The organism is Nocardia sp. NPDC005745 (assembly GCF_040630775.1).
Lineage (GTDB): Bacteria > Actinomycetota > Actinomycetes > Mycobacteriales > Mycobacteriaceae > Nocardia.
The window spans coordinates 1-55,067 of record NZ_JBEXYF010000001.1 but is presented as its reverse complement, the minus strand read 5'-3'; the positions used below and the strand labels follow the sequence as shown (position 1 = coordinate 55,067).

Genomic DNA, 55,067 nt, shown 5'->3' with positions numbered 1-55,067 from the left:
TTTGTCTCCGGGAACAGCACCGGTATCGCCTCGGCTCGGATCACCACCTCGTCCTCGGCCGGTCGCGGCGCGGGGACCTCTTCGGCCACCAGCACGTCGGGGTCTCCTACTGCCGTCATTACGATTGCCTGCATCACGAACTCCATAAGTTGACTGACGGTCCAATTGATTACTGAATCATATGGACCGACGGTCAACTTGTCTAGAAGGCGGGTGCGATGGGCGACGGACGACCCAGGGAACGGGCGGACGCGGCGCGTAATCGACGGGCGATCCTGGAGGCCACCAGCGCGCTGCTCGCGGAGCACGGCGCCGAGGCGATCACCATGGAGCGTGTCGCGGCGGCCGCCGGAGTGGGCAAGGGCACCATCTTCCATCGCTTCGGCAACCGCGCCGGGCTCTTGCACGAGATGGTCGCCGAGAGCGCGCTCGCGCTCATGGACGCGATCACCAACGGCCCACCGCCGCTGGGTCCCGGTGCGGCCGCCGATGCCCGCTTGATCGCCTACTTCGACGCGATGGCGCGGCTGGTGATCGACAATTCAGAGCTGATGGTCGCCTATCGCACCGAGCCGCCGCATCCGCGGACCGCCGAGTTCCACGCGTTCTGGGACAACCACATCACCACGTTGCTGCGCGAAGCGCGTCCGGACCTGGACGCGGAAGTGGTCGGGCGGCTGCTGCTCGGCGCGTTGAGCGCCGAGTTGGTGCCCGCCATGGTCCGGGCCGGTGAGACCGATCGGTTGCTGGCGGCGGTGCGGGAGTTGGTCGAGTCTGTGCTGCGCACGCCCTGACCGCTCAACCCTCCGCGCGTTGATCGCCCCGTGCGCGGGGCGGCGGCCGTGGACCGCGTCGGCGCGACGACAAGAGTTCGTGCGTGCCGGATCGGTACGGATTCAGGTCGCAAAGGCGGTTCTCGGGATGCCCGGTGTTCGATTCCGTTGTGCCGCATTGTCTTCCGGTCCGGGGCCCGCGCGCGATCAGTCCCGCGACAGGATGGCCTCGAAGCGTTCGTCCGCGCGGTCGAGTTGGTCGAGGATGTGCTGCCGGACGTGGTCGGCCAGCGGTGTGTCCGGGCGGGTGACCAGGTCGCGATAGACGTCGGTGAGCGGGCGGTATTTGGCGGCGAGCTTCGTCATCGCGGGACCGGTGGCGTAGAGGATGCCGACGCCGTTGTCGGTGAAATCGGAGAGTTTGATGACGCGGGCCCACGGGTCCCGGTCCAGGTTGGCCGCGACGTGTTCGCGGTACTGCGCCTGCCGGTCGCGCGCCGGATCCGGTGCGGGATTGGTCACCGCGGCGACGAGATCGGCCACTCGCGCACCGAACCGATCGGTGAGTGCGTCCAGCGCGGCGTCGACGGCCGGGCCGGGGCGATCGGCGGCCAGTTCGGCGGCGTGGTCCTCGACCGAGTCGTGCAACAGCCCCGCCGCGACCACATCGGGATCCCGGACCTCGTAGTGGCTGATGATCCGAATCGTCACGCGCAGTAGGTGACTGAGGTACGGCTCGCGTCCGTACCGGTCGTCACGGTGCAGGTCGGCCGCGAGATCGAGCGCCGCGGCCAGGCGCTGCGTGTCCGGAAGTTCGGCGATTTCCAGTAGTAGTCGTTCCCGCAGCCCGGCTTCGCCGTAGACCTCGCTGATCGTGTGCAGCGGCATCACGGCCAAGACCCCCGCCCCTGGATTGCTCATGTTGCCAGGCTAACCGGACATGGCGACACGTGAAGGGGGACGGAGCGCCCGGGGCCCGCTCATCGGACGCCGCGTGGGCGGTACTGAATGCTGATCCGCGGACCGGTGGGTTTGCGTGTCTTCGGCACCGCGTGCTCCCAGGTGCGCTGGCACGAGCCGCCCATCACGAGTAGATCGCCGTGTCCGACAGCGTATTTGATGCTCGCGCCGCCGCCGCGCGGCCGCAGCAGCAGCGCCCGCGGGGCCCCGATCGACACGATCGCGACCATGGTGTCGTGTGTGGCCCCGCGGCCGATGTCGTCGCCGTGCCAGGCGACGCTGTCACGCCCGTCCCGGTAGTAGCACAGGCCCGCGGTGCGGAAAGGCTCGCCGAGTTCGTACCGGTAGTGCTCGTTCAATGCCGCGCGGGCGTCGGCCAATGTCGGGTCCGGCAGCGGTTCGTGCTCGGAATAGAACCGCAGCAGCCGGGGCACGTCGACCACGCGGTCGTACATCGGCCTGCGCTCTGCCCTCCACGGCACCCGGTCGACGAGCCGGTCGAACAGCGCGTCGGCGCCGGAGAGCCATCCTGGCAGCAGATCCACCCAGGCCCCGTGGTCGAGCACGGTACGGCGCGTATCGCGCAGCGGCGCGAATGCGGTGTCGCCGAATCCGTCGAGCAGCGATCCCTGCAGCGGTGTGGACATATGGCCGAGCGTACCGCTGGTCGAACATATGTGCTAGCGGTTTTCGGCCACGGTTGCCGAGTATTTCGGTGTGGATCTGGCCCAGAGCTCGCTGGGTGCGGATGGTGGACCACCCTCCGGGCCTGGGACGATCGGGTGGCGCCGCTCGATCGCTCGCGGCTCCGGGCAGCTGGGATCTCGGACTGATTCTCGCGGACCGCCGGTAGTGCGCGACCGCGTCCCCTGCGGCGGTCAGTGGCCCCGCTCACAGCGTGATATGCCTGGTGAAAGCGGGGCTGACGGCGCTGATACGCTGCTTGCCGTAAGACATCCTTTAACGGACCGTCCGGTGAGGCGGGGAAGGAGGTCGGCATGGCCGTGCCCGAAGAGCGGGCCGCCAAGTCCGGCGCTGCCGAGACATCGCAGCGACATACCCCGGAGTGGGTGGCGGCGGGGCGAGAGCTGTTGTCGGCTTCGGATGTCGGGCGGACCGTCGCGCGCATCGCGCATCAGATCATCGAGAAGACCGCGCTGGACGCGGGTGAGCCGGACGCGCCGCGGCTGGTGCTGATCGGCATCCCCACCCGGGGAACCACCCTGGCGGCGCGGCTCACCGAGAAGATCGAGGAATTCTCCGGCGTCCGTCCGGCTCTGGGCTCGCTGGACATCACCCTCTACCGCGACGATCTGCGCAGCCGTCCGCACCGGCCGCTGGAACGCACCTCCGTTCCGGAAGGCGGCATCGAGGACGCGCTGGTGGTTCTGGTCGACGACGTCCTGTTCTCCGGTCGCACCGTCCGCTCCGCGCTCGACGGCCTGCGCGACCTGGGCCGGCCGCGCGCGGTGCAGCTGGCGGTGCTGATCGACCGCGGTCACCGGGAACTGCCGATCCGCGCCGATTACGTGGGCAAGAACGTACCGACCAGCCGGTCCGAGGACATCTCGGTCCTGCTGTCCGAACACGACGGCAGCGACGGCGTCTACCTGCACCAGGAGGAGGCGTGATGGAACTGCCACACGTCGGCTCGCGGCAGGAGGCATGCGCATGAGGCATCTGCTGTCGGTCGCCGCGCTGGATCGCACCGCCGCGACCGAACTGCTCGACGAGGCCGAGCGGTTCGAACAGGCCCTGCTCGGCCGCGAGGTGCACAAACTGCCCACGCTGCGTGGGCGCACCGTGATGACGGTCTTCTTCGAGAACTCCACCCGGACCCGGGTCTCGTTCGAGGTGGCGGGCAAATGGATGAGCGCGGACGTGATCAACGTCAGCGCGAGCAGTTCCTCGGTCGCCAAGGGTGAGTCTTTGCGCGACACCGCGCTGACCTTGCACGCCGCGGGCGCCGACGCGTTGATCGTGCGGCACCCGGCGTCCGGCGCCGCCCACCAGATCGCCCGCTGGATGGACGAGTGGGCCGTCTCGGCAGGACGCCCCTCCGGCCCGGCGGTCGTCAACGCGGGTGACGGAACACACGAGCACCCGACCCAGGCCCTGCTGGACGCGTTGACGCTGCGGCAGCGGCTCGGCGACATCGAGGGCAAACGGGTCATCATCGTCGGCGACATCCTGCACAGCCGGGTCGCGCGGTCCAACGTCTTCCTGCTGGCCACGCTCGGCGCGGAGGTCGTGCTGGTCGCGCCGCGCACGCTGCTTCCGGTCGGCGTGGAGAGCTGGCCCGCCCGCGTCTCGCACCATTTGGACGCCGAACTGATCGGCGCCGACGCGGTGCTGATGCTGCGCGTGCAGGCCGAGCGGATGAACGGCGGGTTCTTCCCGTCGGCGCGCGAGTACTCGATCACCTACGGGTTGTCCGAACGCAGGCTGGCCCTGCTGGAGGAGCACGCCGTCGTGCTGCACCCCGGACCGATGCTGCGCGGCATGGAGATCGCGTCCTCGGTCGCGGACTCGCCGAAAGCCGCGGTGCTGCAACAGGTCACCAACGGCGTGCACCTGAGGATGGCGGTCTTGTTCCGCCTGCTCGTCGGGACACAGGAGGTAGTGGCATGAGCGGTCAGGCCCGGAGGAGGCAGCGCAGCGTGACCACGCAGGGCCCCGCTCATGCCGGAATCGGGTACCGCATGAGCGGTCAGGCCCGGAGGAGGCAGCGCAGCGTGACCACGCAGGGCCCCGCTCGTGCCGGAGAGGACGCAGCATGAGCGGAAACAACGACACCGCCGTCTTGATCAAGGGTGCGTTGCTGTACGGCGAAGGCGAACCGGTCGACGTGCTCGTCGCCGATGGGGAGATCCGCCGGATCGGCACCGAGCTGGACGCGGTCGACGCCGAGATCATCGACGCGCGGGGGCAGGTTCTGCTGCCCGGCTTCGTCGACCTGCACACCCATCTGCGTGAGCCGGGCCGCGAGGACACGGAGACCATCGAATCCGGATCCGCCGCCGCCGCGCTCGGCGGCTACACCGCGGTGTTCGCGATGGCCAATACCGCTCCGGTCGCCGACTCGGTGGTCGTGACCGACCACGTATGGCGGCGCGGCCGGGAGGTGGGCCTGGTCGACGTGTATCCAGTCGGCGCGGTCACCGTCGGCTTGGAGGGCAAGCAGCTCGCCGAGATGGGGACGATGGCCGCGGGTGTCGGCGCGGTGCGCATGTTCTCCGACGACGGCCATTGTGTCTACGACCCGCTGATCATGCGCCGCGCCCTGGAGTACGCGAATTCGCTCGGGGTGCTGATCGCCCAGCACGCGGAGGAGCCGAGGCTGACCCAGGGCGCCATCGCGCACGAGGGACCGACCGCGGCCCGGCTCGGGTTGGCGGGCTGGCCACGCGCGGCGGAGGAGTCCATCGTCGCGCGCGACGCCCTGCTGGCACGGGACGCAGGCGCCCGGGTGCACATCTGCCACGCCTCCACCGCGGGCACCGTGGAACTGGTGCGGTGGGCGAAGTCCCAGGGCATCTCCATCACGGCCGAGGTCACCCCGCACCACCTGCTGCTGGACGACTCCCGGCTGGAGACCTACGACGCGGTCAACAAGGTCAACCCACCGCTGCGCGAGGCGTCCGACGCCGCCGCGCTGCGGCAGGCGCTGGCCGAGGGCATCATCGACTGCGTCGCCACCGATCACGCTCCGCACGCCGAGCAGGACAAGTGCTGCGAGTTCGCCGCTGCCCGGCCCGGCATGCTGGGACTGGAGACGGCCCTCTCGATCATCGTGCAGACCATGGTCGAGCCGGGGCTGCTGGACTGGCGCGGCGTCGCCCGCGTGATGAGCGAGCGCCCGGCCGCGATCGTGGGTCTGGACGAGCACGGGAGGCCGCTCGAGGTCGGTGAGCCGGCGAACTTGACGCTGGTCGACCCGAAGGCGAGCTGGACGGTGCGCGGCAAGGAACTGGCCAGTATCTCGAACAACACGCCGTTCGAGGCGATGACCTTCCCGGCGCGGGTGACCGCGACGCTGCTGCGCGGCCGGGTCACCGCCCGCGACGGCAAGGCGCTGGGCGCAGCTCTTCGAGGAGGTTCGTAGTGGAGAGAACGCTCTGGGTCGCCGGGCTGCTTATCCTGTTCGCGGTCTGCCTCTGGCTGATGTACCGGGGGTGGCGCAACCGCGCGGCACGTCAGGCGGAGCGCATCGGCGCGCTGCCCGCCGTGCCTGCGGAGCTCGGCGCGCAGGTGCTGGAGCCGACCACCGGCCTGTACCTGGGCAGCACGATCGCGCCCAGCTGGCAGGACCGGATCACGGTGGGCGACCTGGGTTTCCGGGCTACCGCGGAACTCACGCGGTTCGAACGGGGGATTCTGCTCGAGCGCGACGGCGCGGCGGTGATCTGGATTCCGCAGGAATCCATCACGGCGGTGCGCACCGAACGCGGCCATGCGGGCAAAGTGATGACGGAAGATGGTGTGCTGGTCATTCGCTGGAAGCTGCCGACCGGAACCGAGATCGATACGGGTTTCCGCGGCGACGACAAGTCGGTCTACCCGGCTTGGCGCCGGCTTCCTGTGGCGGATCAGAGCGGGACGATGACGGGAGATGACGAGGGATGACAGGAGAAGCGGCATTCGTGCTGGAGGACGGCCGGGTGTTTCGCGGCCGGGCCTACGGCGCCGTGGGCCAGACGCTCGGTGAGGCGGTGTTCTGCACCGCGATGACCGGGTACCAGGAGACCCTCACCGACCCGTCCTACCACCGGCAGATCGTGGTGGCCACCGCGCCGCAGATCGGCAACACCGGCTGGAACGACGAGGACGACGAGTCCACCAAGATCTGGGTCGCCGGGTACGCGGTGCGCGACCCCGCGCGGCGCGCGTCCAACTGGCGTGCCACCACGACGCTGCCGGACGAACTGGAGCGGCAGCGGATCGTCGGCATCGCGGGCATCGACACCCGCGCGCTGGTGCGGCACCTGCGCACCCGCGGTTCGATGAAGGCGGGCATCTTCTCCGGTGACGCGCTCGCCGCCCCCGACGAGCTGGTGGCCCGGGTGACCGGGCAGCCGTCCATGCTGGGCGCCGACCTCGCGGGCGAGGTGACCACCGACGCGCTCTACACGATCGAGCCCGACGGGGAGCACCGGCGCACGGTCGTGGCGGTCGACCTGGGGATCAAGACCAATACCCCGCGCATGTTCGCGCAGCGCGGCATGCGGGTGCACGTGGTGTCGTCGTCCACCACGCTGGATCAGATCCTCGAACTGAAGCCGGACGGGGTCTTCCTGTCCAACGGTCCGGGCGATCCGGCCACCGCCGACACCGCGGTCGAGCTGACCCGCGGGGTACTGGGCGCGGGCCTGCCGCTGTTCGGCATCTGCTTCGGCAACCAGATCCTCGGCCGCGCGCTCGGCCGGGGCACCTACAAGATGAAGTTCGGTCACCGGGGCATCAACATCCCGGTGGTCGAGCACGAGACCGGCCGGATCTCGATCACGGCGCAGAACCACGGGTTCGCGCTGGAGGGTGAGCGGGGCGAGCGGTTCGACACCCCCTTCGGCACGGCCGAGGTGAGTCACGTCTGCGCGAACGACGGCACGGTCGAAGGCGTCCGGCTGGTCGACGGCCGCGCCTTCTCCGTGCAGTACCACCCGGAGGCCGCCGCCGGACCCCACGACGCCGCATATCTGTTCGACCGTTTCGCCGGTCTCATGGAAGGAGCCTGATGCCTCGCCGCGAGGATCTCGAGCACATCCTGGTGATCGGTTCTGGCCCGATCGTCATCGGCCAGGCGTGCGAATTCGACTACTCCGGCACGCAAGCGTGCCGGGTGCTGCGGGCCGAGGGCCTGCGGGTGTCGCTGGTCAACTCGAACCCGGCGACGATCATGACCGACCCGGAGTTCGCCGACGCCACCTACGTGGAGCCGATCACGCCGGAGTTCGTGGAAAAGGTCATCGAGAAGGAGCGCCCCGACGCCATCCTGGCCACCCTGGGCGGCCAGACCGCGCTGAACACCGCGGTCGCACTGCACGAGCGCGGGGTGCTGGAGAAGTACGGCGTGGAGCTGATCGGCGCCGACTTCGACGCCATCCAGCGCGGTGAGGACCGGCAGAAGTTCAAGGACATCGTGGCGAAGGTGGGCGGCGAGAGCGCCCGCTCGCGGGTCTGCTTCACCATGGACGAGGCCCGCGAGACGGTCGCCGAGCTCGGCTACCCGGTGGTGGTGCGCCCGTCGTTCACCATGGGCGGCCTCGGGTCGGGCATGGCCTACAACGAGGCGGATCTCGATCGCATCGCCGGCGGCGGCCTGGCCGCCTCGCCCACCGCGAACGTCCTCATCGAGGAGTCCATTCTCGGCTGGAAGGAATACGAGCTCGAGCTGATGCGCGACGGCCGCGACAACGTCGTGGTGGTCTGCTCGATCGAGAACGTCGACCCGATGGGCGTGCACACCGGCGACTCGATGACCGTCGCCCCCGCGATGACGCTCACCGACCGCGAGTACCAGAAGCTGCGTGATCTCGGCATCGCGATCCTGCGCGAGGTCGGCGTGGACACCGGCGGCTGCAACATCCAGTTCGCGGTCAACCCGAGCGACGGCCGCCTGATCGTCATCGAGATGAACCCGCGCGTCTCGCGCTCGTCCGCGCTGGCGTCGAAGGCGACGGGCTTCCCGATCGCGAAGATCGCCGCCAAACTGGCCATCGGGTACACGCTCGACGAGATCGTCAACGACATCACCAAAGAGACGCCGGCCTGTTTCGAGCCGACCCTCGACTACGTGGTCGTCAAGGCGCCGCGGTTCGCGTTCGAGAAGTTCCCCGGCGCCGACGGCACGCTGACCACCACGATGAAGTCCGTCGGCGAGGCGATGTCGCTCGGCCGCAACTTCGCCGAGTCGCTGGGTAAGGTGCTGCGTTCGCTGGAGACCAAGGCCGCTGGCTTCTGGACCCAGGACGACGGCGCGTGGACCGACGTCGAAGCGATCCTGGAGGATCTGCGCACGCCCACCGAGGGGCGCATCTACCAGGTCGAGCGGGCGCTGCGCCTGGGCGCGAGCATCGAGGACGTCGCCGCCGCCTCGGGCATCGACCCGTGGTTCGTCGCGGAAGTGGCGGGCTTGGTCGAGCTGCGCCGGGAGATCCTCGACGCGCCCGTGCTGGACGAGCCGCTGCTGCGCCGGGCCAAGCACTACGGCCTGTCCGATCGTCAGCTGGCCGCGCTGCGGCCCGAGCTGGCGGGGGAGACCGGCGTGCGCGCCCTGCGGCACCGGCTCGGTATCCGCCCGGTCTTCAAGACCGTCGACACCTGCGCCGCCGAGTTCGAGGCCAAGACGCCGTACCACTACTCGGCCTACGAACTCGATCCCGCCGCCGAATCCGAGGTGGCGCCGCAGCCCGAGCGCCAGAAGGTGATCATCCTCGGTTCCGGACCGAACCGGATCGGCCAGGGCATCGAGTTCGACTACTCGTGCGTGCACGCGGCGCAGACGCTGTCGCAGGCCGGGTACGAGACGGTGATGGTCAACTGCAACCCCGAGACCGTCTCCACCGACTACGACACCGCCGATCGTCTCTACTTCGAGCCGCTGACCTTCGAGGACGTGCTCGAGATCTACCACGCCGAGTGCGAGTCGGGCACCGTCGCGGGCGTCATCGTGCAGCTGGGCGGACAGACGCCGCTCGGACTGGCGCAGCGCCTCACCGAGGCGGGTGTACCGGTGGTCGGCACCAGCGCGGCCGCCATCGACCTGGCCGAGGACCGCGGCGAGTTCGGCGACGTGCTGGTCGCGGCCGGGCTGCCCGCGCCGAAGTACGGCACCGCCACCACGTTCACGCAGGCCAGCAAGATCGCCGCGGAGATCGGATACCCGGTGTTGGTGCGCCCGTCGTATGTGCTCGGCGGCCGCGGCATGGAGATCGTGTACGACGAGAAGTCCCTGGAGGGCTACATCTCCCGCGCGACCGCGCTCAGCCCGGAGCACCCGGTGCTGGTCGACCGGTTCCTGGAGGACGCGATCGAGATCGACGTCGACGCGCTGTGCGACGGCGAGGAGGTCTACCTCGGCGGTGTGATGGAGCACATCGAGGAGGCGGGCATCCACTCCGGCGACTCGGCCTGCGCGCTTCCCCCGATCACGCTGGGCCGCAGCGACATCGAGGCGGTGCGCCGCTCCACGATCGCGCTGGCCAAGGGCATCGGCGTCCGCGGCCTGCTCAACGTGCAGTACGCGCTCAAGGACGACGTGCTCTACGTCCTGGAGGCCAACCCGCGGGCGAGCCGGACCGTTCCGTTCGTGTCCAAGGCGACCGCCGTGCCGCTGGCCAAGGCCGCCGCACGGATCATGCTCGGCGCCACCATCGCCGAACTCCGCAAGGAGGGCATGCTGCCGAGCGAAGGCGACGGCGGGCACGTCGCGCTGGACGCTCCGGTCGCGGTCAAGGAGGCCGTGCTGCCGTTCCACCGCTTCCGGCGCGCCGACGGCAGCGGCGTGGATTCGCTGCTGTCGCCGGAGATGAAGTCCACCGGCGAGGTGATGGGCATCGACGCCGATTTCGGCACCGCCTTCGCCAAGAGCCAGACCGCCGCCTACGGATCGCTGCCCACCGAGGGCACCGTGTTCGTCTCGATCGCCAACCGGGACAAGCGCGCGATGGTCTTCCCGGTGAAGCGCCTGCACGATCTCGGTTTCCGCATCCTCGCCACCGAGGGCACGGCGGAGATGCTGCGCCGCAACGGGATTCCGTGCGAGCAGGTGCGCAAGCACTCCGAGGTGGGTCCGGACGACCAGCCTACGATCGTGGAGCAGATCCGCGACGGTGAGGTCGACATGGTGTTCAACACCCCCTACGGCAACTCCGGGCCCCGCGTGGACGGCTACGAGATCCGCAGCGCGGCGGTCGGGGTGAACATCCCGTGCATCACCACCGTGCAGGGTGCGGCAGCCGCGGTGCAGGGCATCGAGGCCAGCATCAACGGCGGCATCGGTGTGCGGTCCCTGCAGGAACTGCACTCGGTGCTGCGTGGGTGAGCCGCGACCGGACGGAGCGGGCGAGATGAAGACCTTCGGCGAGCGCTTGCGGCACGCGATGCGGGACTTCGGGCCCGTCTGCGTCGGGATCGACCCGCACCCGCAACTGCTGCGGTCCTGGGACCTCCCCGAGGACGTCGAGGGCCTCGAGCGCTTCGCCGAGATCTGCGTCGAGGCCTTCGACGGTCTGGTCGCGCTGGTCAAGCCGCAGGTCGCGTTCTTCGAGGCCTACGGCTCCGGCGGTATCGCCGTGCTGGAGCGCGCGATCGAGGTGTTGCGCGCCTCGGGCACGTTGGTGCTCGCCGACGCCAAACGCGGCGACATCGGGTCCACCATGGACGCCTATGCGCGGACCTGGCTGGCCGACGGTCCGCTCGCGTCCGACGCGGTGACGGCCTCGCCGTTCCTCGGATTCGGTTCGCTGGCGCCCGCGCTGACCCTCGCCGAGGCCAACCGCCGCGGCGTCTTCGTGCTCGCGGCGACATCGAATCCCGAGGGAGCGCAGGTGCAGCGGGCGGTCGGGGCGGACGGCCGCACGGTCGCGCAGACGATGGTCGACGAAGCCGCGGCCCGCAACGCGGGCAGCGAGTTCGGTTCGGTGGGCGTGGTGGTCGGCGCCACGCTGCGCGAGGCGCCGGACCTGTCCGCGCTCAACGGTCCGATCCTGATGCCAGGGGTGGGCGCTCAGGGCGGCGGCCCGGACACGATCCGCGAGCTGGTCCCCGAGCCGATGCTCGGGGCCGTCCTCCCGAACGTCTCGCGCGAGCTGCTGCGAGCGGGCCCCGACGTCCCGGCACTGCGTGCCAGGGTGCACGAACTCCAGGACGCGTTCGCGTTTCTGCAGAAATGACCACGAAGGCCGGCGCACCCGCGCCGGCCTTCGGTCTTTCCGAGGCCCGTGCGCGTGCAGCTGTACGCACACACGCGGCCTTACCGGTGCCTGTGCGCTCTCCTGCGCCGATTTCGGCGCTCATCGGTGCCCGGCTGCGCACCTGCCTGCTGGACCGGCGTACAGGGCCGCGAACCGGCACCGGATGCCGCGCCGAGCGGGCCGAATGTCTCTGATGTGACGCCCGACACGCGGGAAGAACTCGCGACACGCGGAAAATTTCCAGAAAGTTCCTGGTAGGGCGTGTGAGGGGTTGCTGGAACGATGCGCTGCGCTACCGCAACCCTCCCGCAAACCACTCGGTTTGTCGAAAACGCCCTGCTGGCGGCGTGTTTCGCGAATCCCGCAGCGCGCTCCGCGTGGTGGCGCGGGCGGGTCGGGCGATGCACCCCCCTGGTGTCGTCGGTATCCGGAATCATGCGCTGACCTGGGGGGTGGGTTCGCAATCGGCGGACGTCGTGGGTACGGTCGCTGAGACTGCTGGGTTACCGGCAGGAGTTGATGCAATGAACGATGAGACGGAGGAACCGTGGCCCTTCCCCAGCTGACTGACGAGCAGCGCGCCGCTGCTTTGGAGAAGGCGGCTGCCGCTCGCCGCGCTCGGGCGGAGCTCAAGGAGCGCTTGAAGCGTGGCGGCACCAACCTGAAGCAGGTCCTCACCGATGCCGAGACCGATGAGATTCTCGGCAAGATGAAGGTGTCGGCGCTGCTGGAGGCCCTGCCGAAGGTGGGCAAGGTCAAGGCGGCGGAAATCATGAGCGAGCTGGAGATCGCCCCCACCCGGCGGCTGCGCGGACTCGGCGACCGGCAGCGCAAGGCGCTGCTCGCCCGGTTCGACTTCGACGCCTGACGACGAGGGTGATCGAACACACGCGGAAGGGTCGACTGGTAGTACTGGTCGGCCCCTCGGCCGTGGGCAAGTCCACCGTGGTCCGCTGCGTCCGCGAACGACTGCCCGACCTGGTCTTCAGCGTGTCGGCAACGACCCGGGCCCCGCGGCCCGGGGAGGTCGACGGCCTCGACTACCGCTTCGTCTCCCGTGCGGAGTTCGACGCGATGATCGAGGCGGACGAACTGCTCGAGTGGGCCGACATACACGGCGGGTTGCAGCGGTCGGGCACCCCCGCCGGGCCGGTCCGCGCCGCTCTGGCTGAGGGCCTTCCGGTCCTGGTCGAAGTGGATCTCGAGGGCGCGCGGTCGGTGCGCCGGGCCATCCCGGAAGCGATCCTGGTCTTCTTGGCCCCGCCGAGCTGGGACGAACTGGTGGCGCGGCTGACCTCGCGCGGCACAGAGTCGCCCGAGGTGATCGAGCGCCGCCTGGAAACGGCCAGGATCGAGCTGGCCGCCTGTGACGAGTTCGACATCGTTATCGTGAACGACGAGGTGACCAGCGCCTGTGAGCAGTTGGTATCGTTGTTCGTTAGCACAAATTCGAGTTCGTGACCTCCCAAACACCAGGAGTCCCCCTAGTGAGCAGTACGGACACCAAGACCGCGCCCGCCTACGACACCCCGATCGGCCTGACCAACCCGCCGATCGACGAGTTGCTGGAGCGCACGTCGTCCAAGTACGCCCTGGTCATCTACGCGGCCAAGCGGGCCCGGCAGATCAACGACTACTACAACCAGCTCGGCGACGGCATCCTCGAGTACGTCGGCCCGCTGGTCGAGCCGGGTCTGCAGGAGAAGCCGCTGTCGGTCGCGCTGCGTGAGATCCACTCCGACCTGCTCGAGCACTCCGAAGGCGAGTGAGGCGAACCGCGTTCGCCCGTGACCACGACTAGGCCGGAGGCGTAGTGACCACAAGGATCGTCGTCGGCGTAGCCGGAGGGATCGCCGCCTACAAGGCGTGCTCTCTGGTCCGGCGGTTCACCGAGACCGGACACGACGTCCGGGTGATCCCCACCCACTCGGCGCTGGAGTTCGTCGGCAAGGCGACCTTCGAAGCACTGTCCGGGAACCCGGTGCACACCGGTGTGTTCTCCGACGTACCCGAGGTCCCGCATGTTCGGCTGGGCCAGGAGGCGGACCTGGTGGTCATCGCCCCGGCGACCGCCGACCTCATGGCCCGCGCCGCCTCCGGCCGCGCCGACGACCTGCTCACCGCCACGCTGCTGACGGCCCGATGTCCGATCTTGTTCGCGCCCGCGATGCACACCGAGATGTGGGAGCATCCGGCGACCGTCGCCAATGTCGCGACGCTGCGCGCCCACGGTGCGATCGTCATGGAGCCCGCGGCGGGGCGGCTCACCGGCGCAGACACCGGTCCCGGACGGCTGCCCGAGCCCGAGGAGATCTTCGGCCTCGCGTCGCTGCTCATGGAGCGCGCCGACGCTATCCCGCGGGATCTGGAGGGCCGCCGGGTCGTCATCACGGCGGGCGGCACCAGGGAACCGCTGGATCCGGTGCGTTTCCTCGGCAATCGCAGCTCCGGCAAACAGGGCTACGCGCTCGCGAGGGTCGCGGCCCAGCGCGGCGCCCACGTCACCCTGATCGCGGGCAACACGATCGAGATGGCGGCACCGGCCGCCGTCGACCTGGTGCACATCACCACCGCCGAACAGCTGAAGACCGCCGTCGACAAGCACGCCGCCGGCGCCGACGCGGTGATCATGGCCGCGGCGGTCGCCGATTTCCGGCCGACCAACGTCGCCGCCGCCAAGATCAAGAAGGGCGCGGGCGAGCCCGACGTCATTCCGCTGACCAAGACCGACGACATCCTCGCCGGACTGGTGCAGGCGCGCCGCGACGGGCAGTTGCCCGGTACCGCGATCGTCGGCTTCGCCGCCGAGACCGGTGACGAGCACGGCGACGTCCTCACCCACGCGCGGGCCAAGCTCGCCCGCAAGGGCTGCGACCTGCTCGTGGTCAACGCGGTCGGTGAGGGCAAAGCGTTCGAGGTGGACACCAACGACGGCTGGCTGCTCGGCGCGGACGGCACCGAGCAGGCGCTCGACCACGGTTCGAAGGCATTGCTGGCCAGCCGTGTGCTCGACGCGCTGAGTGGGTTGCTGCGCTGAGCCGGGTGGCGGGCCTGCCGGGATTGCCATCCGATCCGTCGTTCGTTCGCGGCGTCGTCATTCTTTCGGCATCGCCGGGACACCGGGAATTCAGCAGTCCGGGGCGGCTTTGTAGTTGAGGTCCGCCCTGTCGGTGATTTGGAATAGTCTGGAATGTAAGGGTTGCGCAGGCGCGACATGGCGTTACTGTCGCAAGCCGATACGAGTAACCCGTTGAGGGAGAGGGAACAACTGTGCGCACGTCCGGGAGCCGGCTTTTCACCAGTGAGTCCGTGACCGAAGGTCATCCGGACAAAATCTGTGATGCCATCAGCGATTCCATTCTCGACGCGTTGCTCGCGGAGGATCCGCGCAGCCGGGTCGCGGTGGAAACCCTCGTGACGACCGGCCAGGTCCATGTCGCGGGTGAGGTCACCACGTCGGCGTACGCCGATATTCCCCGTATTGTCCGGGAAAAGGTCCTGGAAATCGGATATGACTCGTCCGCGAAGGGATTCGACGGAAATTCCTGCGGTGTGAATATCGCGATCGGCGCGCAGTCGCCGGATATCGCCCAAGGTGTGGACACCTCGCACGAGGCCCGGGTCGGCGGCTCCGACGACGAGATCGAGCGGCAGGGCGCGGGCGATCAGGGCTTGATGTTCGGTTACGCCACCAAGGACACTCCCGAGCTGATGCCGCTGCCGATCGCGCTCGCGCACCGGTTGTCGCGCCGCTTGACCGAGGTGCGCAAGTCCGGCGTGCTGCCCTACCTGCGTCCGGACGGCAAGACCCAGGTCACCATCGAGTACGACGGCGATCGCCCGGTCCGCCTGGACACGGTGGTCGTATCCACCCAGCACGCCGCCGACATCGACCTGGACAACCTGCTCGCGCCCGACATCCGCGAGAAGGTCCTCGAAGCGGTGCTCGCCGACCTGGAGGTGCCCTCGCTGGACACCTCGAACGTCCGCCTGCTGGTCAACCCCACCGGCAAGTTCGTGCTCGGTGGTCCGATGGGCGACGCGGGCCTGACCGGCCGCAAGATCATCGTCGACACCTACGGCGGCATGGCCCGCCACGGTGGTGGCGCCTTCTCCGGCAAGGACCCGTCCAAGGTCGACCGCTCGGCCGCCTACGCCATGCGCTGGGTCGCGAAGAACGTGGTCGCGGCCGATCTGGCCGATCGGGTCGAGGTCCAGGTGGCCTACGCGATCGGCAAGGCGGCTCCGGTCGGCTTGTTCGTCGAGACCTTCGGTACCGAGAAGGTCGACCCGGCGCGCATCTCCACCGCGATCACCGAGGTCTTCGACCTGCGCCCCGGCGCGATCATCCGCGACCTCGACCTGCTGCGCCCGATCTACGCGCCGACCGCCGCGTACGGCCACTTCGGCCGCACCGACGTCGACCTGCCGTGGGAGCACACCGACCGCGCGGACAAGCTGCGCGCGGCCATCGGACTCTGACCTCCGATCAGGTCCGAGTGAACGCACCCGCGGCGGGCACCCCCGCCACCGAGGCGGACCGTCCGGCCGCGGGTCCCGCGGGCGTGGAGCTGCCGATCGCCCGGGTGCTCCCACTGCTGTCGCCCGCGCATCTCGACCGCGACTTCGACTACCTGGTGCCCCCCGAGCTGGACGAGATCGCCCAGCCGGGGGTCCGGGTGCGCGTTCGTTTCGCCGGACGGTTGGTCGACGGTTACCTTCTCGCGCGCTCCGCGCACAGCGATCACGTCGGCAAGCTGGTCGAACTCGAGCGTGTCGTCTCCGGCGAACGCGTGCTGACGCCGGAAATCCTGGAGCTGGTCGGCGCAGTGGCGGCCCGTTACGCGGGCACGCGCGCCGACGTCCTGCGGCTGGCCATTCCACCGCGCCACGCCCGCACCGAGACCGGTGGTGCGAAGAAGTCCGTTGGGGCACAGATTGATTCCGTCGGGCCCACGGCTCCTGCTGCCGCGGCGAAACCCCGTGCGTCCGCGAGTTCCGTCGAAGACGGAGAACCCTGCACGGCAACGGATTCCGTGCGGTCAGCCATGAACTCCGCTCCCGCAGAGGCGCTCCCCGGTTCGCACTCCTCGGATCCAGCAGTACCGCAAGCCGATTCGGCGGTCGCGGGCCACGCAGCCCCGGGGGTGGACACCGAACCCGTCACGGCTACAGGATCGGATGATGATCCCGGCGCCGTGAGCATGGGCACCGCGCAACAGGAGCACCGGCCAGAGGCGGGCACCGGCGGGTCTTCGAAGCCGCTTGAACCGCCTTCAGGCGAGGGACGAATCGGTGTCGGGCGGAGCGCAGTGGCCGTGCGACAGGCGCCGTCCTCGGAGGCGGCCACCGGCGGGTCCTCGAAGCCGCTTGAACCATATTCGGGCGAGGAGCGAATCGGTGTCGGGCAGAGCGCGGAGCCTCACGGCGGCGCCACGAACCAGGAGGCGGTATCGCCGGAACTTTCGGCCGTCGACCTCGCCGCCTGGGAGCGTTATGTGCACGGCCCGGCATTCGTCGGTGCGCTCGCACAAGGAAAAGGGGCCCGGGCGGCTTGGCAGGCGCTGCCCGGTGAGGACTGGCCGCGCCGGCTGGCGGAGCTCGCCGCCTTGGTGGCCCAGCAGGGGCGCAGCGCGATCCTCATGGTCCCGGACCAACGTGACCTCGACCGAGTGCTGGCGGAATGCGCTGGTCTGGTGGGGGATTCGGCCGTCGGGCTGGCCGCCGGTCTCGGGCCCGCGGCCCGCTACCGGCGTTGGCTGGCGGTGCTGCGCGGTTCGGCGCGGGTTGTGGTCGGCACACGCAGCGCGGTGTTCGCACCGGCGGCGAACCTCGGGCTGATCGCGCTGTGGGACGACGGCGACGACACCTACGCCGAACCACGCGCACCGTATCCGCACACGCGTGAGGTGGCGATGTTGCGGGCGCACGAGACCGGTGCGGCATTCGTCGCGGCGGGTTTCGCGCGGACCGCGGAGATCCAAGCGGTGGTCGATTCCGGCTGGGCGCACGATCTGGTCGCCGATCGCGCGGTACTGCGCAAGGCCGCGCCGCGGATCAGCGCCCCCGGTGACAGCGACCTCGCCCTGGAGCGCGATCCGGTCGCTCGTGCCGTCCGGATTCCCGGCGTCGCCTTCGCGGCCGCCCGTTCCGCGCTGAAGGAGGGGGCGCCGGTGCTGGTGCAGGTGCCACGCCGCGGGTACATTCCCGCGCTGGCCTGCGGGAAGTGCCGCACTCCGGCCCGATGCAGGCACTGCAACGGCCCGCTCGCGCTGCCGGAGACCCGCGGATCGGCAGCGGATAGCGCCGCCGCCGCGCACAGCCCCGCTTGCCGTTGGTGCGGGATCACCGAGGCGGCGTTCCGGTGCACCACCTGCGGCTCGCGCGCGCTGCGGGCCGTGGTGATCGGGGCGGCACGTACGGCGGAGGAACTCGGCCGCGCCTTTCCCGGCGTGCCGATCCGTGGCTCCGGGGGCGGTGCCGTGGTCGATACCGTGGAGCCGGGCCCGCAAGTGGTCGTCGCCACGGTCGGCGCCGAACCCTTGGTCCCCGGCGGGTACGGCGTCGCACTGTTGCTCGACGGCTGGGCCTTGCTCGGCCGCGCCGACCTGCGGTCCGCCGAGGACGCACTGCGCCGCTGGATGGCCGCCGCGACGCTGGTCCGCGCGCACGGCCAGGTCATCGTCGTGGCCGAACCTTCGATCCCCACCGTGCAGGCGCTGGTCCGGTGGGACCCGGTGGGCGCGGCGCGTGCGGAGGTCGCGGCCCGGGCCGAGGTCGGCTTCCCGCCCGCGGTCCGGCTCGCCGCGATCGACGGCACCGCCGAGAGCATCGCCGAACTGCTCTCGGCGGCGGATCTGCCCGCGACGGTCGACCGCCTCGGCCCGGTGCCGCTGCCGGACGGCGCTCGCAAGCCCTTCTCCGCCGAGGATTCGCCCGCCGAAGTCGAACGTTTGCTGCTGCGGGTCGAGCGCCGCTCCGGAGCGGCGCTCGCTGCTGCGTTGCGCGCGGCCCAGGCGATCCGCAGCACGCACCGCTCCGACGCCCCCCTTCGCGTGCAGATCGACCCGGTCGACATCGGCTGACGAAGCCACCGGCCATCCGCCCTGCCGGGCGTGTCAGGCGAAGGCCGCCCGATTGCGAACCGCCCACTCGGCGTACTTCGCGGCGGGCCGCCCCAGCACACGCGGCACATCGGGGCTGATCAGCTGTTCGGCGGGTGTCGGTTCGCCGAGGATCGTCAGTGTGTGCTCGACCACCGGTTCGGGCATGAAGTCGAGCATCGCCGAATGGGCTTGCGCCCGAGTCAACTCGATGAATCCGAGCGGCTCGCCCAGCGCCGCACCGAGTGCCTCGGCCTGGGCTCGCGGTGTGGCGAGTTCGGGTCCGGTCAGGGTGTAGACCTGTCCGGCGTGCCGTTCGTCGCGCAATGCCGCCGCCGCGACGGCGGCGATATCGGCCGGATCGATCGAGGGCAGGCCGATATCCCCGAACGGCGCGGCGACCATACGCTGCGTGCGCACGGAATCCGCCCACGCGTAGGTATTGGAGAAGAACCCGGCCGGTCGCAGGAAGGTCCAGGCCAGGCCGGAGTCCATGATCGCCTGCTCGTAGGCGACGAGCCGGGCATAGCCCGCCGCGTCGGGGCGGGTGGCTACCCCCTGCGACGACACGAAGACGACGCGCCGCACGCCTCCGGCCGCGGCGACTTTCAGCACCTGTTCGGGCTCGGGGCCAGCCACCAACTGCTCACCGGTGATCAGGAGAAAGAGGGTGTCGGCTCCCGACAGGGCAGGGGAGAGGCTTTCCGGCTCGCCGAGGTCGGCCCGAACCGACCGGACGCCGTCGGGCAGCGAGAGGTCCGCATGGCGGGCGACCGCTGTCACCTCCTCGCCCGCGTCCGACAGCGAGCGCACGAGGGGCGCGCCGATATTCCCGGTGGCTCCGGTGACCACGATCATCGTTTCTCCTTAGTTAGTTGACTGACTAAATACAACGTAGCCGGTCGCGGGCGCGTTGTCTACAGTTAGTTGTGTGACTGACTCAGTGACGGAAACGAGGCCGAGCAAGCGGCAACGACTGGTCGAGGCGGCCGTGCGGGTGTTCTACCAGCAGGGCGTGGAGAAGACGACGATCGCCGACATCGCCCGCGCCGCCGACGTTCCGGTTGGCAACGTCTACTACTACTTCAAGACGAAAGACCAGCTCATCGAGGCGGCGATCGGCTCGCACGCGCACATTCTCGATGCCGTGATCGCTGCGAGCGACCGCCACGAGACGCCGTCGGAGCGGCTGAAGGCCCTGATCGCGGGTTGGGTCGCCGATCGTGAGCAGACTGTCCGATACGGCTGCCCGTTCGGCACCTTGTCGTCGGAGTTGGACAAGCGCGGCGACGGGTTGGACACCGCGGCCGCCGATGTGATGCGCGTGCTGGTGGATTGGGCCGAACGGCAGTTCGTCGCGATGGGGCGCGCCGACGCGGGGGAGCTCGCGATCGCCTATGTCGCGGCATATCAAGGAATCTCGTTGCTCACCAACACCTTTCGCGATCCAGAACTCATGGTCACCGAGGGCGCGCGGCTGTCGCGCTGGATCGACTCGCTGGTGAGCTGATCTCCCATGCCGGCCCGGTTTCGAAATCGGGCCTTGCGTTCGATGCATTGCCGATATATCGTCGATAGCATGAAACAAACACGAGAGCCTTGGGAGGCTGACATGGAATACCGAGAAGATCGAGAATTCGGCCGACGTGGCCGTGGGCCGCTGCCCGGGCCCGAGGGCTTCGAACACCGGCTGCGCTTCCGCCGCGGTGGACGCCACGGTTTCGGCCCCGAGTTCGGGCCGGGATTCGGTCCCGGTTTCGGCCCTGGCTTCGGCCCGCAATTCGGTCGCGGCCGCGGCCGTGGCGGTCGTGGCAGGCGCGGTGACGTACGCGCCGCCGTGCTGCTGCTGCTCGCCGAGCAGCCCATGCACGGCTACGAACTCATCCAGCAGATCCGCGAGCGCAGCAACGACATCTGGAGGCCGAGCCCCGGTTCGATCTACCCCGCGCTCGCGCAGCTGGAGGACGAGGGCCTTGTCCTCATCGAGAAGGTCGCCGGGCGCAAGACCGCCAAGCTCACCGAGACCGGCAACGAGTACGTCGCCGCGCATCGGGACGAGCTGGGCGATCCGTGGGCGGACGTGCAGCAGGACGTCGGAGCCCAGGCGATGGACCTGCGCGGACTCGTGGGGCAGCTGATGGGGGCGGTCGCGCAGGTCGCGGCAGCGGGTACCCCGCAGCAGGCGGCGCGTGCGGCGGAGTTGCTCACCGAGACCCGCAAGTCCCTCTACCGCATCCTCGCCGAGGACGAGACCCCCGAGAAGTAGGGGAGGCGAAACACCCCGATACCGCGCGCATTTCGAGCCGATCGGAGCGATCATTGTGAGATGCGACAGTCGAGTCGAGCGGAAGCTTGGGGTAGTTCACACTTGCGTCGCGCCGTGCTGGCCCTGGTGGTCGCCGGCGCGGCCGCGCTGGGCCCGGGCGTGGCGTCGGCCGAGCCGCCCGGCCTGCGCCCGCCCGACGTGCCGACGTACCCCGCTCCGCCGCAGTCCGACCACCTCGCCGCCGCGTGGTATCAGAAAAGCCATCCGAATGCGGTCCCGAGTGGCACCAACGACTTCGGATGCGTTCCTAGCGCCCGGCATCCCCATCCGTTGGTGCTCGCGCACGGAACCGACTCCACAGCCTATTCCGATTGGTCGGGGATAGCGCCGCGCCTCACCGCGGCAGGATTCTGCGTGTTCGCGCTGAACTACGGCGGCAAGCCCGGCGCGGACAGTTACGGTACCGAGGATCTGGTGCTCAGCGCCTATCAGATCGGCGAGTTCGTCGATCAGGTGCTCGCGGCCACCGGCGCGGCCGAGGTCGATCTGGTCGGATTCTCGCAGGGCGCCAATGTCACTCGGTACTACGTCAACAAGCTGGGCGGTGCGCCCAAGGTCGGTCAGTGGGTCGGCCTCGCGTCGCCCACCTACGGCGGTGTGATGTACGGGCTGGTGCCGGTGGCCCAGGCGATCCCCGGCGCTTTGCAGGCGTTCGCCCAGGTGACCTCGCTCGCCGCCGTGCAGCAGGCCGAGGGGTCGCCGCTCATGCTCGATCTCAACGCGGGCGGCGACACGGTGCCCGGGGTGCGATACGTGACCATCGGCAGCCGCGTCGACGAGATGATCCAGCCGTTCGAGAACATCGCGCTGCGCGGGCCCGGCGCGCGGAACATCGCCCTGCAGGACCTGTGTCCCGCCGATCTCACCGGGCACTTCCACATGGTGTACGACCCGTTCGTGCAGGAGTTGCTGCTCACCGTGCTGGCTCCGGGCAGTCCTGCACCGGTGTGCCGGCCGGTCCCGCTCGGCACCGGCATTCCCGAGGTGATCATCGCGGGCAATTCCTGAGGAATCGGCGCGGGCCGTTTCGGTGTGCCCGTGCCGACCGCACCGAATGCCTTCACCATCAATGAGGCGGGCTGGTCGCCCGGTCGGGATCGCGCAGGGAAGCCCGGTCAAACATTGTTTCAATCAGTGATTGAACCGGCGATGGAGACGTGCTTCACTTAGCGCATGCCGAAACAGGTCTCCGAGGCGGCGACCACCCGCGATCGCCTGCTGACAGCCGCGGAACGACTGCTGCTGGAGGGCCGCTACGACGAGGTGTCGGTTCGCGGGATCTGTGCGCAGGCCGGGGCCAACCCGGCGGCGGTGCACTACCACTTCGGGTCGAAGGACGCCCTCGTCGCCGCGTTGCTCGAGGAACGGCTGGGGCCGGTGTGGGAGGACCGCTTGGCCGCTGTCACCAGCGGGCACGGGTCGATCGCCGAGGTGGTCGATGCGGTGATCGAGCCGTTCGTCGCCTTGGCCGCCGATCCCGTTGGGCGGTTGCACCTGAGACTGCTGGCGCAATTCGTCCTCGGCAGGCAAGTGACCGAATGGCGGCAGCCATGGTTCCGGATCGATGCGTGGGCGAGCCTGTTGCCCGGCGTGAGCGAGCGTGCGAGCCGCCGCCGGTGGATGTTGGCGTTCGACCTGCTCATCATGCGATTCGGCAGTGCGGAGCACCGGGAGATGTCGCGGGAGGCGGTGGCCACCCTCCGGGAATTCGTAGTGGCCGGATTGACCGCGCCGACAGGAGAGAAACAACGATGAACGACGTATTCGCACCGGCCCGGCTCGGACCGATCGCCCTGCGCAATCGGGTGATCAAGGCCGCGACCTTCGAAGGCCGCACTCCGGACGCTCTGGTGACCGATGAATTGATCGAGTTCCATCGCGAGGTCGCCGCCGGGGGTGTCGGGATGACCACGGTGGCGTACTGCGCTGTCGCTCCCGGTGGCCGGACCGACCGGCACCAGATCTGGATGCGTCCGGACGCCGTGCCGGGATTGCGGAGGCTCACCGAAGCCGTCCATGGTGAAGGCGCCGCGGTGAGTGCGCAGATCGGCCATGCGGGTCCGGTGGCCAACGCGGCCTCCAATCGGGTTCCGGCGCTGGCGCCGAGCCGGATGTTGAGCCCCCTCTCGATGCGCATGATGCGCAGTCCCGACGAGAACGGGATCCGTGAACTCGTGGCCGCTCATGCCGACGCGGCGAAGCTGGCCGAAGCGTCCGGCTTCGATGCGGTGGAGATTCACTTCGGGCACAACTACCTGGTCAGCTCGTTCCTGAGCCCCAAGCTGAACCGCCGCGACGATCGTTACGGCGGAAGCTTGGCCAACCGGGCGCGGTTGGCGCGCGAGATCGCCGCCGCGGTACGGCAGGCCGTGGGCGGCCGGCTCGCGGTGACGGCGAAGCTGAACATGGAAGACGGAGTGCGGGGCGGGCTCACCGTGCCGGAGTCGGTGCAGGTCGCCGCGTGGCTGGAAGCCGACGGCACCCTGGACGCGCTGGAGCTGACGGCGGGCAGTTCGCTGCTGAACCCGATGCTGCTGTTCCACGGTGCCGCCCCGCGGCGGTCGTTCGGCGATGTGCTCCCGGTGCCCGCGCGCTGGGGATTCCGGATGGTCGGTAAGGCGTTCTTGAAGGAGTACCCGTATCAGGAGGCGTATCTGCTCGAGCGGGCGCGGCACTTCCGGCGAGAATTGACCATGCCCCTGGTTCTGCTCGGCGGCATCACGAATCTGGACACCATGCGGCTCGCGATGGCGGAAGGCTTCGAGTTCGTCGCCATGGGCCGTGCTCTGCTCCGGGAACCGAACCTGTTGCAGCGCATCCGATCCGACGCGACGACCCGGTCGGCCTGCGTGCACTGCAACGAGTGCATGCCCACGATCTACACGTGCACACGCTGCGTGTTCCGTCCCGACCAGCCGCGGGAACCCGTCGAGCTGACGATGTCGGGCATCGGCGGCACCGAAGCGCTCGCATAGGGTCAGCTGTCGATCCGCACGGCGCCGGGCGGGGCGGGTGCGGCTCCCTCGGCGATCATTGGCGGAACGCGCGGAGGATCGCGCCATCGCGGGTGAGGATGGCGTGAACCGCATCGTGATCGTCGGGCGTCAAGGAAGCGCGACGTCGCTTCCAGAAGGACAAATTCGCGGCCAGCCCGGGATCGACTGCGGCGTGACGGCGGCAATAGTCCGCAAGCGTCACTCGCAATCGAGGGGATGTCGCGGGGTGCCCGGCGAGATCGATCAGACTGGTCAGCGTCGCGCAGGCGGAAACGAAGTCGCGTGCTGCGGCGATCGGGCTTTTCGTGGGCTGGCTCATCTTCCCCTGTCCGGTCGGATCCACGCCGGCCGACGGCGCTGCGTCGCATGACCAAAGCGCTTGTAGCAGAGGGTATTCGGACACCGACGCGGCCTGGCATGCCCGCCCAGGTCGGCACGCCCGGGTCTCCGGAGCCGGCAGGGAACGGCCGGACCGAAAACGCGATCGAATTCTTCTATCGGCGACCACGCGACGACGCGGCGCTCCTCGGTGCCGATGTTTTCAGAGCCCTGTGGTCAGCACGGCGACCAGCATCGCCACCATCGTGATGATCGCGCCGACCGGCAGGACTTGCCCCGCGGCTTCTTCCTGATGGTCAAACGGGGCGGTGAGCTGGTACCGCATATCACCCCGCTCGACCCGGCGCTGCTGTCGGACGATCACGCCTACGCCGTCCGCCTCACCGAGCAACGGGTGGAGTTCTTCATCGACGGTGCGCCGGTCGGGACCTTCGGGAGCCCGCCGCACGGCAAGGGGGTCGACATCCTGCAGAAGCCGGTCCCGCTGCTCGGGCAGGCCTGGCTCGACGGCAGCTACTGGTTCCCGCTGCCGATTCCGGAGTACAACGACCGCGAACAGCGGCTCACGATGACCCGGTATCGGCAAGGCCCGAGCGAGACCACCCCGCTTCGCTGATGCCACCGCCCGCGACCAGGCACGACGCGCGCGACGCCGGTCTTTCTCGCCGAAGACGGTTCGAGGCCGGTCTCCCGGGTATGCGCGAGATGTCAGCTTGTTCCGATATTCCAGGAGGTTGTTGTGGCTGAACATGGAAGCGGTGCTCGTGAAGGCGTCGAAGGCGTCGTCGAAGATGTCAAGGGCAAGGTGAAGGAAGCGGCCGGTACCGTCACCGGTCACGAGGATCTGAAGGACGAGGGCCGCGCGCAGCAGGACAAGGCGGACTCGCAGCGCGAGGCGGCAGGCAAGGAAGCCGCCGCCGAGAAGGCCAGGGCCGAAGCGGACGTCGACGAGGCCCGCCAGTCCGCGCATCAGCACGGACGGTAATCACCCTTCGGTTCGTCCGACCGCAGACACACCCCGCCGCCGTCAGCCCAGCTGGCGGCGGCGGGGTGTTCGCGTGTGGGTTGGTCATCGAGTCGGCACGCCTAACCGAGGGTGAAACACGCCGGCTCGCGCAGGTGACCGAGCAACGCTCTCGGCCGGCGAGGAACTCCGTGTCGGCGGAACCATGAAATCCGCATGCTACGCGGAGAGCTGTGCCTGTAGGCGGCCGACGAGCGGACTTCCGGCCTCGCCCGGCGGATTACCGGATCAGTGCGAAGGGCCGGACCCGTGGGCCGCGGCCCGCCGGGCGGCACTCACCGCCCGCTTGGCGATAGCCCATCGGTGCACCTCGGAGGGCCCGTCGTAGATGCGGAAAGGCCGCACCTCGCGGGACAGGCGCGCCAGCGGCAGGTCGTCGGAGACGCCGAGACCGCCGCACAACTGGATGCTCCGGTCGACGATGCGGAAGATCGCCTCGGCGGCGAACGTCTTCGCTATCGAGGTGGCGTTGCCCGCGTGCTCCCCGCCGTCGAGTTCCCAACAGGCGCGCACGAGCAGCGCACGGGTGGCGGCGATGTCGATCTCGTTGTCGGCGATCATCTGTTGCGCCAAGCCGAGATCGCCGATGCGCGCACCGAATCCTTCGCGCTGAGCGACGCGCGCGACGGCGATGTCGTGACCGCGCCGAGCCGCGCCGAGCCACCGCATCACGTGCGTCATGCGCGCAGGACCCAGCCGCACTTGGGCGTATTCGAAGCCGCGGTCGACAGCGCCCAGCACCGCTTCGTCGGGAACGAACATGTCCTCGAAGAAGACCTCGCAGTGGCCGCCGATCATGGCCCGGTCGAGCGTGGTGATATGCCTGCCCACACGCAGGCCGGGGGTGTCGGCAGGGGCCAGGAACATGGTCGCCCCGCCGCGCTGGCCCGGTTCGCCGGAGGTGCGGGCCATCACGATGAAGAAGCCCGCGCCGTCCGCGCCGGTGATGAAGTACTTGTGACCGTTGATGCGCCAGCCGCCGTCGGCGCGGACGGCCCGGGTGGCCAGCGCCGCCGGATCGGAGCCCGCGCCGGGTGCGGGCTCTGTCATCGCGAAGGCGGAGCGCACCGCCCCGCGGGCGAGCGGCTCGAGGTAGCGCGACTTCTGCTCCGGATCGGCGATGTGGGCGAGCATGTGCACATTGCCCTCGTCCGGCGCCGCGATGTTGAGCGCGGTCGGGCCGAACAGCGAGTAGCCCGCCTCTTCGAACACCGGGGCGCGATCCGACATCGACAGGCCGTGACCGCCGTACTCGACGGGGGCGTGGGGCGCGAAGACGCCGGCTCGGCGCGCCTGCTCGTTCAGCGTGGCGCGCAGATCGTCACCACCCGCGGCGGTGATGTCGCCGTGGTGTTCGTCCTCGATCGGCAGCACCGTCTCCCGCACGAACGCGCGGGTGCGATCGGTCAGCGCCCGTACTTCGTCGGAATAGGTCAGATCGATCGGCATCGCGCATTCCTCCTCGACATCCGGAGCCTCGTCTTCAGACCGAACGATCGCTCCATCTGAACACTGTCTCACTGGGGGCGATCGGTGTCAAAGTGCCTTGGTCTAGCGTTATTGGGCGGGAGTGGTCAAAGTATCTTGTTCAGTTATTCTGAACATTATGGAAGATGGGGCCGTATCGCCACACGAGGCGATCCGTCGTGCGCGCCGCGCCGCCGGCTTGTCTCTGCGCGAATTGGCCCGCAGGCTGGAGGTGAGTCCCGCGACGCTCAGCGCCATGGAGACGGGAAAGACCGGAATCTCGGTTGTACGCCTGACCCGGTTGTCCGATGTGCTCGGGGTGCCGGTCACGCATCTGCTCGGTGACATGGCCTCTGTGCCCCGGCCGAGCTACGACCGGACCGACGCCGAGCCGGGGGCACACGGCGGCTGGCGCGACTTCGCTCCGTTGAACGTCGACCCGGTGCTGGCCGCCGCCCTCGCCTCGTTCGTCGAGATCGGCTATCACGGCACGACCGTGCGCGCCCTGGCCCGGCGGGCGGGCACCAGCGTTCCCGGCCTCTACCACCACTACCGCGACAAGCATGAGCTACTGGTGCGCATCCTCGACCTGACCATGGACGAACTGCACTGGCGGGTGCGCGCCGCCCGCGCGGAGGGCCGCGACAGCGTTCACCGGGTGCGCCTGATCGTCGAAGCCTTGGCCCTGTTCCACACCCACCGCCGCGACCTCGGGTTCATCGGCGCCAGCGAGATGCGCAGTCTGTCTCCGGGCGAACGCGTGCGCATCGCCCGTTCCCGCGGTGACATCCAGGCCATCCTGGACGACGCGATCACCGAGGCCCATGACGAGGGCCGCATCGCCACTCCCGATATCCGGGCGGCGGGTCGTGCCATCGCCACCATGTGCACCGCCATCCCGCAGTGGTTTCGCGAGTCCGGCCCGGCGACGCCGGAGGAAGTGGCCGCACGGTACGGCGATTTCGCCTTGGGAGTGCTCGGCATCCATCCTGCGAACCAGCCGCCTCGCTCCCGCCTCACCTAGGTGGCGATCGACCACACCCTCGGGGACCGGACACCACCACTCGGGGGCCTGATGCCGGCGGCTGGGACGGCGGACAGTAAGACGTGTCACCGCCGGCGAACCGGAGCATCCCATGTCGATCCCCAGCACAATCCCCACCGCGGCGGAGCGGCGTGCCACGGTCCGGACCGAAGACGGCGTGGCCCTCGCGGTTCGCGAATACGGCCCGCGCGACGCGGACCTCACCGTCGTTTTGCTGCACGGACATTGCCTGCGCACCGAGTCCTGGACCTACGTTCGCGACGCCCTGGTGCGCAGGAACCCCGGCGCGCGGGTCGTCTGCTACGACCACCGCGGTCACGGCGAGTCCGCCTCGGCGTCCCGGCAGACCTACAACCTCGAGCAGCTCGGCCGCGACCTGCGGGTGGTTCTCGATGCCGTGGCCCCCACCGGACCGGTCGTCCTCGTCGGTCACTCGATGGGCGGCATGACCGCGCTGACCTACGCCCGCCGCAACCCGCACGAGATCGGCACCCGCATCGTCGGCGTCGCGCTCCTCGCGACCGCTGCCGACGGGCTCGCCGACGCGGGCTTCGGCCGGTTGCTGCGCAACCCGGTCGTCTCCGTCTTCCAGGCGGCCGTCCGCCGTGCCCCGCGCCTGATGCACCACGCGAAGCTCGCGGCCTGCAAGCTCTTCGCGCCGATCATCCGCACCGCGGAATTCGGTGATGGTGACGTCAGCTCCCGGGTGCTCGCCCTGGCCAACGCGATGCGCAACGAGACACCGATCGTCACGATGGCGAGTTTCTTGAGCGACTTCATGGTCTACGACCGGACCGACGCGCTCCCGGTTCTCTCCCGGATCCCCACGTTGGTGCTGTGCGGCTCCGCCGACCTGATGACGCCGCCGTCGCATTCCGTCGCGATGGCCGCCGCCGTCGAGTACTCGGACTTCGTGATGATCGAGGGCGCGGGTCACTCCGTCATCCTGGAGCAGCCCGGCCAGGTGGCCGAGGCCGTCGCACGCCTGCTGGCGCGGGCAGGTGAGGGCGGCACCGCCGACCTCACCTACGCCGCCTGAGCGACACTCACACGTACCGCCGGCGGAGCTTGCCCTTGACCAGCTTCCCCGTGGGGGTCCGGGGCAGGTCGTCGGCGAAGTCGAAACTCTTCGGCACCTTGTAGTGGGCGATGCGCTCGCGCAGGTAGTCGCGCAGCTCCGCGGCGAGTTCCGGGCCCGGTTCGACGCCCGGCGCCGGTTGGACGACCGCCTTGACCGATTCGCCCATCTCCTCGTCGGGCACGCCGATCACCGCCACGTCGAGCACCCGGGGGTGCAGGGCGAGCGCGTCCTCGACCTCCTGCGGGTAGATGTTCACGCCACCGGAGATGATCATGAAGGCCTTGCGGTCGGTGAGGAACAGATAGCCCTCCTCGTCCACGTAGCCGATATCGCCGGTGGTGGTCCAGGTCGGGTGTTCGGGGTGGACCGCCTCCGCCGTCTTGGCGGGGTCGTTGTGATAGGCGAAGGGGATCTGGTCGCGTTCGAAATAGACGGTGCCGATCTCACCGGTGGGCAGTTCCGCGCCGTCGTCGCCGCACACCCGGATCGTCCCCAGACCGGCCTTGCCGACCGATCCCGGCTTGCGCAACCACTGCTCGCTGTCGATGAAGGTGGCGCCGTTGGCCTCGGTCGAGGCGTAGTACTCGTGCAGGATCGGGCCCCACCAATCGATCATCGCCCGCTTCACGTCGACCGGACACGGTGCCGCCGCATGCACGGCGACCCGCAGGCTGGACATGTCGTAGCGGGCGCGGACCGCCTCGTCGAGCTTCAGCATCCGGACGAACATGGTCGGCACCCATTGGCTGTGCGTCACGCGGTAGCGCTCGATGGCGGCCAGCGCCTGCTCGGCGTCGAATTTCTCCATGATCACCAAAGTTCCGCCGAGCGCGTGGACCACGCCACCGAAGCGCAGCGGCGCGGCGTGATAGAGCGGGGCGGGGGAGAGGTAGACCGTCTCGGCGTCGAATCCGTAGAGCGGGCCGAAGATCGCGGTATAGGTGTCGCCGGGCGCATCGCCGACCTGCCGGTCCGGCAGGGGCTGTTTGATGCCCTTGGGCCGTCCGGTGGTACCCGAGGAATAGAGCATGTCCGCGCCGCGCGGCTGGTCCGGCAGGGGTTCGGGCGAGGCGGCCGCCCGGGCGTCCTCATAGGACTTGTACCCCTGCACCGGGCCGCCGAATGCGAGGCGGATGTCGACCGAGGGGGTCTGCGCCACGATCTGCTCGGCGGCGCCGGCGAGACCAGCCGACACGATCAGCGCCCTGGCTCCGCAGTCGTTGACGATGTAGCTGATCTCGCTCGGCGACAGATGCCGGTTGACGGCGGTGATGTAAAGCCCGGTTCGCAATGCCGCCCAGTAGACCTCGTAGACTTTCGGGTCGTTCCCGGACAGCAGCGCGACATGATCACCTTTGCGCAAACCCGCGTCGTACAGGTGGCGGGCCAGCCGGACCGAGTTCTCCTCGAGTTCTCGATAGGTCAGCACTTCACCGCTCTCGGCGCGGACAACAGCCGGTTTGTCAGGGAATCGGTCGACGTGTGCGCCGGGGTACATGCGGCTCCTCGGTGGAACGGAGCGGTCGGTGCCCGACCGCCCGGCCTGCGCGGGCTCCCCGGATCCTCGGCCGCGCCGGCATCCCTGGTGTCCCGCAGAGCGGTTGCTCTGCCACCGTACGATAGCTGAAAGTAAACGACGGTTCTGGTTTATTCGGCACAATATCAGGCGTGGACGCGATGACCGTCGACCGCTGGTTCCGCGACATCGGCGCGCCCGAGTCGTTGCGGAAGCTGACCCTGGACCAGCTCGTGATCGGCCTGCTGAACGAGAAGCCCGACAGGGTATCGGCTTTCACCTTCGCCCGAGCCCTGCACTTCATCGGACGAGGAAATTCATCAGCCGGGCGATCGAATCGCTGCACCAGCACTATCCGGAAGCGCGCACCGCGCGGGTTCTGCGAACCAAGGTGATTCACCAGCCGCAGGCCACATTCTCCGCTCATCCGGGATTCGAGTCGCTGCGGCCGAGTCAGGCGACGCCCATCCGCGGGCTCTTCCTCGCCGGTGACTGGACCCGGGCCGATCTGCCGTCCACCATGGAGTCCGCGGCGGAGAGCGCCCGCAGGGCCGTCGACGCCGTCCAGGATTATCTGGCTGTCCCGAAGTGACCGCCGCGCCCTGAGCGGCGCGGCGGTTTCACGCTTTTCGACGATGTCGTCCGGTTATTCCACCCGAAGTGGGCAATACGGTCCATGGAGAGGTGAGAATCATGAGCTTGTTCCGAAGTGCTGACAGATATCGACGGCGCCGCACCCGCAGGGGGGGTTACGGCCGGTGGCGCAGCGGTTACGGAAGCGGCTGGCGCGGCCGGTATGGCGGCCGCCGGCGGCGTGACAGCAGGGGTCCGCGCAGGCACGCGGGATCCGGGGGATTGGCGGGGGCTGCGAGATTCGGCTTCATCGCACGCGGAATCGCCTACATCGTCATCGGTATTCTCGCCTTCATGCTGGCGGTCGGCGCCGCACAACATGAGCCGACCGCGGGCGGGGCGCTCGCCGCGCTCGCCGGTAAACCGTTGGGATATCTCCTGCTGTGGATCCTTGCCCTCGGATTCGCCGCCCTGGCCGCGTGGCGGCTGGCGCAGGCTGCCGGCGCGCCCGCGGGGAGCCCGAGCGGACTTCGCCTGCGCGCGTTAGCAATTGGGCTGGCCTACGCCATAGCGTTCTTCGTCATCCTGCGGTTCGTTGTGGACGGCCGGATGCCGCAGCCCGGTGAGGCCGTCGCACGCGACGTGACCGCCCGGATCCTGGCCTGGGACGGTGGGCAAGTGGTCGTCCTGTTGATCGGCTTGGTCATCCTCGCCTTGGGCGTCCTGACCACCCTGCGCGGGCTTCGTCTGGCTTTCGTCGACGACCTGCGGATGGGCTGGATGACCCAGGCGTCCCGTGAAAGCGTGATCTGGCTGGGCCGGTTCGGTTATCTGGCGCGGGGATTGATCGTCATGGGGATCGGGCTCGCCGCGGTGGTAGCGGCCGCGAACTACGAGCCGGCGAACGTCAAAGGCGTGGATGCGGTACTGCACGATTTCGCCGGCAGTACCCTCGGTCCTTGGCTGCTCATCCTGGTATCCCTCGGCTTGATGGCGTTCGGGGTCCTGTCGTTCCTGCAAGCGAAATATCGGCGGACCTACGGAGGGGTTCCGGTGTGAATCGGGCGAAGGTAGGCGGCGTCGTCGCCTACCGCCGCTCGGCTTCGATCTTCGCGGCAAGGGCGGATCGCTCGGCCTGTTGCCGAGCGAAGAGTTCAGCGCTGAAGGCAGTCCACGCGTCTTCTTGCTCCGGAGTCGCTTGTGCCGCGTGCACTTCGCATTCGACATCGGGGTGGGCGTCGAGGAACCGGGCGAACAGCGAACCCATCTCCCGGCTGTGCCTGCGATTGAGCTCGATTCGTCGTGGATCCATGCGCGGCCGGTCGTCGCAGAGCGCCAACTGGTCGTACACGACCAAGGCGACGCGCGCGGGGTCATCCGGCGGGTGCACGCGCAAGGTGTGATGGGGGTTCGGCTGGTCATCGATGATCACCACGGTGTCGGTGCCGGACGGAAGGTCCGCGGGCCAATCGATCTCGTCGGTGGCCTGCTCGACGAGCAACCGGGCGAGCCTTCCGCGCAGGCCCGTCTGGTTGTAGCGCAGTGGCGTAGGACCCTGATCTTCGCTCAAGTGATGATCGCTCCCGATTCTGATCGCTGCCGGTCAGGGTAGGGGTCGGTGATCTCGCGCAGGCGATTCAGCGCTTGCCGCAGCTGCCGCATTCCCTTGGCGCCCAAATGCGCAGCCCATTCCTGCTCGACGCGTTCGGCCACCGAATTGGCGAAACTTGCCGCTTGCTCGCCGCGTTCGGTCAGGCACACGAGGCGGGCCCTGCGGTCGCTCGGATCGGGGACCCGCTCCACATAACCGGCACGTTCGACCTGGTCGACGAGGAAGCCGGCGGTCTGTTTCGTGATCTGCGCTCGTTCGGCCAGTTCGGTCAGGCGGGTGCCCGCGGCGTCGATCTGGGCGACTATCCTCGCCTGCGCGACGGTGATGTCGTCGAATCCCGAATCGGTCAGAGCTGTCAGCACCCGTTGCTCCATCGCCCGAAATGCGATCTGCATCAACAGGCCGACGTTGATCTCCTCCGCCATCCCACTCCTTGACGTTGGTACGAGACGCCGACAATATTAGTCAGATAGCCTGACCAATTATATCGGAGGTGCTCCATGCCCGCCCGATCGACAGTCCTCGACCGTGAGAGCAGCTGGAAGATCGTCGAGCAGCAGCGCCGCGCGATCGCGCGGATCTGGCGCCGTTGACCGAACGCCTCCTCAGCGCCTGACCCGGATCACCCGTCCACGATTCCGGTGCTCAGCCGAGATGGTCGGCGGCGGGTTCGGACCGGTCGACCGGCCCTTTGATCTCGACGATCGGCAGCCGTAGCGCGGCAGGCGCATCGGCCGGGACCACCGGATTGCGCGGCGGCACCGGGGCGATGCGCCGGTAAGGCGCGCCGAGCTGCGGGCGGGCATCCGGCTCACCCTTGTTCGGCCACAAAGCGGCGGCCCGTTCGGCCTGCGCGGTGATGGTGAGCGAAGGGTTCACACCGAGGTTGGCCGAGATGGTCGAGCCATCGATGACGTGCAGCCCCGGATACCCGTGCATCCGATGGTACGGATCCACGACGCCGGTTTCCGGGGAGTCGCCGATAACGCAGCCGCCGATGAAATGCCCGGTCATCGGGATGTCGAACAGGGCGCTCCAGCCGGCGCCCGCGATGCCGTCGATCTTGTCGGCGACCCGGTGGGCCACCTCGTGCCCGGCCGGTAGCCAGGTCGGATTCGGTTCGCCCACACCCTGTTTGGTGGTCATCTTACGACCGAACAGACCGCGTTTGGTGTAGGTGGTGATGGAGTTGTCGACCGATTGCATCACCAGCAGCCCGATCATCTGTTCCGACCAGCCGCGCGGGTTCTGCAGGTGCAGAGCATCGCGGCCGAGCTTGCGCATCGTCCGCGCCCACAGGCGCAGCTTCGGGGTGTGCCCGTCCGGGTCGATCATGGCGGTGCCGATCAGGCCGATGGCATTGCTGCCCTTGCCGTAGCGCACCGGCTCGATGTGGGTGTCGTCGTCCGGGTGGATCGAGGAGGTGATCGCCACCCCTTTGGTGAAGTCGGAGTCCTTGCGGCGGCTGCGCACCGAGAGCAGTTCCTCGGAATTGGTGCGCGAGAGCTCGCCCAGCCGCGGGGAGATGTCCGGCAGCGAACCACGGTCGCGCAGCCGGTGCAGCAGCTTCTGAGTGCCCAGGGCGGCTGCGGCGAAGACGACCTGCTCGGCGGTGAACTTGCGGCGAGCCTTACGGATCCAGCGTCCGGTGCGGACAGTGGCGATCTCGTAGCCGCCGCCGGGCAGCGGGCGCACATCGGTCACCGTGGTGAGCGCGTGTACCGTCGCCCCGGCCTGCTCGGCGAGATAGAGGTAGTTCTTGACCAAGGTGTTCTTGGCGTTGTGACGGCAGCCGGTCATGCACTCGCCGCAGTGCGTGCAGGTGCTGCGCGCGGGGCCGACGCCGCCGAAGTACGGGTCGGGCACATCCTGACCGGGCCGCACGCCGTTGCCGCCGAACAGGACGCCGACGGGCGTGCTGCGGTAGGTCGAGCCGACGCCCATCTCCTCGGCGATCTCGGCCAGCACGCGGTCCGACGGCGTTGTCGCCGGGTTGGCCGTGACGCCGAGCATCCGCTTGGCCTGGTCGTAGTGCGGAGCGAGCTCGTCCTTCCAGTCGGTGATGTGCGCCCACTGGCGGTCCTGATAGAACTTGTCCGGCGGCTCGTAGAGCGTGTTCGCGTAGACCAGCGAGCCACCGCCGACCCCCGCGCCCGCCATGATGAAGGTGTCCTTCAGCAGCGTCAGCCGCTGGATGCCGAAGCAGCCCAGTCCCGGGGCCCACAGGTACTTCTTCGCGTCCCACGAGGTTCCGGCGAACTCGTCGTCGGCGAAGCGCCTTCCCGCCTCGAGCACGCCGACCCGGTAACCCTTCTCGGTCAGTCGCAGTGCGGTCACGCTGCCGCCGAAGCCGGAACCGACGACCACCACGTCGTAGTCGAACGTCATCTGATCTCCACCAGTTGTCGAAGTTGTTGCCGCGGAGGAGGCGGGCCGGGTCAAGCGACTTTCCTCGCTTCGAAGTCCGCGGCGTCGAGCTTGCGAGTGCGCCACCGGTAGCTGGTGACGGTGCCCGGCCAGTTGTTGGTGATCCGCCCGGCCGCGTTGCGGTACCAGCTCGAGCAGAAGTTCCACGGCGTGCGGTCGAGACGCTGCTGCAGCAGGAGATCGAAGCGGGCCTCGACTTCGGGACGCACCTCGAGCACGTGCCCCGGGCGTTCGGCGAGACGCTGGACGGCCTGGCGGATGTAGCGGGCCTGCGATTCGATCATGTAGACGATCGAGCCGACACCGAGGTTGGTGTTCGGGCCGTAGATCAGGAACAAGTTCGGATAGCCGGGCATCGCGATGCCCTGATACGCCCGAGCGCCCTGCGACCACTCGTCGGCCAGCTTGCGACCGCCCCGGCCCGAGATCCGCATGGGCCAGAGGAATTCAGTGCCCTTGAACCCGGTGCCGTAGATGACGGCGTCCACCTCGTGCAGCGCACCGTCGGAGGTGCGCACGCCCTCCGCGGTGATCTCGGTGATCGCGGTGGTCTCCACCGTCACGTTGGACCGGGTGAGCGCGGGCAGGTAGTCGTTGGAGAACAGCGCTCGCTTGCAGCCGGCCGGATAATCCGGGGTCAGCTGGGCCCGCAGACCCGGGTCCGCCACCTGACGCCGCAGATGCCGCAGGCCGATCCGCGTCACCAGCTTGCGGATGACCGGCACGTCGACGATGCCCAGGGAGAGGAACTCGCAGAACAGCCAGAACGCGAAGCGCTCGGTGAGGCGGGTGACCGGTAGCAGCCGGAAGGCGCGATGATGCCACGCTTTGTACTCGACGTCCGGCTTCGGCATGATCCACGCCGCCGAGCGCTGGAACAGCGTCAGATGCGCTACCGAGGGCGCGATCGCGGGCACGAACTGCACCGCGCTGGCGCCCGTGCCGATCACCGCCACCCGCTTGCCGGTCAGGTCGGCCTCGTGATCCCATTCGGCGGAATGGAAGGCCGTGCCACGGAAGCTCTCCACACCGGGAATGTTCGGCAGCGCGGGCCGCGAGAGCTGCCCGACCGCGGAGATCAGCACGTCGCAGGTCAGTTGGTCGCCGTCGGCGGTGCGCACGGTCCACCGGCCCGTGGCGTCGTCGAACTCGGCCTCGGTGACCTCGCTGCGGAAGCGGATCTTGGGCAGCAGGTCGTGATCGTGGGCGATGCCGCGCAGGTAGGCGAGGATGTCGGGCTGCTGGGAGAATCGCTTCGGCCAGTCGATGCGCGGCGCGTAGGAATAGGAATACAGCGGCGAGGGGATGTCGCAGCCCGCGCCCGGGTAGGTGTTCTCTCGCCAGACGCCGCCGACGTCCTCGGCCCGCTCCAGAATCGTGAAATCGTGCAGGCCCGCACGCTGCAGTTCCATCGCCATGCCGAGCCCGCCGAATCCGGTGCCGATGATGACGATCGAAGGTGTGCTCATGGCGACAACGCTATGACCTCGACAAAGACCTATACCAAACACCTGAGGTCAGAAAATCCACACTTTCGGCCACATCGGCGGCTGATCCGGCCGACCTTTCCCTCGTGCAACCGCTGGTAGGCCAGCGGCTCCTCGTCCATGGTGAAGGTCTCGACGCGCAGCTGACCGCGCCCGCTCGGGCGAGCTCGAGCACTTCGCGCCGATGACCACCGCCGTGGAACCCGGCACAGTTTCGGCAGCGCTCTCCGGCCAGGACATCGCACCCGCCGCCGAGACCTTCAGCAGCACCTGCCCGGGACCGGGCTCCGGGTCGGGCACGGTGACCAGCTCGGGCGGACCCGATGGTCCGGTACTGCGGGGCCTTCATCGCGATACCTCCGTGGCCGTCACCTACAGGAAGGAACTGACGTTGTTCACTTGGTTCGATTGCGTGTAGCCGCTCTGCACGTACTCGCAGCTGAACCCGCCGGAACTGTCCCAGGTGATGGGCGTCGACTCGGTGCCGACGTTCGTTATCCAGAGGATGTAGATCTCGTGCCCGGCCTCGTATTCCGAGCTGGTCTGGCCGGGAGCGAGAATGAACAGCGATTTGGGCTTGTCCCATTCTTGCCGGTAGATCGAGACATGCATATCCGTGTCGTTGTACAGCTTGTACCAGCCGAGCGAGCTTCGTTCGGCAGGCGTCCCCTCGGTCAGCGATGGCAGAGGTACGTTCTTTCGCTTGGCGTCCATGCCGGTTCCGGTCATCGGTCGTCTCCCTTCGGATCGTGCACACGGAGTCCGAGAAATCGGCGCGAACGTCGGTGGATGGCAGTATTTCTCGCGCCGCTTCGCAGCATATGAATACGCGACGGGGGCTTCCCTCACCTTTTTCGGATGAAATAGCGCGCGATTCCGGATCGAGCGGCGGGAGACGACAGCGATCAGGTCACGGCTGATGGAATTCGCTCCGGCGTGGCGCCGATTCTGCTGTACTTGCTCCCGGCGATTCGCCTCGGACGACGACTACGAGATCAGCGCAGCGTCACCGGCGGTGTCGAGCTCGGTAGCGGTGCGCTCACACAGTGAGGACGAGACCATGGCTGAGAAGACTGCCACCACATATCAAATCATCAACTATGAAACCGGCCAAGCGCTCGCGGTCGACGGCAGCGCGGACAGTGTGACCATGCGACAGCGCGCCGCCGACGACGAGGCCCAACTGTGGACGTGCCCGGCCAATCCCGAAGAGGGCGACTTCGACATCGTCAACAAGAAAACCGGCGGGCACCTCGCGGCGAATCGTGCGAATGGGCGGTTGCTGTGCGCCGACGAGCATTGCGGCTGGGATATGCCCGAGTTCCCCGAGATATCCCCGATCGCCACCAGTGACGACGAATTCGTCATCGGCGTCATCCAGAACGATCAACCGCAGTTGCTGGTCAATCGAGAAAGCGAACGGGAGAAGTGGATATTCAGAAAAGTATGACCGGCGCGGTTTCGCCGCCCCGATCGCGGTTATTCCGTCGGGTTCCGGTGGTCGCGAACCGGGCGTAGCCGGGGGCGCTTGGCGGTGCGGCCGGCACCGGAGGACCGTCCGGTGACCCGGCGTCGTAGCCATGGGCCGAGAAAGGTTGCCGCCCAGCGCAGTTCGTGCGCGGCCACGGAGGCCGGGCCTCGTGCCGCCAGCGATGGCCGCACGGGGCTGGTCCAGCCGTCGTCGGCGCCGGGCAGCCGCAGCGCGTGCGCCAGAGCGTCGGCAATGCGCTGATGCCCGAGCGGACTGGCGTGCAGCCGATCGGGGCTCCAGAGACGGGGATCGGTGACCACGGCGTGCCGCGCCGTTTCGGCGACGACGACGCCGTGGCTCGCGGCCGAGTCGCGGATGCGCAGGTTGAGCGCGGTGACGCGGGTGCTGAGCGGCCGGGCGAGGGGGGTGATGCGCGCGATGTCGGGGAAGGTCACCGTGGCCACGACCGCGCCCTGCGCGGTGAGCGCGGCGAACATGGTGTCCAGGTGGCCTGCGACCTCGTCGGCGTCGAATCCCGGTCGCAGGAGGTCGTTGACCCCGGCGATGACGGTGGCGAGGTCCGGTCGCAGCGCGAGTGCGGCATCGAGTTGTTCGGCGTGCACCTGCCGGGCGAGTTTGCCGCGGACCGCGAGATTGGCGTAGTGCAGATCGGGATTGTCCTGGGCGAGCCGTTCGGCGAGGCGGTCGGCCAAGCCGCGCACTCCGATCCGGTCGTCGCCGTCGCCGACGCCTTCGGTCTGGCTGTCGCCGAGAGCGACATACCGCGAGTAACCGCCGCGGGTCGCAGGTGTGCGAGCGTCGGCACGCTGCAACGCCGCGGCGGTCGGCTCGGCACTGCCCGCGCCGACCACCACGGCGTCGTAGTCGCTCATGCTCCGCTCGCCTCACCCTCGAGCTGGGCGGTGGCTTCGGCCTTGATGCGCTCGAACTGCTCGCCCATCCGCGCCGCCAGGGCCTGTGCGGCCGAGAGTGGGCGCACCATGACGGTGAAGTCGTCGATCTTGCCGTCATCGTCGAAATGCAGGAAGTCGCAGCCGGTCAGCTGCTTGCCGTCGACGGTGGCCTCGAAGACGAACGCGTGATCGCGGCCGTCGGCATCGGCGATCTCGCGCACGTAGCGGAAGTCTTCGAAGACCCGGATCACCGCGCGCAGGATCGCGGCGGTGATGGCCTTGCCCGGGTAGGGCTTGAACGCGACAGGACTGGTGAACACGACGTCGTCGGCCAGTAGTGCCTCGATGGCGGCCTCGTCGCGGGCCTCCACGGCTGCCCGGAAGGGATGCATGTGCACCTCGCATACTCAAGAAGTTGAATAGGTCAACTGAACAGTAGTTGCGGTTCATGCGCGATGTCTAGGGCTCATAGGACAACTAATTGAATATTCACCTGCGGTGCTAACCTGGGTGGATGGCGCTACGTAACGCGGTGTTGGCCGCCCTGTTGGAAGGCGAGGCGTCCGGCTACGACCTGGCCAAGGGGTTCGACGCTTCGGTGGCGAACTTCTGGATGGCCACGCCCCAACAGCTGTACAAGGAACTGGAACGCATGGCGGCCGACGGTCTCATCGAGACCCGGATCGTTCACCAGGAGCGCCGCCCCAACAAGCGCCTGCACGCCATCACCCCTGCCGGACGGGCGGCGCTGCACGAGTTCGCCGCAGAGCCCGCCAAACCCACCGCCATCCGCGACGAGATGATGGTGAAGGTCCAGGGCATGGACGTCGAGGACGCCGCGGCGGTGCGCGCCACGGTGGCCGAGCGCCTGGACTGGTCGAAGGCGAAACTGGCGCGATACGAACGGCTGCGCATCCGGCTGCTGAACGGCCGCAGCGAACAGGCGTATCTCGCCGAGGCCGAACGAGTCGGCCCGTATCTCACCCTGCTGCGTGGCATCTCCTTCGAACAAGAGAACGTCCGCTGGGCGGAGTTCGCCCTGTTGGTGATCGACCGGCGGATGGCCGCGCACGCGTAGCGATCCGCGACGACGTGCGGACCCGGAGCGGCTCAGCGGGTGGCGGCGAGTGCCGCGAGGGTCTCCGCGGAGGTATGCACGGGCTCCCAGCCGAGCTGCCGCTTCGCGCGGCTGGTGTCCATGACCACGGGAGTGCGGACGATGTGCAGCCATTCGAGCGTGGCGGGCATGAACGGGAGGCGGGCGAGGGCGGCGGACGCGGCGGTGGCGGTGACCGCGGGAACGCGCACCGGCCTGCCGCCCAGCGCGGCGACCACCTCGGACAGGGTGAGGGTGCCGTCGCCCGCGATGTTGTAGGCGCCGGGTGGCGCCTGCGCGGTGGCGGCCAGCGCGATGGCGGCGGCCACGTCGTCGTGGTGGACGAGTTGCAGTGGGTGGCCCGGGTCGGGAATCACCGGTTTGAACAACGGGTTCGAGCGGGCAAGAGCGCGCAGCGGGCCGGGAAGCTTCTCCCATGGCAGGTCGTGCAGAGCCGGCGCTTTCGGGCCGGCCACGATGCACGGGCGCAGCACGAACACCTCGAGACCGGAGCCGGCGGTGATCTCGGCGAGCGCCGCCTCGCACGCGGCCTTCTGCTCGGAGTAGTAGTGCTCGGGCGAGCCATCGGGCGGAACGTCTTCGGTGATGGGGGAGGGATTGCGCGGGTGGTAGCCGTAGGCGGCGACCGAGGACGTGTAGACCAGGCGGCGGACCCGCTCGGCGGCCACCGTCGCCTCGAAGACATTGCGGGTGCCCGCGAGATTCACCCGCGCGCTCTCCTCCCGCGAGCCCATGATCACGAACGCCAGATGGATCACCACGTCGGCATCCGCGACCAAGGCATCGACGGCGGCGCGGTCGAGGATGTCGCCGCGACGGTACTCGGCCTTGGTCCAGCCGTGTGCGGCAGGGTCGAACGGCCGGCGGGCCATTCCGAGGATCCGGTCCACCGCCGGGTCGTGTTCGAGTGCGGAGACGGCGGAGATGCCGATCTCGCCGGTCGGCCCGGTGACGGCGACAGTGATACCCATGCGGCCAGGATTCCCCGGCCGCCGTGGGTGAAACCGTGCTCAGTCGGGTGGTTCGACGGTGCCCGCCTCTTCGTTCACGTCCTCGTCCTCGGGGGTTTCGCGGGTCTGGAGGTCCATGTCGGCAGGGTGGGAAGTGTCGGTCTGGTCGCCCAGTTCGGGTGCGTTCTCGTTTCCGGGTTCGGTCACGCCCGTGGGCTACCCATCGGCGTGGACTTCACGCGGAGTGCGCGCGCAGATCCGTTGGGTGCCGTTCGAGGCGCGGGTCCGGTGCCGTCGGGAGTCACGCTCGGTGTTCCCGGTCGCGTTGCCACTGCTCGATCGCCTGGCCGATGTCGGTGGTGGCGGGCTCGTGGTAGAGCCACTCCCGCGCGAGTCGATGCCAGTTGTTGGTGACGTGGAGCTGGCCGAGGGCGGCGAAGGTGAACAGGTCCGCGCGGCGGGAGAAGACGTGCTCGGCCGGGAGTAATTGGTGGCGCATACCTTTGAACTCGGCGGCTCGCGGGTCGATGGCGAGGATGACCGCGCCGGTGGCGACCTCGGGTGTGATTGTGATCGGTTCGTCGAGCAGATGCCATCCCGCGGCGGCCCACACATAATCGAGGCATTCTTGTGTGGTGACGCCCGCGTCCGGGTCGATGATGCCGCGTCCGACCCAGGCGTCGTACAGGTCTCGTGCGCGGTGTTCACCGGCGGCCCGCAGACACGCGCGCTCGAAGTCCACGTGCACGGGGTCCATGTGGTCGTAGAGCCCGAAATCGACGAACGCCAGCCGGCCGTCGGCGGCGAGCAGGATGTTGCCCGGATGCGGGTCGCCGCAGAACTCGTTGTCGCTGAACAGCGCACTGATGTAGAAGCGGTAGATCAACTCGCCGAAGCGGTCTCGATCGGCGGCGGGCAATGCTCGAATCCGCTGGAAATCACCGCCCTCGACGTACTCGGAGACGAGAACGCTTCGCGTGCAGTGCTCTTCGATGCTGTCGGGGACGGTGATGAAGGGGTGGTCGCGGTAGCGCATCGCTACCCGGTGCTGGGTCCGGGCTTCGCGCGGGTAGTCGAGTTCGTTGCCGATGTTGCGGGCGATCTCGTCCAGCACGGCGGTGTCGGCCGCGCTCGGCAGGACGGTTTTCCACAGCTTGCTGAGCACTTCCAGATTGCGCATGTCCGCGTGGATCGCCGCGTCCACCCCCGGGTATTGCACCTTGACCGCCACGGTGCGTCCGTCGCGTAACCGGGCCCGATACACCTGCCCGATCGACGCCGCGGCGATCGGTGTTTCGTCGAAGTCGGCGAACACGCGCGCCAATGGCCCGAGCTCGTCCTCGATCACCTGCCTCATCGCGGCGAACGGCGCGACCGGCGCGCGATCCCGCAGTTCGGCCAGCTTGGTGCGAAACAGTTCACGGTGCGATTCGGGCACGAGGTCGACCTCGAGAACCGACAGCATCTGCCCCAGCTTCATCGCCGCGCCCTTCATGGCGCCGAGCACCGTGACGAGTTGCTGCGCCGTCTGCAACGTCGAGCGCTCGGCGAGAACCCGCCGGGCTTCCTCGGTTCTGCCGATCATCGACAGCCGGGTCCCGACCCCGCGTACCGCCTGGCCGGCGGCCAGGCCGCCGAGGCGGCCACTTCTCGCCAGGCGACCTTTGGGTACCCGTCCGGCCACCGCATGCACCTCCATGAGCATTCGTGCCGCCCCGATGCCGCACGTCCGTATTCTTCGTAGCCCGACCGCCGTCTGTCGACCGGTGGGGCGCTTCTTCAGGCCGGGCGGCGGCTGCCGGCCGGTACCTCGCTCGGAAGGTCGCCGACGGCCGAGGCGATGAGCGCCGACCGCAGATACCACAGGCCTCTGCCGTCGGCGGGGTCGAAGCCGGTGAGCTGCGCGATGCGCCGCAGCCGGTAATCGACGGTGTTCGGATGAACATGCAGTAGCCGCGCGGTGCGCAAGCGGTGCATACCCGTGTCGAGATGAGTCCGCAGGGTCTCCAACAGCTCCGGATGGTCCATCAGTGGGGCGAGGTGTGTGCGGAGCTGGTCTCGACCGACTCCGGGGCGGGTCAGTTGATAGTGCAGCGCCAGCTCGGGGAACCTGTACAGCCCTGGTCCACGTTCCAGTTGTTGCGCTGTGTCCAGCAGTTCGTGCGCTTGGACAGCCGCGGCGGAGACCTCGTCGGGACCGGCGCACACGACGCCTGCGGTGACCGGCACTTGCGCGGCGCCGGAAAGTGTCGCGACGACCTTGTCGAGGTCTATGTCGTCGCCGGGATCTCCGGGCCGGGTACAGGGAATGAGGATGGTTCCCCCGTCGACCGACAGCAGCGACAGTGCTCGGTCGTCGAACAGGCCCGCGAGGGCGGCCTGGAGGCGGCGGAGCTTGCGCCGCGCGACGACCTGGCTGTCGAGCCGGGGGTGGGTTTCGTCGGGGTGTGCGGGCACGGCGAGGGCGAGCACGAAATATTGGTCGGCAAGAGGTATTCCGCATTCGCGGGCCATCGCGGATGTCGCGTGCCCGCCCAGCAGCGCTGAGGTCAGGGTATGCACCGCGGTGTGGTGTTCGGCGGCGATGGCCTTGTATTCGCGGACGTAGGCTTTGCTGACCGTCGAGGTCAGCAGATTCAACAGCTCCACAACGGCCGCGGTGCCGGTGGCGATGTCGATGCGATGCGTGGATCCGCGGTCGCCGAACAGCAAGCCGAGCCCGAACTTGAACCCCACGTGAACCGCGTGCAGGACGGCGTCGACCGGGATCCCCTCGCGCGCCCATCCCGCTGCCGCGACCTGCAAACCGTCGATGCGGTCCGGCACCGCCTGCCCGTCCAATCGCTGGATGGCCCACCGCATGCACGCACGGACCACCTCGGCGACGTCGGCGCCGACCGCGCCACCCGGCAGCGTGCGGCAGGGCGCCGCCGTATCCGCGACGTGTGCGACCACTTCGCGCGCGAGTCTGTGCACATCGTGCAGCGGCCGGATGACCGGCTGCCCCTCCGGATCGACCGCAGGATGAGCGATGTCTTCGATCATCACGTGTGACCTCCTCGCCACCGCGCATCCGCGGCCACGTCCAAGCTCGAACCGCCCGGGGAAGCAACCGTGCGGCGCCTCGGCGTTACCGGTTGTTCACCCTGTCCTCAACGGTAATCCGAGTCCTAGATCAGCTACTACTCCGCTTTCGGCCGGTCGGCCGAGGACCACGAAAACAGCTGATAAGCAGGAGGAATAGAGACCGCGGCCGTAGCCTGGGGGAGTGTTCCGGAGCCAGAACCTGGTGATCCGCTCACTTTCCGCGTCCCGCACGTGGACAGTCGTCCGATCGCTGGGGGAAGTGCCTGCCCGGTGCTGTCCGATCGGTAGGCGGCCACGCGCTGCACCCACGACGGCAGACGGAATCGTCACCGTGCCGAAGGACGCCGCGTCGATCAGACGGCGGCGGCCTCGGCTTCGGCCTCCATCCACGCGCCGATCATCCGCCCGGTCATATCGATTGCCTCCGCGCGGGCCCGGCTGTCCACATCCAGAGCCGACGCGCGCAGGACTGCCGCGAATCCGGTGTTGATCATGACGAAGGTCATCACGTCGTACTCGTGATCGTCTCCAGGGCCGAGGATCTGGATCAACATCACCTTGACCAGCAGACGCAGTCGTGGCTCGAATTCCGGGATACCACTGCTGTAGAACTGCACTCCGCCGACCAGCGCGCGAACCAACTGCGCGTTCGCGACCAGTTCGGCGGTGATCACCTGGAGGACATCGCTGACGACCTGCGGGATCGATTTCTCCGACAGATTGAAAACCTGCTGCGTGAAGCGCCGCTCGATGGTCTCGAGCAGCCGCTCGAGCAACTCCTCGACCAGGACGGCGCGATCGGCGAAGTAGCGGTAGACCGTTCCGATGCTGACACCGGCCTCCACCGCGATCCGGTTGGTCGAGGTGTTGGCGATACCGCGCTCACCGAACAGCCGCGCGGCCGTATCGAGGATGTGCTCCCTGGTCGCCTTCGCACGCTCCTGCGTCGGACGACGGCGCTGACCGACAGCCTTAGGCGGCATCACGCCCTCCTGCTGATCATGGAAAATGAGCAACGCTCATGTTACTGAGCGTCAGCGCTGCCGTCGGCGTAACGACGAGGTGGATTCCCGAGCTCCGCGATGCCGCGCGGAATTCGATGGAGCCGTGTCGCGACCCCGGCTGGGCGAAGCGCAAAGCGCAGGGTCGCAACGATATCGGCGGCAGGTCACAGATATGGCCGGGTGATCATCTCGATCCCGTGCCCGGCCGGGTCGCGGAAGTAGACCCCGCGTCCGCCGTGTTCGGTGTTGGTGGTGCCCGGCCGCTGGAAGAACGGGTCGGCCGCGTGCTCGATACCCCGCTCACGCAGCTTTCCGTAGGCTCGTTCGAACAGCTCGTCGTCGACGAGGAAGGCGTAGTGCTGCATCTGGATGTCCTCGACCGGTGGTTCGGCGAACTGCAGCAGCACACCGTCCTCGCAGAGCAGGTTGGTGAACACTCCCCACGAAGGGGCTTCGGCGAACTCGAAGATATCGCGGAAGAAGGCCGCGGACTCGTGGCGATCCTTGGCCGCGATGATGGTGTGGTTGAAGCGTGCGGGCATGATTTCTCCTGTCGTGATCGATCTGTGCAGCGTGTGATCATCACGACGGAGGTGGGGCCCGCGCACCGGCGCGAGGTCCTCGATCGAATGGCTGGTTCGGGCCGCGGCAGGCCCGAACGGCGCTCAGAAGAGCACCGGGTAACCAATCCGTGTGTGGCGCAAGGCCCTCCCGGTAGTCATCGCCGCACAGCGTAGCCCATCGGGCGAAGCCGGCCAAGCCTCCGTGACTCGGGTGTGCCCACCGTGCGACGGTTCTGGATCTGATTCATTCGGCCGTCGTCAGCAGTGGCGCGAGTCGGCGCAGCGAACCGAGGTAGTCCTCGCCCAGAGCTTGCAGCGCGACGTGGTCGGCACCCGCCTTCAGGTGCTCGACTACTTGCCGGGCGACCTCGACGGGCGTGCCGTGCACCGCGAGCACATCGATGAGACGGTCGCTGCCCGGCTTGGTCACGTCCTCCTCGGAGAAGCCGAGACGCCGCAGGTTCGAGACGTAGTTGCGCAGCCCGAGATACATATCGACCATCTGCCTGCCGACCTCGCGTGCCCGCTGGGGGTCGTCGTCGAGCACGAGTTTCTGCTCCGCGACCAGCAGGGCGGAGCCGAGGATCTTGCGTGCCTGCGCGGTGTGTTCCGGCGGGGCCAGATACGGCAGCGCGCCCGCGGTGCGCGTGCGCGACAGTTCGAGCACCTTGGGCCCGAGCGCGGCCAGCGCTATCCGGTTCTTCGGTACACCGGCCGTGTCGAGCTCGTCGAGGTAATGCACCAGCGCGTCGTACGGTTTCTGGTACGGCTTGTTGGCTTCTGGGTGGCCCGCGCCGATACCGAGCAGGAAACGACCGGGGAAGCGCTGTTCGATCCGGTGGAATGATTCGGCGACGGTGTTCGCAGGGGCGGTCCAGATGTTCACGATGCTGGTGGCGACGATCAGCGTCCGCGTCGCCTCGAGCAACGATTCGACCACCGGCAGGTCAGCGGGCGGTGACCCGCCGAGCCACAACGCGCTGTAGCCGAGCTTCTCCAGTTCGGCGGCGTCCTCGGGAGCGAACCCCTTGTATCCGCGCCATGCTCCGAACCGTCCGAGACCGTCGATCGTCATGAATGTCCCAACCTTTCTGTGAGGTTGCCTGTTCCGGATACCGTTCTCGATTCGACCAAGCCGGTGCCGGTGGACCGCAGCGCCGGCAGTCCGCGCCAGTCGGACCATTGGCACATCAATCCGCGAGTAGCGAACCCGCCAGGGTGGTGACGCCGTCACCGCAATCCCGTTACGCTCTGTCCTGACATGCGGCGACGTGTTGTGAAGCCGCGGGTGAGAAGCAGGTCAGGTGTTACCGACAGGCCGCTGACCAGGCCTTTTCCGGGCGGCCGGACGGAGGGATCGACACCCCGCCCGGACCGCATAGGAGTTCTACCAGCTTCCGGCCGGCGAATCGGGGATTTCCGGGTGTCTCACTAGAATGGGGCGACCGTATTCGTCCGCTTCCGGGAGCCAGCCGTGACCATCCAGCCCGTTCGCCTGTTCGGCGATCCCATTCTGCGTGCCCGCGCCGCGGAGGTCACCGCGTTCGACCGCGATCTGCGGCAGCTGGTGACCGACCTGACCGAGACCATGCACGACGACGGCGGGGTCGGGATGGCCGCGCCGCAGATCGGGGTCGGGCTGCGCGTGTTCGTCTACGACACCGGCGACGCTTCGGGGCATCTGGTGAACCCGCAGTGGGAGGTCGTCGGCGACGAAGAGCAGGTCGGGCCGGAAGGCTGCCTGTCGATCCCCGCCGTGCGCTACGACACGCGCCGGACCTTGCGTGTGCGAGCGTCCGGTGTGGACGTCGACGGCGCGCCCGTCGCCTTCGAGGCGGAAGGCCTGCTCGCGCGATGCGTGCAGCACGAGACCGATCATCTCGACGGGGTGCTGTTCATCGACCGTCTCGACCCGGCCCAGCGCAAGGAGGCGATGCGGGTGATCCGCGAATCCGATTGGTTCACAGCGGGATTGACCGTGCGTCCCGCGCGCTCGATGAGCGGCTCCGGCCGGCCCAACCCGTTCGGGGCCGGCCGCTGATGCGCGTCGTCTTCGCGGGTACCCCGGAACCGGCGGTCCCGTCGCTGCGGCGTCTGCTGGAATCGGCGCGTCACGAGGTGATCGCCGTGGTGACGCGGCCGGACGCGGTCGCAGGGCGCGGCCGGAAGGTGACCAGGTCGCCGGTCGGTCAGCTGGCCGACCGACACGGCATCCCGGTGCTCACTCCCCGTCGTCCGTCGGAGCCGGAATTCCTGGCGCAGCTCACCGACTTGGCGCCGGACTGCTGCCCTGTCGTCGCCTACGGCGCGCTGCTGCCCGAGCCGGTGCTCGACATCCCGCGCTTCGGCTGGATCAACCTGCACTTCTCGCTGCTGCCCGCTTGGCGGGGCGCGGCGCCGGTACAGGCGGCGATCGACGCGGGCGACGAGATCACCGGCGCCTCCACCTTCCAGATCGAGGCCGGGTTGGACACCGGCCCGGTTTTCGGCATGGTGACCGAGAAGATCGCCGTCACCGATACCGCGGGCGCCCTGCTGCAGCGATTGGCCGACAGCGGCTCCCGCCTGCTGGAAGCGACGCTCGACGGAGTGGAGGACGGGACCTTGCAGCCCGTCCCGCAGTCCACCGACGGCGTCTCGTACGCGCCCAAGGTCGGTGTCGAGGCCGGGCATGTGCGCTGGGACCAACCCGCCCTGGCCATCAGCAGGCGGATTCGCGCGGTCACCCCGGCTCCCGGCGCCTGGACCGAGGTGGGCGGCACGCGGCTGAAGCTGGGACCGGTCGAGCTGGTCGAGGAGGAGTTGCCCGAACGCGTCATCGAGGTGCGCAAGTCCGGCGTGTTCGTCGGCACCGCCACCACCGCGGTGCGGCTGGATCAGGTGCAGCCGCAGGGCAAGCGCATGATGGCCGCGCTCGACTGGGCGCGCGGGGCCCGCCTGCAGCCCGGCGCGGTGGTCGAATGACGCCGCGCGGCAATCGACCCGGTGACGACAACGCCCGCGACCGGCGGCGCGACGACCGTGAGTCCGCGCCGAACCGTTCCGGCGAGGCCGGTCGGCCTGGTGCGCAGGGTGGCCCGCGGCAGGACCGCGCCGGCGCGGGACGGTCACGAGCGGCCGATCCGCGGGCAGGCAGCGGGCGAGCCGAGGCGCGCGGTCGCGATCGCGACGAAGGGCGCGGCGCCGCGGGACAACGCGCGGCGACGGGCCGGTCGGATCGTTTCGCCGCCGGGCGTCCGTCCGCGGGGTCCAAAGCCGCCGCGGGCAGGCGACCGCATCGTAAAGAGCCCGCCGATCCGCCGCGGACGGCCGCGAGGGATGTACTGCGAGCGGTCCGGGAGCGCGACGCCTACGCCAACCTCGTGCTGCCCCCGCTGTTGCGGGACCTGGGGTTGTCGGGCCGGGACGCGGCGTTGGCGACCGAACTCGCCTACGGCGCGTGCCGGTCGCTGGGCCTGCTCGACGCGGTGATCGCCGCGGGGGCGGGCCGGCCGATCGAGGAGATCGACGGACCGCTGCTGGACGTGCTCCGGCTCGGCGTCTACCAGCTGCTGCGCACCAGGATCGGCGCGCACGCAGCGGTGGACACCTCGGTGGCATTGGCGCGCTCCGAATTCGGCGCGGGCAAGGCGGGATTCGTCAACGCCGTGCTCCGGCGGGCGGGGGAGAAGACCCCTGAACAGTGGGTGGAGGCGCTCGCGCCCGCCGATCCGGTCGGCAGGCTGGCGTTCGAGTACGCGCACCCGGCCTGGATCGCGCAGGCGTTCGCCGACGCGCTGGGAGCGCGCGCGGGGGAGTTGCGCGAGGTGCTCGCCGCCGACGACGCTCGGCCACTGGTGCATCTCGTGGCCCGCCCGGGCGACATCACCGCGGAGGAACTCGCGCTGGTGACCGGCGGCGAGGAGGGCCGCTGGTCGCCGTACGCGGTCTACCTGGACGGCGGTGACCCGGGCAAACTCGAGCCGGTGCGCGAGGGCATGGCGGCCGTACAGGACGAAGGCAGCCAGCTGGTGGCGCTGGCGCTGACCAGGGCCGAACTCGGCGGACCGGACACCGGTCGCTGGCTGGACCTGTGCGCAGGACCGGGCGGCAAGGCCGCGCTACTCGGTGCGATCGCCGCGATCGACGGCTTCCGGGTGGACGCGGTCGAGCCCGCCGCGCACCGTGCCGAACTGGTGCGCAAGGCCGTGCGCGACCTGCCGGTGGACATCCACGTCGTCGACGGCCGCGCCAGCGGACTGACCCCGGGTTATGACCGCATCCTGGTGGACGCCCCGTGCACCGGGCTCGGCGCGCTGCGCCGCAGGCCGGAGGCGCGCTGGCGGCGCACCCCCGCGGACGTCCGCGAACTGGTCGTCCTGCAGCGCGAATTACTCTCCGCCGCATGGGATTTGCTGCGCCCGGGTGGTGTCGTGGTGTATTCGACGTGCTCGCCGCATCTGCCGGAGACGGTGTCGATCGTGGCCGACGCGGTGCGCCGCCTCGGCGCCGAGCAACTCGACACCCGCGAGCTGCTGCCCGGGGTCACCGATGTCGGGGACGGACCGGGGGCGCAGCTGTGGCCACACCGGCACGGCACCGACGCCATGTTCCTGGCCGCGCTGCGCAAGCCGCGCTGAAGCGGCGTTCCATTCGTCCAAGCCGGACGTGTGGCCTTGGCGCACACTCGGCGCATGACGATGACCTGGCAAGACGTGGTCAGGATGGCGACCGGGCTCCCGGAGGTGGAGGAGTCCACCTGGTGGCGCAGCCCGGCGCTGAAGGCCGGAGGCAAAGGGTTCGCCCGACTGTGCAGCGACGCCGTCGGCGGTCTCGTTCTGGCGTGGTGGCGCACCGCTCCGGCGAAGGTGCGCGAGCTCCGCGAGCGCGAGAGCCGCTGAACGCGCTCATTCCCGGCTGGACTGTTCCCGCAGACGGGCAAGGGTTTTCGCCAGGATGCGCGACACGTGCATCTGGGAGATGCCCATCTGCTGCGCGATCTGGGTCTGGGTCATCGATTCGAAGAACCGCATCGTCAGGATGCGCCGTTCCCGCTCGGGCAGCCCGGCCAGCAGCGGCCGGATCGCGACGTACTCCTCGACCCGATCGAACTGGGACTCCTCCTCGCCGAGAGTGTCCAGCAGCGAGGCGTCGGTGTCACGGCCGAGGGTGGCCGCGTCGATCGAGCTCGGCTGGTAGGCGTTGCCCGCGATGACCGCCTGGGTCACCTCGTCCGGATCGACGTCCAGCTCCGCGGCGATCTCCTTCGCCGTCGGGGAGCGGCCGAGGGTCTGGGAGAGACTGTCGATCGCCGCGCCGATGCGTAGATGAGTCTCCTTGACCCGTCTCGGCACTCGCATCGCCCAGGTGTTGTCGCGGAAATACCGGCGGACCTCGCCCATGATGGTCGGCACCGCGAACGACAGGAAATTCGAGCCGCGCTCCACGTCGAAACGATCCACCGCGTGCACCAAGCCGACCCGCGCCACCTGGGTCAGATCATCGAACGGCTCACCGCGCCCACTGAACTTGCGGGCGATGTGGTCGGCGAGCGGAATGCAGCGGCTGATCAGCTCCGCGCGGAGCGCGGCGTGCCGCGCCGTCCCGTTCTCGCTGGCCGCGAGCTGCTCGAAGAGCAATCCGACGTCGTCGTAGCCGGGGACCGTTCCCGCCGCTTCCAGGGTTTCCTCGGCGTCGACGGCGTCGACGGCGTCCTCGGTGTCCTCTGTGGTCAGCGTGTCTGCGTCCTCGTCGCGCTGTGCATCGAACACGGTTTCCTCGTCCGCCACTACGCCTTCCCCCGGACCCGACGGAACTCGACCGTTGTCGGATATCCGGAGATCGCCGCGTCGTACGAATCCTGGGTAGCGTCCACAGCGTCGGTGAGGGTACGGAGCACATGCCAGCCGAAGCTGCGCTGGTCGGGCAGTCCCGGCTTCTCCGCGATGCCCTCGACCCGGACGAGCAACTCGGTGTCACCGACGGTGAACCGGCAGTTCAGGCTCGTTTCCGGGGCGGCGACCGCGATCAGCGTCGAGCAGACCTCGTCGACGGCCAGCCGGATGTCGGCCACCTCGTCCAGCGTGAATTCGCTGAGTAGGACGAGGGTTTCGGCGAGCCCACGCACGATGGGCAGTTGTGTCACCGACGCCGCCACCCGAATCTCCACCGGGGTGCTGTAGAGCCCCTGTTCCGCCGAAATATTGATCACCCTATGCAGGCTACCCACTCCCGCGCTGGGCAACCCCGGCGACCGTTAGACTCCGGCGTTGTGTCCAACCCGACTTACCCGCGTCCGGCCGTTCCGATGATCGCCCCGTCCATTTTGTCCGCCGACTTCGCGCATCTCGCGGACGAAGCGAAGGCCGTCGCAGGCGCCGACTGGCTGCACGTGGATGTGATGGACGCGCACTTCGTGCCGAATCTCACCCTCGGCCTTCCGGTGGTGGAGAGCCTGCTGAAGGCGACCGAGATCCCGCTGGACTGCCACCTGATGATCGAGGATCCGGGCCGCTGGGCGCCGCCGTACGCCGAGGCGGGCGCGCACAACGTGACCTTCCATGCGGAGGCGACCGACGATCCGATCGCGGTGGCGCGCGACATCCGCGCCGCGGGCGCCAAAGCGGGGCTCTCGGTGAAGCCCGGCACACCGATCGAGCCGTACCTGGAGATCCTGCGCGATTTCGACACCTTGCTGGTGATGAGCGTGGAACCGGGCTTCGGCGGGCAGTCGTTCATCCCGGAGGTGTTGCAGAAGGCGCGCATCGTGCGGAACCTGGTCGACTCCGGCGAGCTGCGGCTGCTGGTGGAGATCGATGGCGGCATCAACGCCGACACCATCGAGGCGGCCGCGGAGGCGGGAGTGGACTGCTTCGTCGCCGGTTCCGCGGTGTACAGCACCGCCGACCCCGGGGCCACCGTGCAGAAGCTGCGCGATCAGGCGGCCTCGGCGTGGGCGCGCTGATCGGGTCTATCCGGCCCGCGTCCGTCGTGCGGCGACCGCGCGGATCGTCTCGATCATCGCGCTGATCGACGGGCGGCGCGACCCGGCCTCGGGCGACCGGATCCACACGCGGTAGCCGGTGCGCTCGTCCTCCGGTGAGGGCAGCACGACCTGGCTGCCCGCGCAGGCCACCGCCGCGTACAGGCGGAACAGTTCGGCCGAGACCGCGGGGCTGATCGCGTCGGGCCCGGCGGGTCCGGTGAGGAAGGTCCAGTGCCTGGCCCGCGGATGGTCGACGACCGGGCCCGCGATTCCGTCCTGGACGAGTTGTCGCAGTACCTGCTCGCCGAGTTCGGCGGGCATGGTGACGGCACCGTAGTCGACGCCAATGTGCAGGAGAATGCGATGCGAACCGGGATCCATCGATGCGGGCAACTGGAATTCGCGCCGATACCGTGAGCAGCGAACTTCCGGCGTCGAATCGAGAAATGTGGTCACACCGCGCCCCCGGCTGTGTCCGACCCAATTTGTTCCACTGTGTTCTCCGGCTTTCTCGAGGAGTGGACATCGTGCGACAGGCTTCCCGGTCGTCCGCCGTATGACCTGGTAGAGCACCCCATCGAACTGCTTGGGCGGAATAGTTGAACGCGAGAAGTCGGCCGCGTAACGATATCGCTTCCGCTCTCGTCGGAGCGCGGAATCTGCGTTATAAGCGTGTTTCTTTCGGGTATCGAGTAAGGATCGGCAAACTCCCCCTGGGGTAAATAAATACGCGCGGTATGTCTGTTACCGCCGAATAGTCATCGGATCCCGTGCGCCACGGTGTTTCGCGGCCTATGTGGACATATTTCTTTCCATATTCGATGGGACCGGCCGGTTCCGCGCGCCTCGGCCCGCCCCCCGGTCTGCTTACGGTGCGATCAGCGGTACGCCGTTCCGCTCCGGAGCGCCGCTGTCTCCGGCCGCCCCCGCGTCATTAGGCTGAGTGGGCGCGGGAATATCGGCCGGGCCCCGCGCTGTTCCGCAACCGGACGACAACGACGCGACAGGGAGTCAGGGCACATGTTCACAGGCATCGTCGAGGAACTCGGCGAGATCGTCGCCAGCGAGCAGCTGACCGACGCCGCGCGGCTGACGATCAAGGGCAAGCTGGTGACCTCCGATGCCGGGCACGGTGATTCGATCGCCGTGAACGGGGTGTGCCTGACCGTCGTGGAGGTGACCGGCGGCGACTCGTTCACCGTCGACGTCATGGCCGAGACACTCAACCGCTCGAGCATCGGCAAACTGGACGTCGGTGCCAAGGTGAATCTCGAGCGCGCCGCGGCGTTGAACAGCAGGCTCGGTGGGCATCTGGTCCAAGGCCATGTCGACGGCACCGGCACCGTGCTCTCGCGCACTCCCTCGGAGAACTGGGACGTGGTGCGGATCTCGCTGCCCGAGAACATCGCCCGCTACGTCGTGCAGAAGGGTTCGATCACCGTCGACGGCATCTCGCTCACCGTCTCCGGACTCGGCGTCTCCGACGACCCCGCCGAAACCGGCAGCCGGGACTGGTTCGAGGTCTCGCTCATCCCCACCACCCTCTCTCTGACCAACCTGGGCTTCGCCACCGTCGGCACCACCGTCAACTTGGAGGTCGACGTGATCGCCAAATACGTCGAACGCCTCCAGCAGCGCGGCTGACCGTGACCGCCCCGCTCGTCCCCGCCCACGCCGGACGAGGGCGCGCGACGGCGAGCGCGCTCCTCCGGCCTCGGCTGCCGGGAAGCGCTGTGCGCGCGGGAGCGGTGACCACTGTCCGGCGCGGTCGGGTTTGCTCCATCCCGGTCGCCGCGGCCACCGAGACCGAGCGGGCATGGTCCGCGCCTCAGCCCGCATCCGAACGATTCCCGCGCCCGCGCCCCGATAGCCGCGAATGGCCCCCAGTTCGGGGTGCGCACGGACACAAAGGAGACGCGGATCGGCTCACACCCGAAAAGCCCGAACCCCCACCCCGTAGTAATAGCCTCCGCCGCTCGCCGCCCCACGAAGCGCCGGAATGCGGCGAACCTGCGGGTCAGGTGAAAGCGACTTCGCGTAACCGGGTGGATCTCACTCCGATTCCCGCGGGAAGCAAGTCGGCCCAGCTCGCGGCCGAGGAGCCGTCGTGCTGCCTACTCACTACCGTCGGCCCGCGCCGGCCCTCCGCCCACGAGGCGCCGGAATGCGGCGAACCTGCGGGTCCGGTGATAACGGCATCGAGTAACCGGCTCAACCACACTCCGGCTTTCGAGCGAAGCGAGACCGAGCATGCGCCGTTCGCGGCCCGGCTCGCGTTCGCGCGGGCGCCCGCTCGATGAGCCGCCGGTCGAGGGCGAACCGCCCGCCGAGGAGTTACCCGCCGAACCACCGCT

General features: G+C 68.8%; 58 protein-coding genes and 1 pseudogene (1 of these 59 running past the window's edge). 34 read left to right on the top strand and 25 right to left on the bottom strand.

The genetic code is table 11. The features are described 5' to 3' along the window. Nucleotides 1-134, bottom strand: partial view of a zinc-binding dehydrogenase gene (locus ABZ420_RS00295; RefSeq protein ID WP_357115533.1) — the start only. It extends 850 nt beyond the left edge of the window; 134 of the gene's 984 nt are visible here — the first part of the coding sequence; it begins with the start codon at nucleotides 132-134; the stop codon falls past the left edge of the window. Between the two features lie 84 nt (nucleotides 135-218). Here ABZ420_RS00295 and ABZ420_RS00290 point away from each other — a divergent pair, with 84 nt between their 5' ends. After that, nucleotides 219-794, top strand: coding sequence for a helix-turn-helix domain-containing protein (locus tag ABZ420_RS00290; protein WP_357115530.1), 576 nt, complete (start codon nucleotides 219-221; stop codon nucleotides 792-794). A 186-nt stretch (nucleotides 795-980) separates the two neighbouring features. On the opposite strand, the gene ABZ420_RS00285 is transcribed toward ABZ420_RS00290, so the two are convergent. Further along, nucleotides 981-1,694, bottom strand: coding sequence for an HD domain-containing protein (locus ABZ420_RS00285; RefSeq protein WP_357115528.1), 714 nt, complete (start codon nucleotides 1,692-1,694; stop codon nucleotides 981-983). Nucleotides 1,695-1,753: 59 nt separating this feature from the next. Then, the gene (locus ABZ420_RS00280) at nucleotides 1,754-2,380 is read right to left on the bottom strand and encodes an alpha-ketoglutarate-dependent dioxygenase AlkB (RefSeq protein WP_357115525.1); all 627 of its coding nucleotides are present in this window, start codon (nucleotides 2,378-2,380) and stop codon (nucleotides 1,754-1,756) included. A 351-nt stretch (nucleotides 2,381-2,731) separates the two neighbouring features. Between ABZ420_RS00280 and pyrR the strand changes: the two genes are divergently transcribed. From pyrR to ABZ420_RS00215, 13 genes are all read left to right on the top strand, one after another. After that, nucleotides 2,732-3,364, top strand: coding sequence for a bifunctional pyr operon transcriptional regulator/uracil phosphoribosyltransferase PyrR (gene pyrR, locus ABZ420_RS00275; RefSeq protein WP_357115522.1), 633 nt, complete (start codon nucleotides 2,732-2,734; stop codon nucleotides 3,362-3,364). A 40-nt stretch (nucleotides 3,365-3,404) separates the two neighbouring features. Then, complete coding sequence (locus ABZ420_RS00270) at nucleotides 3,405-4,364, top strand: aspartate carbamoyltransferase catalytic subunit (RefSeq protein WP_357115519.1); 960 nt, start codon at nucleotides 3,405-3,407, stop codon at nucleotides 4,362-4,364. Between the two features lie 145 nt (nucleotides 4,365-4,509). Beyond that, nucleotides 4,510-5,838, top strand: coding sequence for a dihydroorotase (locus ABZ420_RS00265; protein WP_357115516.1), 1,329 nt, complete (start codon nucleotides 4,510-4,512; stop codon nucleotides 5,836-5,838). Continuing rightward, nucleotides 5,838-6,359, top strand: a complete 522-nt coding sequence (locus tag ABZ420_RS00260) for a transporter (RefSeq protein WP_357115513.1) — start codon at nucleotides 5,838-5,840, stop codon at nucleotides 6,357-6,359. The genes ABZ420_RS00265 and ABZ420_RS00260 overlap by 1 nt, the downstream gene beginning before the upstream one ends. Continuing rightward, nucleotides 6,356-7,468 carry a glutamine-hydrolyzing carbamoyl-phosphate synthase small subunit gene (gene carA / locus ABZ420_RS00255; protein WP_040867561.1) on the top strand — a complete coding sequence of 371 codons (1,113 nt, stop codon included), beginning with the start codon at nucleotides 6,356-6,358 and terminating at the stop codon, nucleotides 7,466-7,468. The genes ABZ420_RS00260 and carA overlap by 4 nt, the downstream gene beginning before the upstream one ends. Beyond that, a complete protein-coding gene (carB, locus tag ABZ420_RS00250; RefSeq protein ID WP_357115510.1) occupies nucleotides 7,468-10,776 on the top strand; it encodes a carbamoyl-phosphate synthase large subunit in 3,309 nt (1,102 codons plus the stop codon). Before carA ends, carB begins: the two co-directional genes overlap by 1 nt. 25 nt (nucleotides 10,777-10,801) lie before the next feature. Then, entirely contained in the window at nucleotides 10,802-11,626 is an 825-nt protein-coding gene (gene pyrF, locus ABZ420_RS00245; RefSeq protein ID WP_357115508.1) for an orotidine-5'-phosphate decarboxylase, read from the top strand. 568 nt (nucleotides 11,627-12,194) lie between these two features. Further along, entirely contained in the window at nucleotides 12,195-12,515 is a 321-nt protein-coding gene (mihF, locus tag ABZ420_RS00240; protein WP_028476708.1) for an integration host factor, actinobacterial type, read from the top strand. An 8-nt stretch (nucleotides 12,516-12,523) separates the two neighbouring features. Beyond that, on the top strand, nucleotides 12,524-13,108 hold the full coding sequence (gene gmk, locus ABZ420_RS00235) for a guanylate kinase (protein WP_062973597.1): 585 nt from the start codon (nucleotides 12,524-12,526) through the stop codon (nucleotides 13,106-13,108). Between the two features lie 26 nt (nucleotides 13,109-13,134). Next, entirely contained in the window at nucleotides 13,135-13,416 is a 282-nt protein-coding gene (gene rpoZ / locus ABZ420_RS00230) for a DNA-directed RNA polymerase subunit omega (RefSeq protein WP_280250368.1), read from the top strand. A gap of 44 nt (nucleotides 13,417-13,460) precedes the next feature. After that, the gene (coaBC, locus tag ABZ420_RS00225; RefSeq protein WP_062973598.1) at nucleotides 13,461-14,684 is read left to right on the top strand and encodes a bifunctional phosphopantothenoylcysteine decarboxylase/phosphopantothenate--cysteine ligase CoaBC; all 1,224 of its coding nucleotides are present in this window, start codon (nucleotides 13,461-13,463) and stop codon (nucleotides 14,682-14,684) included. A 233-nt stretch (nucleotides 14,685-14,917) separates the two neighbouring features. Continuing rightward, nucleotides 14,918-16,129 carry a methionine adenosyltransferase gene (gene metK / locus ABZ420_RS00220; protein ID WP_357115504.1) on the top strand — a complete coding sequence of 404 codons (1,212 nt, stop codon included), beginning with the start codon at nucleotides 14,918-14,920 and terminating at the stop codon, nucleotides 16,127-16,129. A gap of 83 nt (nucleotides 16,130-16,212) precedes the next feature. Continuing rightward, on the top strand, nucleotides 16,213-18,732 hold the full coding sequence (locus ABZ420_RS00215; RefSeq protein WP_357116423.1) for a primosomal protein N': 2,520 nt from the start codon (nucleotides 16,213-16,215) through the stop codon (nucleotides 18,730-18,732). 33 nt (nucleotides 18,733-18,765) lie between these two features. Here ABZ420_RS00215 and ABZ420_RS00210 read toward each other — a convergent pair whose 3' ends face one another. Further along, on the bottom strand, nucleotides 18,766-19,608 hold the full coding sequence (locus ABZ420_RS00210; RefSeq protein ID WP_357115501.1) for an NAD(P)H-binding protein: 843 nt from the start codon (nucleotides 19,606-19,608) through the stop codon (nucleotides 18,766-18,768). A gap of 73 nt (nucleotides 19,609-19,681) precedes the next feature. Between ABZ420_RS00210 and ABZ420_RS00205 the strand changes: the two genes are divergently transcribed. The 5 genes from ABZ420_RS00205 to ABZ420_RS00185 all read left to right on the top strand — a co-directional run bounded on the left by ABZ420_RS00205 (nucleotide 19,682) and on the right by ABZ420_RS00185 (nucleotide 24,051). After that, nucleotides 19,682-20,260: a TetR/AcrR family transcriptional regulator gene (locus ABZ420_RS00205; protein ID WP_357115498.1), complete on the top strand. Its 579-nt coding sequence runs from the start codon at nucleotides 19,682-19,684 to the stop codon at nucleotides 20,258-20,260. A 102-nt stretch (nucleotides 20,261-20,362) separates the two neighbouring features. Next, entirely contained in the window at nucleotides 20,363-21,016 is a 654-nt protein-coding gene (locus ABZ420_RS00200) for a PadR family transcriptional regulator (RefSeq protein ID WP_062973602.1), read from the top strand. Between the two features lie 60 nt (nucleotides 21,017-21,076). Further along, nucleotides 21,077-22,084: an alpha/beta fold hydrolase gene (locus ABZ420_RS00195; protein ID WP_357115495.1), complete on the top strand. Its 1,008-nt coding sequence runs from the start codon at nucleotides 21,077-21,079 to the stop codon at nucleotides 22,082-22,084. A gap of 165 nt (nucleotides 22,085-22,249) precedes the next feature. Further along, nucleotides 22,250-22,831, top strand: a complete 582-nt coding sequence (locus ABZ420_RS00190; RefSeq protein ID WP_357115492.1) for a TetR/AcrR family transcriptional regulator — start codon at nucleotides 22,250-22,252, stop codon at nucleotides 22,829-22,831. Then, entirely contained in the window at nucleotides 22,828-24,051 is a 1,224-nt protein-coding gene (locus tag ABZ420_RS00185; protein WP_357115489.1) for an NADH:flavin oxidoreductase, read from the top strand. The genes ABZ420_RS00190 and ABZ420_RS00185 overlap by 4 nt, the downstream gene beginning before the upstream one ends. Nucleotides 24,052-24,106: 55 nt before the next feature. On the opposite strand, the gene ABZ420_RS00180 is transcribed toward ABZ420_RS00185, so the two are convergent. Further along, nucleotides 24,107-24,391, bottom strand: a complete 285-nt coding sequence (locus ABZ420_RS00180; RefSeq protein ID WP_357115486.1) for a hypothetical protein — start codon at nucleotides 24,389-24,391, stop codon at nucleotides 24,107-24,109. Between the two features lie 216 nt (nucleotides 24,392-24,607). Here ABZ420_RS00180 and ABZ420_RS00175 point away from each other — a divergent pair, with 216 nt between their 5' ends. Together ABZ420_RS00175 and ABZ420_RS00170 are read left to right on the top strand one after the other, a co-directional pair. Next, complete coding sequence (locus tag ABZ420_RS00175; protein ID WP_357115483.1) at nucleotides 24,608-25,027, top strand: hypothetical protein; 420 nt, start codon at nucleotides 24,608-24,610, stop codon at nucleotides 25,025-25,027. Between the two features lie 123 nt (nucleotides 25,028-25,150). Then, nucleotides 25,151-25,396 (top strand): CsbD family protein, encoded by a 246-nt coding sequence (locus tag ABZ420_RS00170; RefSeq protein ID WP_067802064.1) that lies wholly within the window; start codon nucleotides 25,151-25,153, stop codon nucleotides 25,394-25,396. Nucleotides 25,397-25,663: 267 nt separating this feature from the next. Here the strand turns inward: ABZ420_RS00170 and ABZ420_RS00165 are convergent, their stop codons facing one another. Continuing rightward, complete coding sequence (locus ABZ420_RS00165; RefSeq protein ID WP_357115480.1) at nucleotides 25,664-26,884, bottom strand: acyl-CoA dehydrogenase family protein; 1,221 nt, start codon at nucleotides 26,882-26,884, stop codon at nucleotides 25,664-25,666. Nucleotides 26,885-27,041: 157 nt separating this feature from the next. On the opposite strand from ABZ420_RS00165, the gene ABZ420_RS00160 reads away from it, so the two are divergent. After that, nucleotides 27,042-27,926 (top strand): TetR family transcriptional regulator, encoded by an 885-nt coding sequence (locus ABZ420_RS00160; protein ID WP_357115478.1) that lies wholly within the window; start codon nucleotides 27,042-27,044, stop codon nucleotides 27,924-27,926. Nucleotides 27,927-28,038: 112 nt separating this feature from the next. Further along, entirely contained in the window at nucleotides 28,039-28,986 is a 948-nt protein-coding gene (locus ABZ420_RS00155) for an alpha/beta hydrolase (protein WP_357115475.1), read from the top strand. 7 nt (nucleotides 28,987-28,993) lie between these two features. Here ABZ420_RS00155 and ABZ420_RS00150 read toward each other — a convergent pair whose 3' ends face one another. Beyond that, complete coding sequence (locus ABZ420_RS00150; protein WP_357115472.1) at nucleotides 28,994-30,526, bottom strand: acyl-CoA synthetase; 1,533 nt, start codon at nucleotides 30,524-30,526, stop codon at nucleotides 28,994-28,996. Nucleotides 30,527-30,705: 179 nt separating this feature from the next. On the opposite strand from ABZ420_RS00150, the gene ABZ420_RS00145 reads away from it, so the two are divergent. The 3 genes from ABZ420_RS00145 (at nucleotide 30,706) to ABZ420_RS00135 (ending at nucleotide 32,176) form a co-directional block, all read left to right on the top strand. Beyond that, the gene (locus ABZ420_RS00145) at nucleotides 30,706-30,939 is read left to right on the top strand and encodes a hypothetical protein (protein WP_357115469.1); all 234 of its coding nucleotides are present in this window, start codon (nucleotides 30,706-30,708) and stop codon (nucleotides 30,937-30,939) included. After that, complete coding sequence (locus ABZ420_RS00140) at nucleotides 30,936-31,136, top strand: FAD-dependent oxidoreductase (RefSeq protein WP_357115466.1); 201 nt, start codon at nucleotides 30,936-30,938, stop codon at nucleotides 31,134-31,136. Before ABZ420_RS00145 ends, ABZ420_RS00140 begins: the two co-directional genes overlap by 4 nt. A 263-nt stretch (nucleotides 31,137-31,399) precedes the next feature. Then, nucleotides 31,400-32,176 (top strand): DUF1206 domain-containing protein, encoded by a 777-nt coding sequence (locus ABZ420_RS00135; protein WP_357115464.1) that lies wholly within the window; start codon nucleotides 31,400-31,402, stop codon nucleotides 32,174-32,176. Between the two features lie 28 nt (nucleotides 32,177-32,204). Here ABZ420_RS00135 and ABZ420_RS00130 read toward each other — a convergent pair whose 3' ends face one another. The 6 genes and pseudogenes from ABZ420_RS00130 to ABZ420_RS00105 form a co-directional block, all read right to left on the bottom strand. Next, nucleotides 32,205-32,687 (bottom strand): hypothetical protein, encoded by a 483-nt coding sequence (locus ABZ420_RS00130; protein WP_357115461.1) that lies wholly within the window; start codon nucleotides 32,685-32,687, stop codon nucleotides 32,205-32,207. Next, nucleotides 32,684-33,154 carry a MarR family transcriptional regulator gene (locus ABZ420_RS00125; RefSeq protein ID WP_357115458.1) on the bottom strand — a complete coding sequence of 157 codons (471 nt, stop codon included), beginning with the start codon at nucleotides 33,152-33,154 and terminating at the stop codon, nucleotides 32,684-32,686. The genes ABZ420_RS00130 and ABZ420_RS00125 overlap by 4 nt, the downstream gene beginning before the upstream one ends. 220 nt (nucleotides 33,155-33,374) lie before the next feature. Then, nucleotides 33,375-35,117 (bottom strand): GMC family oxidoreductase, encoded by a 1,743-nt coding sequence (locus ABZ420_RS00120; RefSeq protein ID WP_357115455.1) that lies wholly within the window; start codon nucleotides 35,115-35,117, stop codon nucleotides 33,375-33,377. 50 nt (nucleotides 35,118-35,167) lie between these two features. Continuing rightward, a complete protein-coding gene (locus tag ABZ420_RS00115) occupies nucleotides 35,168-36,625 on the bottom strand; it encodes an NAD(P)/FAD-dependent oxidoreductase (RefSeq protein ID WP_357115452.1) in 1,458 nt (485 codons plus the stop codon). A 261-nt stretch (nucleotides 36,626-36,886) separates the two neighbouring features. Then, nucleotides 36,887-36,992 (bottom strand): annotated as a pseudogene (locus ABZ420_RS00110) (NAD(P)-dependent alcohol dehydrogenase); the annotation flags it as partial. Nucleotides 36,993-37,015: 23 nt separating this feature from the next. Then, nucleotides 37,016-37,372, bottom strand: coding sequence for a hypothetical protein (locus ABZ420_RS00105; RefSeq protein WP_357115449.1), 357 nt, complete (start codon nucleotides 37,370-37,372; stop codon nucleotides 37,016-37,018). 286 nt (nucleotides 37,373-37,658) lie between these two features. On the opposite strand from ABZ420_RS00105, the gene ABZ420_RS00100 reads away from it, so the two are divergent. Beyond that, entirely contained in the window at nucleotides 37,659-38,093 is a 435-nt protein-coding gene (locus ABZ420_RS00100) for an RICIN domain-containing protein (RefSeq protein ID WP_357115446.1), read from the top strand. Nucleotides 38,094-38,122: 29 nt separating this feature from the next. Here the strand turns inward: ABZ420_RS00100 and ABZ420_RS00095 are convergent, their stop codons facing one another. Next, nucleotides 38,123-39,007, bottom strand: a complete 885-nt coding sequence (locus tag ABZ420_RS00095; protein ID WP_357115443.1) for an SGNH/GDSL hydrolase family protein — start codon at nucleotides 39,005-39,007, stop codon at nucleotides 38,123-38,125. After that, complete coding sequence (locus tag ABZ420_RS00090; RefSeq protein ID WP_063052284.1) at nucleotides 39,004-39,420, bottom strand: nuclear transport factor 2 family protein; 417 nt, start codon at nucleotides 39,418-39,420, stop codon at nucleotides 39,004-39,006. The genes ABZ420_RS00095 and ABZ420_RS00090 overlap by 4 nt, the downstream gene beginning before the upstream one ends. A 122-nt stretch (nucleotides 39,421-39,542) precedes the next feature. Here ABZ420_RS00090 and ABZ420_RS00085 point away from each other — a divergent pair, with 122 nt between their 5' ends. Beyond that, nucleotides 39,543-40,106: a PadR family transcriptional regulator gene (locus tag ABZ420_RS00085; RefSeq protein WP_357115440.1), complete on the top strand. Its 564-nt coding sequence runs from the start codon at nucleotides 39,543-39,545 to the stop codon at nucleotides 40,104-40,106. A gap of 32 nt (nucleotides 40,107-40,138) precedes the next feature. Here ABZ420_RS00085 and ABZ420_RS00080 read toward each other — a convergent pair whose 3' ends face one another. The 7 genes from ABZ420_RS00080 to ABZ420_RS00050 form a co-directional block, all read right to left on the bottom strand. Next, complete coding sequence (locus ABZ420_RS00080) at nucleotides 40,139-41,116, bottom strand: NAD-dependent epimerase/dehydratase family protein (protein WP_357115437.1); 978 nt, start codon at nucleotides 41,114-41,116, stop codon at nucleotides 40,139-40,141. 39 nt (nucleotides 41,117-41,155) lie between these two features. Next, on the bottom strand, nucleotides 41,156-41,302 hold the full coding sequence (locus ABZ420_RS00075) for a hypothetical protein (RefSeq protein WP_357115434.1): 147 nt from the start codon (nucleotides 41,300-41,302) through the stop codon (nucleotides 41,156-41,158). 94 nt (nucleotides 41,303-41,396) lie between these two features. Next, nucleotides 41,397-42,779, bottom strand: coding sequence for an AarF/ABC1/UbiB kinase family protein (locus ABZ420_RS00070; protein WP_357115431.1), 1,383 nt, complete (start codon nucleotides 42,777-42,779; stop codon nucleotides 41,397-41,399). 95 nt (nucleotides 42,780-42,874) lie between these two features. Beyond that, nucleotides 42,875-44,140, bottom strand: coding sequence for a helix-turn-helix domain-containing protein (locus ABZ420_RS00065; protein WP_357116421.1), 1,266 nt, complete (start codon nucleotides 44,138-44,140; stop codon nucleotides 42,875-42,877). 395 nt (nucleotides 44,141-44,535) lie between these two features. After that, nucleotides 44,536-45,165 (bottom strand): TetR family transcriptional regulator, encoded by a 630-nt coding sequence (locus ABZ420_RS00060; protein ID WP_357115428.1) that lies wholly within the window; start codon nucleotides 45,163-45,165, stop codon nucleotides 44,536-44,538. Between the two features lie 185 nt (nucleotides 45,166-45,350). Then, entirely contained in the window at nucleotides 45,351-45,728 is a 378-nt protein-coding gene (locus tag ABZ420_RS00055; protein WP_357115425.1) for a VOC family protein, read from the bottom strand. A gap of 265 nt (nucleotides 45,729-45,993) precedes the next feature. Further along, nucleotides 45,994-46,824, bottom strand: coding sequence for an LLM class F420-dependent oxidoreductase (locus ABZ420_RS00050; RefSeq protein WP_357115422.1), 831 nt, complete (start codon nucleotides 46,822-46,824; stop codon nucleotides 45,994-45,996). 399 nt (nucleotides 46,825-47,223) lie between these two features. Between ABZ420_RS00050 and def the strand changes: the two genes are divergently transcribed. The 4 genes from def (at nucleotide 47,224) to ABZ420_RS00030 (ending at nucleotide 50,629) form a co-directional block, all read left to right on the top strand. Continuing rightward, nucleotides 47,224-47,790, top strand: coding sequence for a peptide deformylase (def, locus tag ABZ420_RS00045; protein ID WP_357115419.1), 567 nt, complete (start codon nucleotides 47,224-47,226; stop codon nucleotides 47,788-47,790). Continuing rightward, nucleotides 47,790-48,713 carry a methionyl-tRNA formyltransferase gene (gene fmt / locus ABZ420_RS00040; RefSeq protein WP_357115417.1) on the top strand — a complete coding sequence of 308 codons (924 nt, stop codon included), beginning with the start codon at nucleotides 47,790-47,792 and terminating at the stop codon, nucleotides 48,711-48,713. The genes def and fmt overlap by 1 nt, the downstream gene beginning before the upstream one ends. A 359-nt stretch (nucleotides 48,714-49,072) precedes the next feature. Further along, on the top strand, nucleotides 49,073-50,368 hold the full coding sequence (locus ABZ420_RS00035) for an RsmB/NOP family class I SAM-dependent RNA methyltransferase (protein ID WP_357116419.1): 1,296 nt from the start codon (nucleotides 49,073-49,075) through the stop codon (nucleotides 50,366-50,368). Nucleotides 50,369-50,422: 54 nt separating this feature from the next. Next, nucleotides 50,423-50,629, top strand: coding sequence for a hypothetical protein (locus tag ABZ420_RS00030; protein ID WP_357115414.1), 207 nt, complete (start codon nucleotides 50,423-50,425; stop codon nucleotides 50,627-50,629). Between the two features lie 6 nt (nucleotides 50,630-50,635). Here ABZ420_RS00030 and ABZ420_RS00025 read toward each other — a convergent pair whose 3' ends face one another. Together ABZ420_RS00025 and ABZ420_RS00020 are read right to left on the bottom strand one after the other, a co-directional pair. Next, nucleotides 50,636-51,517 (bottom strand): RNA polymerase sigma factor SigF, encoded by an 882-nt coding sequence (locus ABZ420_RS00025; RefSeq protein ID WP_357115411.1) that lies wholly within the window; start codon nucleotides 51,515-51,517, stop codon nucleotides 50,636-50,638. After that, nucleotides 51,517-51,939 (bottom strand): anti-sigma factor, encoded by a 423-nt coding sequence (locus ABZ420_RS00020; protein ID WP_040867498.1) that lies wholly within the window; start codon nucleotides 51,937-51,939, stop codon nucleotides 51,517-51,519. Before ABZ420_RS00020 ends, ABZ420_RS00025 begins: the two co-directional genes overlap by 1 nt. A 96-nt stretch (nucleotides 51,940-52,035) precedes the next feature. On the opposite strand from ABZ420_RS00020, the gene rpe reads away from it, so the two are divergent. Further along, on the top strand, nucleotides 52,036-52,692 hold the full coding sequence (rpe, locus tag ABZ420_RS00015; protein WP_062973652.1) for a ribulose-phosphate 3-epimerase: 657 nt from the start codon (nucleotides 52,036-52,038) through the stop codon (nucleotides 52,690-52,692). A gap of 6 nt (nucleotides 52,693-52,698) precedes the next feature. Here rpe and ABZ420_RS00010 read toward each other — a convergent pair whose 3' ends face one another. Further along, on the bottom strand, nucleotides 52,699-53,169 hold the full coding sequence (locus ABZ420_RS00010; protein WP_357115408.1) for a hypothetical protein: 471 nt from the start codon (nucleotides 53,167-53,169) through the stop codon (nucleotides 52,699-52,701). A gap of 564 nt (nucleotides 53,170-53,733) precedes the next feature. On the opposite strand from ABZ420_RS00010, the gene ABZ420_RS00005 reads away from it, so the two are divergent. Further along, nucleotides 53,734-54,357 carry a riboflavin synthase gene (locus ABZ420_RS00005; protein ID WP_357115405.1) on the top strand — a complete coding sequence of 208 codons (624 nt, stop codon included), beginning with the start codon at nucleotides 53,734-53,736 and terminating at the stop codon, nucleotides 54,355-54,357. Nucleotides 54,358-55,067: the final 710 nt, after the last annotated feature.

What these genes read in the sequence shown, in the direction of transcription:
- ABZ420_RS00290 (WP_357115530.1), top strand. Translation starts at nt 219, where the DNA reads ATGGGCGACGGACGACCCAGGGAACGGGCGGACGCGGCGCGTAATCGA.
- ABZ420_RS00285 (WP_357115528.1), bottom strand. Translation starts at nt 1,694, where the DNA reads ATGAGCAATCCAGGGGCGGGGGTCTTGGCCGTGATGCCGCTGCACACG.
- ABZ420_RS00280 (WP_357115525.1), bottom strand. Translation starts at nt 2,380, where the DNA reads ATGTCCACACCGCTGCAGGGATCGCTGCTCGACGGATTCGGCGACACC.
- pyrR (WP_357115522.1), top strand. Translation starts at nt 2,732, where the DNA reads ATGGCCGTGCCCGAAGAGCGGGCCGCCAAGTCCGGCGCTGCCGAGACA.
- ABZ420_RS00270 (WP_357115519.1), top strand. Translation starts at nt 3,405, where the DNA reads ATGAGGCATCTGCTGTCGGTCGCCGCGCTGGATCGCACCGCCGCGACC.
- ABZ420_RS00265 (WP_357115516.1), top strand. Translation starts at nt 4,510, where the DNA reads ATGAGCGGAAACAACGACACCGCCGTCTTGATCAAGGGTGCGTTGCTG.
- carA (WP_040867561.1), top strand. Translation starts at nt 6,356, where the DNA reads ATGACAGGAGAAGCGGCATTCGTGCTGGAGGACGGCCGGGTGTTTCGC.
- carB (WP_357115510.1), top strand. Translation starts at nt 7,468, where the DNA reads ATGCCTCGCCGCGAGGATCTCGAGCACATCCTGGTGATCGGTTCTGGC.
- pyrF (WP_357115508.1), top strand. Translation starts at nt 10,802, where the DNA reads ATGAAGACCTTCGGCGAGCGCTTGCGGCACGCGATGCGGGACTTCGGG.
- ABZ420_RS00210 (WP_357115501.1), bottom strand. Translation starts at nt 19,608, where the DNA reads ATGATCGTGGTCACCGGAGCCACCGGGAATATCGGCGCGCCCCTCGTG.
- ABZ420_RS00200 (WP_062973602.1), top strand. Translation starts at nt 20,363, where the DNA reads ATGGAATACCGAGAAGATCGAGAATTCGGCCGACGTGGCCGTGGGCCG.
- ABZ420_RS00195 (WP_357115495.1), top strand. Translation starts at nt 21,077, where the DNA reads ATGCGACAGTCGAGTCGAGCGGAAGCTTGGGGTAGTTCACACTTGCGT.
- ABZ420_RS00190 (WP_357115492.1), top strand. Translation starts at nt 22,250, where the DNA reads ATGCCGAAACAGGTCTCCGAGGCGGCGACCACCCGCGATCGCCTGCTG.
- ABZ420_RS00185 (WP_357115489.1), top strand. Translation starts at nt 22,828, where the DNA reads ATGAACGACGTATTCGCACCGGCCCGGCTCGGACCGATCGCCCTGCGC.
- ABZ420_RS00180 (WP_357115486.1), bottom strand. Translation starts at nt 24,391, where the DNA reads ATGAGCCAGCCCACGAAAAGCCCGATCGCCGCAGCACGCGACTTCGTT.
- ABZ420_RS00175 (WP_357115483.1), top strand. Translation starts at nt 24,608, where the DNA reads ATGTTTTCAGAGCCCTGTGGTCAGCACGGCGACCAGCATCGCCACCAT.
- ABZ420_RS00165 (WP_357115480.1), bottom strand. Translation starts at nt 26,884, where the DNA reads ATGCCGATCGATCTGACCTATTCCGACGAAGTACGGGCGCTGACCGAT.
- ABZ420_RS00160 (WP_357115478.1), top strand. Translation starts at nt 27,042, where the DNA reads ATGGAAGATGGGGCCGTATCGCCACACGAGGCGATCCGTCGTGCGCGC.
- ABZ420_RS00155 (WP_357115475.1), top strand. Translation starts at nt 28,039, where the DNA reads ATGTCGATCCCCAGCACAATCCCCACCGCGGCGGAGCGGCGTGCCACG.
- ABZ420_RS00150 (WP_357115472.1), bottom strand. Translation starts at nt 30,526, where the DNA reads ATGTACCCCGGCGCACACGTCGACCGATTCCCTGACAAACCGGCTGTT.
- ABZ420_RS00145 (WP_357115469.1), top strand. Translation starts at nt 30,706, where the DNA reads ATGACCGTCGACCGCTGGTTCCGCGACATCGGCGCGCCCGAGTCGTTG.
- ABZ420_RS00125 (WP_357115458.1), bottom strand. Translation starts at nt 33,154, where the DNA reads ATGGCGGAGGAGATCAACGTCGGCCTGTTGATGCAGATCGCATTTCGG.
- ABZ420_RS00120 (WP_357115455.1), bottom strand. Translation starts at nt 35,117, where the DNA reads ATGACGTTCGACTACGACGTGGTGGTCGTCGGTTCCGGCTTCGGCGGC.
- ABZ420_RS00115 (WP_357115452.1), bottom strand. Translation starts at nt 36,625, where the DNA reads ATGAGCACACCTTCGATCGTCATCATCGGCACCGGATTCGGCGGGCTC.
- ABZ420_RS00105 (WP_357115449.1), bottom strand. Translation starts at nt 37,372, where the DNA reads ATGACCGGAACCGGCATGGACGCCAAGCGAAAGAACGTACCTCTGCCA.
- ABZ420_RS00095 (WP_357115443.1), bottom strand. Translation starts at nt 39,007, where the DNA reads ATGAGCGACTACGACGCCGTGGTGGTCGGCGCGGGCAGTGCCGAGCCG.
- ABZ420_RS00090 (WP_063052284.1), bottom strand. Translation starts at nt 39,420, where the DNA reads ATGCATCCCTTCCGGGCAGCCGTGGAGGCCCGCGACGAGGCCGCCATC.
- ABZ420_RS00085 (WP_357115440.1), top strand. Translation starts at nt 39,543, where the DNA reads ATGGCGCTACGTAACGCGGTGTTGGCCGCCCTGTTGGAAGGCGAGGCG.
- ABZ420_RS00080 (WP_357115437.1), bottom strand. Translation starts at nt 41,116, where the DNA reads ATGGGTATCACTGTCGCCGTCACCGGGCCGACCGGCGAGATCGGCATC.
- ABZ420_RS00065 (WP_357116421.1), bottom strand. Translation starts at nt 44,140, where the DNA reads ATGATCGAAGACATCGCTCATCCTGCGGTCGATCCGGAGGGGCAGCCG.
- ABZ420_RS00060 (WP_357115428.1), bottom strand. Translation starts at nt 45,165, where the DNA reads ATGCCGCCTAAGGCTGTCGGTCAGCGCCGTCGTCCGACGCAGGAGCGT.
- ABZ420_RS00055 (WP_357115425.1), bottom strand. Translation starts at nt 45,728, where the DNA reads ATGCCCGCACGCTTCAACCACACCATCATCGCGGCCAAGGATCGCCAC.
- ABZ420_RS00050 (WP_357115422.1), bottom strand. Translation starts at nt 46,824, where the DNA reads ATGACGATCGACGGTCTCGGACGGTTCGGAGCATGGCGCGGATACAAG.
- fmt (WP_357115417.1), top strand. Translation starts at nt 47,790, where the DNA reads ATGCGCGTCGTCTTCGCGGGTACCCCGGAACCGGCGGTCCCGTCGCTG.
- ABZ420_RS00030 (WP_357115414.1), top strand. Translation starts at nt 50,423, where the DNA reads ATGACGATGACCTGGCAAGACGTGGTCAGGATGGCGACCGGGCTCCCG.
- rpe (WP_062973652.1), top strand. Translation starts at nt 52,036, where the DNA reads ATGATCGCCCCGTCCATTTTGTCCGCCGACTTCGCGCATCTCGCGGAC.
- ABZ420_RS00005 (WP_357115405.1), top strand. Translation starts at nt 53,734, where the DNA reads ATGTTCACAGGCATCGTCGAGGAACTCGGCGAGATCGTCGCCAGCGAG.